The 56,900-nt window shown below is 67.1% G+C and carries 54 protein-coding genes and 1 pseudogene (1 of these 55 running past the window's edge); 30 read left to right on the top strand and 25 right to left on the bottom strand.

Annotated features, from left to right (window positions below):
• A protein-coding gene (locus A5733_RS13625) for a nucleoside deaminase (protein ID WP_076240486.1) crosses the window boundary here: on the bottom strand, positions 1–447 show its 5' portion. Its footprint begins 33 nt before the window's first position; the window shows 447 of its 480 coding nt (coding positions 1–447); the start codon lies at positions 445–447; the stop codon falls past the left edge of the window.
• A 26-nt stretch (positions 448–473) separates the two neighbouring features.
• Positions 474–2,165, bottom strand: coding sequence for a tetratricopeptide repeat protein (locus A5733_RS13620; RefSeq protein WP_076240513.1), 1,692 nt, complete (start codon positions 2,163–2,165; stop codon positions 474–476).
• A gap of 59 nt (positions 2,166–2,224) precedes the next feature.
• On the opposite strand from A5733_RS13620, the gene A5733_RS13615 reads away from it, so the two are divergent.
• A complete protein-coding gene (locus tag A5733_RS13615) occupies positions 2,225–2,860 on the top strand; it encodes a PaaI family thioesterase (protein WP_076240485.1) in 636 nt (211 codons plus the stop codon).
• Here the strand turns inward: A5733_RS13615 and A5733_RS13610 are convergent.
• Positions 2,857–4,884 (bottom strand): FUSC family protein, encoded by a 2,028-nt coding sequence (locus A5733_RS13610; protein WP_076240512.1) that lies wholly within the window; start codon positions 4,882–4,884, stop codon positions 2,857–2,859. The genes A5733_RS13615 and A5733_RS13610 overlap by 4 nt on opposite strands.
• 84 nt (positions 4,885–4,968) lie before the next feature.
• Between A5733_RS13610 and A5733_RS13605 the strand changes: the two genes are divergently transcribed.
• Positions 4,969–5,697, top strand: coding sequence for an EthD domain-containing protein (locus A5733_RS13605; RefSeq protein ID WP_076240484.1), 729 nt, complete (start codon positions 4,969–4,971; stop codon positions 5,695–5,697).
• A gap of 37 nt (positions 5,698–5,734) precedes the next feature.
• The gene (locus A5733_RS13600; RefSeq protein ID WP_067768751.1) at positions 5,735–6,496 is read left to right on the top strand and encodes an enoyl-CoA hydratase/isomerase family protein; all 762 of its coding nucleotides are present in this window, start codon (positions 5,735–5,737) and stop codon (positions 6,494–6,496) included.
• On the opposite strand, the gene A5733_RS13595 is transcribed toward A5733_RS13600, so the two are convergent.
• Both A5733_RS13595 and A5733_RS13590 read right to left on the bottom strand, forming a co-directional pair.
• The gene (locus A5733_RS13595; protein WP_067768754.1) at positions 6,486–6,698 is read right to left on the bottom strand and encodes a bacterioferritin-associated ferredoxin; all 213 of its coding nucleotides are present in this window, start codon (positions 6,696–6,698) and stop codon (positions 6,486–6,488) included. The genes A5733_RS13600 and A5733_RS13595 overlap by 11 nt on opposite strands.
• The gene (locus A5733_RS13590) at positions 6,698–7,333 is read right to left on the bottom strand and encodes a fatty-acid--CoA ligase (RefSeq protein ID WP_076240511.1); all 636 of its coding nucleotides are present in this window, start codon (positions 7,331–7,333) and stop codon (positions 6,698–6,700) included. The genes A5733_RS13595 and A5733_RS13590 overlap by 1 nt, the downstream gene beginning before the upstream one ends.
• Positions 7,334–7,573: 240 nt before the next feature.
• Here A5733_RS13590 and bfr point away from each other — a divergent pair, with 240 nt between their 5' ends.
• From bfr to A5733_RS13570, 4 genes are all read left to right on the top strand, one after another.
• Positions 7,574–8,053 carry a bacterioferritin gene (gene bfr, locus A5733_RS13585; protein ID WP_076240483.1) on the top strand — a complete coding sequence of 160 codons (480 nt, stop codon included), beginning with the start codon at positions 7,574–7,576 and terminating at the stop codon, positions 8,051–8,053.
• A gap of 146 nt (positions 8,054–8,199) precedes the next feature.
• Positions 8,200–10,260: an MDR family MFS transporter gene (locus tag A5733_RS13580; RefSeq protein WP_076240482.1), complete on the top strand. Its 2,061-nt coding sequence runs from the start codon at positions 8,200–8,202 to the stop codon at positions 10,258–10,260.
• A 41-nt stretch (positions 10,261–10,301) separates the two neighbouring features.
• Positions 10,302–10,784, top strand: coding sequence for a carboxymuconolactone decarboxylase family protein (locus A5733_RS13575; RefSeq protein ID WP_067768843.1), 483 nt, complete (start codon positions 10,302–10,304; stop codon positions 10,782–10,784).
• Positions 10,785–10,828: 44 nt separating this feature from the next.
• A complete protein-coding gene (locus A5733_RS13570; protein ID WP_076240481.1) occupies positions 10,829–11,194 on the top strand; it encodes a VOC family protein in 366 nt (121 codons plus the stop codon).
• A 17-nt stretch (positions 11,195–11,211) separates the two neighbouring features.
• On the opposite strand, the gene A5733_RS13565 is transcribed toward A5733_RS13570, so the two are convergent.
• The 3 genes from A5733_RS13565 to A5733_RS13555 form a co-directional block, all read right to left on the bottom strand.
• Positions 11,212–11,655 carry a nuclear transport factor 2 family protein gene (locus A5733_RS13565; RefSeq protein ID WP_067768764.1) on the bottom strand — a complete coding sequence of 148 codons (444 nt, stop codon included), beginning with the start codon at positions 11,653–11,655 and terminating at the stop codon, positions 11,212–11,214.
• A complete protein-coding gene (locus tag A5733_RS13560) occupies positions 11,645–13,426 on the bottom strand; it encodes an amidohydrolase family protein (RefSeq protein ID WP_076240480.1) in 1,782 nt (593 codons plus the stop codon). The genes A5733_RS13565 and A5733_RS13560 overlap by 11 nt, the downstream gene beginning before the upstream one ends.
• A gap of 98 nt (positions 13,427–13,524) precedes the next feature.
• Positions 13,525–14,451 carry an SDR family oxidoreductase gene (locus A5733_RS13555; RefSeq protein WP_076240479.1) on the bottom strand — a complete coding sequence of 309 codons (927 nt, stop codon included), beginning with the start codon at positions 14,449–14,451 and terminating at the stop codon, positions 13,525–13,527.
• Positions 14,452–14,592: 141 nt separating this feature from the next.
• Here A5733_RS13555 and A5733_RS13550 point away from each other — a divergent pair, with 141 nt between their 5' ends.
• The 3 genes from A5733_RS13550 (at position 14,593) to A5733_RS13540 (ending at position 17,651) form a co-directional block, all read left to right on the top strand.
• Positions 14,593–15,699: a glycosyltransferase gene (locus A5733_RS13550; protein ID WP_076240510.1), complete on the top strand. Its 1,107-nt coding sequence runs from the start codon at positions 14,593–14,595 to the stop codon at positions 15,697–15,699.
• 108 nt (positions 15,700–15,807) lie between these two features.
• Positions 15,808–17,256 (top strand): APC family permease, encoded by a 1,449-nt coding sequence (locus A5733_RS13545; RefSeq protein ID WP_076240478.1) that lies wholly within the window; start codon positions 15,808–15,810, stop codon positions 17,254–17,256.
• A 32-nt stretch (positions 17,257–17,288) separates the two neighbouring features.
• Positions 17,289–17,651 carry a cupredoxin domain-containing protein gene (locus tag A5733_RS13540; protein WP_067768772.1) on the top strand — a complete coding sequence of 121 codons (363 nt, stop codon included), beginning with the start codon at positions 17,289–17,291 and terminating at the stop codon, positions 17,649–17,651.
• A gap of 1 nt (position 17,652) precedes the next feature.
• Here the strand turns inward: A5733_RS13540 and A5733_RS13535 are convergent, their stop codons facing one another.
• Positions 17,653–18,927 (bottom strand): cytochrome P450, encoded by a 1,275-nt coding sequence (locus A5733_RS13535; RefSeq protein ID WP_076240477.1) that lies wholly within the window; start codon positions 18,925–18,927, stop codon positions 17,653–17,655.
• A 178-nt stretch (positions 18,928–19,105) separates the two neighbouring features.
• Here A5733_RS13535 and A5733_RS13530 point away from each other — a divergent pair, with 178 nt between their 5' ends.
• Positions 19,106–19,537 (top strand): hypothetical protein, encoded by a 432-nt coding sequence (locus tag A5733_RS13530; RefSeq protein WP_076240476.1) that lies wholly within the window; start codon positions 19,106–19,108, stop codon positions 19,535–19,537.
• A 33-nt stretch (positions 19,538–19,570) separates the two neighbouring features.
• Here the strand turns inward: A5733_RS13530 and A5733_RS13525 are convergent, their stop codons facing one another.
• On the bottom strand, positions 19,571–20,011 hold the full coding sequence (locus A5733_RS13525; RefSeq protein WP_067768779.1) for a DUF6188 family protein: 441 nt from the start codon (positions 20,009–20,011) through the stop codon (positions 19,571–19,573).
• A 198-nt stretch (positions 20,012–20,209) separates the two neighbouring features.
• On the opposite strand from A5733_RS13525, the gene A5733_RS13520 reads away from it, so the two are divergent.
• From A5733_RS13520 to A5733_RS13500, 5 genes are all read left to right on the top strand, one after another.
• Complete coding sequence (locus A5733_RS13520; protein ID WP_369830937.1) at positions 20,210–20,656, top strand: protein disulfide oxidoreductase; 447 nt, start codon at positions 20,210–20,212, stop codon at positions 20,654–20,656.
• Between the two features lie 9 nt (positions 20,657–20,665).
• On the top strand, positions 20,666–21,559 hold the full coding sequence (locus A5733_RS13515) for a cytochrome c biogenesis CcdA family protein (RefSeq protein ID WP_076240475.1): 894 nt from the start codon (positions 20,666–20,668) through the stop codon (positions 21,557–21,559).
• 56 nt (positions 21,560–21,615) lie between these two features.
• Positions 21,616–22,584 carry a threonine/serine dehydratase gene (locus tag A5733_RS13510; RefSeq protein ID WP_076240474.1) on the top strand — a complete coding sequence of 323 codons (969 nt, stop codon included), beginning with the start codon at positions 21,616–21,618 and terminating at the stop codon, positions 22,582–22,584.
• Between the two features lie 211 nt (positions 22,585–22,795).
• The gene (locus A5733_RS27505) at positions 22,796–24,127 is read left to right on the top strand and encodes a hypothetical protein (RefSeq protein ID WP_076240473.1); all 1,332 of its coding nucleotides are present in this window, start codon (positions 22,796–22,798) and stop codon (positions 24,125–24,127) included.
• Between the two features lie 170 nt (positions 24,128–24,297).
• The gene (locus A5733_RS13500) at positions 24,298–25,077 is read left to right on the top strand and encodes a L,D-transpeptidase family protein (RefSeq protein WP_067768849.1); all 780 of its coding nucleotides are present in this window, start codon (positions 24,298–24,300) and stop codon (positions 25,075–25,077) included.
• Here the strand turns inward: A5733_RS13500 and A5733_RS13495 are convergent.
• Genes A5733_RS13495 through A5733_RS13485 form a run of 3 tightly spaced genes read right to left on the bottom strand, consistent with a single transcriptional unit; the run spans position 25,058 to position 27,254 of the window.
• Positions 25,058–25,714, bottom strand: a complete 657-nt coding sequence (locus A5733_RS13495) for a sterol desaturase family protein (protein ID WP_076240472.1) — start codon at positions 25,712–25,714, stop codon at positions 25,058–25,060. The two genes, A5733_RS13500 and A5733_RS13495, sit on opposite strands and share 20 nt — an antisense overlap.
• A complete protein-coding gene (locus A5733_RS13490) occupies positions 25,711–26,433 on the bottom strand; it encodes a FadR/GntR family transcriptional regulator (RefSeq protein WP_076240471.1) in 723 nt (240 codons plus the stop codon). Before A5733_RS13490 ends, A5733_RS13495 begins: the two co-directional genes overlap by 4 nt.
• A gap of 32 nt (positions 26,434–26,465) precedes the next feature.
• The gene (locus A5733_RS13485; protein WP_076240470.1) at positions 26,466–27,254 is read right to left on the bottom strand and encodes a helix-turn-helix domain-containing protein; all 789 of its coding nucleotides are present in this window, start codon (positions 27,252–27,254) and stop codon (positions 26,466–26,468) included.
• Positions 27,255–27,363: 109 nt separating this feature from the next.
• Between A5733_RS13485 and A5733_RS13480 the strand changes: the two genes are divergently transcribed.
• Complete coding sequence (locus A5733_RS13480; RefSeq protein ID WP_067768791.1) at positions 27,364–27,669, top strand: hypothetical protein; 306 nt, start codon at positions 27,364–27,366, stop codon at positions 27,667–27,669.
• Here the strand turns inward: A5733_RS13480 and A5733_RS13475 are convergent.
• On the bottom strand, positions 27,648–28,889 hold the full coding sequence (locus tag A5733_RS13475; protein WP_076240469.1) for a cytochrome P450: 1,242 nt from the start codon (positions 28,887–28,889) through the stop codon (positions 27,648–27,650). The genes A5733_RS13480 and A5733_RS13475 overlap by 22 nt on opposite strands.
• A gap of 221 nt (positions 28,890–29,110) precedes the next feature.
• Here A5733_RS13475 and A5733_RS13470 point away from each other — a divergent pair, with 221 nt between their 5' ends.
• Positions 29,111–29,656 (top strand): hypothetical protein, encoded by a 546-nt coding sequence (locus A5733_RS13470; protein WP_076240468.1) that lies wholly within the window; start codon positions 29,111–29,113, stop codon positions 29,654–29,656.
• Between the two features lie 8 nt (positions 29,657–29,664).
• Here the strand turns inward: A5733_RS13470 and A5733_RS13465 are convergent, their stop codons facing one another.
• From A5733_RS13465 to A5733_RS13455, 3 genes are all read right to left on the bottom strand, one after another.
• The gene (locus A5733_RS13465; protein WP_076240467.1) at positions 29,665–31,914 is read right to left on the bottom strand and encodes a molybdopterin-dependent oxidoreductase; all 2,250 of its coding nucleotides are present in this window, start codon (positions 31,912–31,914) and stop codon (positions 29,665–29,667) included.
• Positions 31,911–32,462 carry a TetR/AcrR family transcriptional regulator gene (locus A5733_RS13460; RefSeq protein ID WP_076240466.1) on the bottom strand — a complete coding sequence of 184 codons (552 nt, stop codon included), beginning with the start codon at positions 32,460–32,462 and terminating at the stop codon, positions 31,911–31,913. The genes A5733_RS13465 and A5733_RS13460 overlap by 4 nt, the downstream gene beginning before the upstream one ends.
• 133 nt (positions 32,463–32,595) lie before the next feature.
• The gene (locus tag A5733_RS13455; RefSeq protein ID WP_076240465.1) at positions 32,596–33,726 is read right to left on the bottom strand and encodes a nitronate monooxygenase; all 1,131 of its coding nucleotides are present in this window, start codon (positions 33,724–33,726) and stop codon (positions 32,596–32,598) included.
• Positions 33,727–33,915: 189 nt separating this feature from the next.
• Here A5733_RS13455 and A5733_RS13450 point away from each other — a divergent pair.
• Positions 33,916–34,667: pseudogene (locus tag A5733_RS13450) on the top strand (HAD family hydrolase).
• Here A5733_RS13450 and A5733_RS13445 read toward each other — a convergent pair.
• Entirely contained in the window at positions 34,664–35,740 is a 1,077-nt protein-coding gene (locus A5733_RS13445) for a diacylglycerol kinase (RefSeq protein ID WP_067768805.1), read from the bottom strand. The pseudogene A5733_RS13450 and the gene A5733_RS13445 sit on opposite strands and share 4 nt — an antisense overlap.
• 127 nt (positions 35,741–35,867) lie before the next feature.
• On the opposite strand from A5733_RS13445, the gene A5733_RS13440 reads away from it, so the two are divergent.
• From A5733_RS13440 to A5733_RS13420, 5 genes are all read left to right on the top strand, one after another.
• Positions 35,868–36,605: a glucose 1-dehydrogenase gene (locus tag A5733_RS13440; RefSeq protein ID WP_067768808.1), complete on the top strand. Its 738-nt coding sequence runs from the start codon at positions 35,868–35,870 to the stop codon at positions 36,603–36,605.
• A gap of 135 nt (positions 36,606–36,740) precedes the next feature.
• On the top strand, positions 36,741–39,527 hold the full coding sequence (locus A5733_RS13435; RefSeq protein ID WP_369830936.1) for a glycoside hydrolase: 2,787 nt from the start codon (positions 36,741–36,743) through the stop codon (positions 39,525–39,527).
• A 9-nt stretch (positions 39,528–39,536) separates the two neighbouring features.
• Positions 39,537–39,761, top strand: coding sequence for a hypothetical protein (locus tag A5733_RS13430; protein WP_067768810.1), 225 nt, complete (start codon positions 39,537–39,539; stop codon positions 39,759–39,761).
• A 74-nt stretch (positions 39,762–39,835) separates the two neighbouring features.
• The gene (locus A5733_RS13425) at positions 39,836–41,056 is read left to right on the top strand and encodes an enhanced intracellular survival protein Eis (RefSeq protein WP_255376487.1); all 1,221 of its coding nucleotides are present in this window, start codon (positions 39,836–39,838) and stop codon (positions 41,054–41,056) included.
• A 35-nt stretch (positions 41,057–41,091) separates the two neighbouring features.
• On the top strand, positions 41,092–42,360 hold the full coding sequence (locus A5733_RS13420) for a competence/damage-inducible protein A (RefSeq protein ID WP_076240506.1): 1,269 nt from the start codon (positions 41,092–41,094) through the stop codon (positions 42,358–42,360).
• A gap of 180 nt (positions 42,361–42,540) precedes the next feature.
• Here the strand turns inward: A5733_RS13420 and A5733_RS13415 are convergent, their stop codons facing one another.
• The 4 genes from A5733_RS13415 to A5733_RS13400 are packed head-to-tail and all read right to left on the bottom strand — an operon-like array spanning position 42,541 to position 46,522.
• Positions 42,541–43,467: an alpha/beta fold hydrolase gene (locus A5733_RS13415; RefSeq protein WP_076240464.1), complete on the bottom strand. Its 927-nt coding sequence runs from the start codon at positions 43,465–43,467 to the stop codon at positions 42,541–42,543.
• Between the two features lie 22 nt (positions 43,468–43,489).
• On the bottom strand, positions 43,490–44,383 hold the full coding sequence (locus A5733_RS13410; protein WP_076240505.1) for a fructose bisphosphate aldolase: 894 nt from the start codon (positions 44,381–44,383) through the stop codon (positions 43,490–43,492).
• Positions 44,384–44,434: 51 nt separating this feature from the next.
• Entirely contained in the window at positions 44,435–45,910 is a 1,476-nt protein-coding gene (locus tag A5733_RS13405) for an amidase (protein ID WP_076240463.1), read from the bottom strand.
• A gap of 15 nt (positions 45,911–45,925) precedes the next feature.
• Positions 45,926–46,522: a hypothetical protein gene (locus A5733_RS13400; RefSeq protein WP_233152682.1), complete on the bottom strand. Its 597-nt coding sequence runs from the start codon at positions 46,520–46,522 to the stop codon at positions 45,926–45,928.
• 296 nt (positions 46,523–46,818) lie between these two features.
• On the opposite strand from A5733_RS13400, the gene A5733_RS13395 reads away from it, so the two are divergent.
• Genes A5733_RS13395 through A5733_RS13375 form a run of 5 tightly spaced genes read left to right on the top strand, consistent with a single transcriptional unit; the run spans position 46,819 to position 51,370 of the window.
• Positions 46,819–47,757, top strand: a complete 939-nt coding sequence (locus A5733_RS13395; protein ID WP_076240462.1) for a TauD/TfdA family dioxygenase — start codon at positions 46,819–46,821, stop codon at positions 47,755–47,757.
• A gap of 1 nt (position 47,758) precedes the next feature.
• Complete coding sequence (locus A5733_RS13390) at positions 47,759–48,622, top strand: ABC transporter permease (RefSeq protein ID WP_067768820.1); 864 nt, start codon at positions 47,759–47,761, stop codon at positions 48,620–48,622.
• The gene (locus A5733_RS13385) at positions 48,609–49,352 is read left to right on the top strand and encodes an ABC transporter ATP-binding protein (protein WP_076240461.1); all 744 of its coding nucleotides are present in this window, start codon (positions 48,609–48,611) and stop codon (positions 49,350–49,352) included. The genes A5733_RS13390 and A5733_RS13385 overlap by 14 nt, the downstream gene beginning before the upstream one ends.
• Before the next feature lie 5 nt (positions 49,353–49,357).
• Complete coding sequence (locus A5733_RS13380) at positions 49,358–50,428, top strand: PhnD/SsuA/transferrin family substrate-binding protein (protein WP_076240460.1); 1,071 nt, start codon at positions 49,358–49,360, stop codon at positions 50,426–50,428.
• A 24-nt stretch (positions 50,429–50,452) separates the two neighbouring features.
• Positions 50,453–51,370 (top strand): TauD/TfdA family dioxygenase, encoded by a 918-nt coding sequence (locus A5733_RS13375; protein WP_076240459.1) that lies wholly within the window; start codon positions 50,453–50,455, stop codon positions 51,368–51,370.
• Between the two features lie 7 nt (positions 51,371–51,377).
• Here the strand turns inward: A5733_RS13375 and yaaA are convergent, their stop codons facing one another.
• Positions 51,378–52,127 (bottom strand): peroxide stress protein YaaA, encoded by a 750-nt coding sequence (gene yaaA, locus A5733_RS13370; protein ID WP_076240458.1) that lies wholly within the window; start codon positions 52,125–52,127, stop codon positions 51,378–51,380.
• Between the two features lie 55 nt (positions 52,128–52,182).
• Positions 52,183–52,797: a glycoside hydrolase gene (locus A5733_RS13365; protein ID WP_076240457.1), complete on the bottom strand. Its 615-nt coding sequence runs from the start codon at positions 52,795–52,797 to the stop codon at positions 52,183–52,185.
• 551 nt (positions 52,798–53,348) lie between these two features.
• Between A5733_RS13365 and A5733_RS13360 the strand changes: the two genes are divergently transcribed.
• Positions 53,349–54,122 carry an SRPBCC domain-containing protein gene (locus tag A5733_RS13360; protein ID WP_076240456.1) on the top strand — a complete coding sequence of 258 codons (774 nt, stop codon included), beginning with the start codon at positions 53,349–53,351 and terminating at the stop codon, positions 54,120–54,122.
• On the opposite strand, the gene A5733_RS13355 is transcribed toward A5733_RS13360, so the two are convergent.
• A partial coding sequence (locus tag A5733_RS13355) for an RND family transporter (RefSeq protein ID WP_076240455.1) occupies positions 54,119–56,900 on the bottom strand: 2,782 nt, incomplete at its 5' end. The two genes, A5733_RS13360 and A5733_RS13355, sit on opposite strands and share 4 nt — an antisense overlap.

Here is a 56,900-nt window from a genome sequence, read left to right as displayed (position 1 = left end):
CATCGGTGCGACGAGTTCGTCGGCCGGCCCGTCCACTTCGATGCCGGGAGCCACCGTCGTGATCGGCAGCGCAGCGACCGGCGCAGCCGCCACTTTCCATTCCGACAACCACCGGCTCAACTGGGCCGAGGACGTGGCGTAGACGATGCGGCCCAAACCCACCCAGGCATGTGCGGCCGAGCACATCGGACAGTGCTCACCGGAGGTGTACACCGTGGCGCCGGCGCGCTCGCCGGGGCTCATGTGTGCCGCGGCCCAACGGGCGATGGCGAATTCGGGATGCTGGGTGGCGTCGCCGTCCTTGACCCGATTGCGGTCGGCGAACACCGTCGTGCCGGCGTTGTCGACCAGGATCGATCCGAACGGTTCGTCACCGTCGTCGAGTGCTTCACGGGCCAACTCGACACATTTGCGCAACTGACCGAGGTCGTTCTCGCTGATGGCCACTCGGCCGAGTTTACGCGCCGGCCTGCTCAGGATCGGTCGTCGCAACACGGATGAACGACCTCCAGACGGCAGGCGCAGGAGGCCCGCACGGCGACATCGGCCCGGGCCAGCGCCACCTCGAGCTGCCTGCCGATGATGAGGGCCTCGGCGTCGCGGCCCAGCCGACGAAGGCACTCGTGGTAGCCGTGCAGGCTCCACACGTTGTTGGGATGCTGGCTGGACCGGCTCAGCGTGGGGTCCAGACCCAGATCGGCGGCGTACACCCGCGCTGCCTGTTCGACCTGGCCCTGTTCGAGCAGTAGCGCGCCGTACGCGTGCCGGGTGGGCTGCATCCATCCCCACGGTTCGTCGTAGGGCAGCGCGTCGTCGAGTTCGATCGCGCGGCGCAGATGGGCGAAGCCGCCCTGATGATCGCCTTCCCGGTAGGCGATCTCGCCGCGCAGCATCTGCTCGGCGATGGCCAGGATGTCGCGGCTGGTGTTGTTGAACAGGTAGCGCGTGGCGGGGATACGCCGGTAGGCGGCGAGGAACTCCGCGAGCTCGGTGTGGGCCCGTTCGGTCTGTCCGGTGGCCGCATAGGCGACGCCGCGGCCGTAGTGGATCGTCGCGGTGGTGGTGCAGTACAGATCCGGATCGGTGGGCAACGGCTCGGCGATCAGGTCGTCCCACCGGCCGAACCGCACCAGGACGTGCACCCGCAGTGGCACGAATGCCTCGAGCCAGTCCGCCATCGGTGGGGACGGAACGGCGAGCAACTCAGGGGTGAGCTGGGCGGCCAATTCGTCGGCCGCGTCGAGCGCGATCTGCGAACTGCCCTCGAACATCGCCGAGTAGACCACGAAATGCAGGTCGTGCGCCCGGTAGAGCGAGTAGAAGTTCAGTCCTCCCTCGCGGGCGACGAACTTCCGGTCCGCTTGCACCGCAGCCAGATTGGCCGTCACCGAGCTGCGGTAATCGCCGCACAGGACGTCGATGTGGCTGGCCATGTGCTCCAAGTGCCCGGCGTCGGGCACCAGCCCGCGCAGCAGATCGGCGGCCGGAAGGGCTGCCTGCGGCGTCGTCGACATCTCCATGGCGTGGATATAGAGGTGCAGAATGCCGGGGTGTTGCCGGCCGGCCGCGGTGGCCAGGGCCGCATCGAGAATGCGTTTCGCCTCCAGCACACGGGATCCCGGCGCCGGCTCACCGGTGCGGCCGTCCCACAGGGCCCACGCCGTCACGTTGAGCAGCGCATCGGCGGCCAGTGCCTGCACGTCGACGTCCTCGGGATGACGCCGGGCCAGCGCCACCATCGCGTCGGCGTACGCGCTGTGGCCAGTGGACAGGGTCACTGTGTCCTCGGGGTCGGCACTCGGAAATCGCTTGTGCAGCGCGGACATCAGGCCGCGTTCCACCTCGCTGGCACGGCCTGTCGCGGCTCGCTCGAGTTCGGTCCGGGCCCGCGCGAGCGAGGTGCTCAGGTCGGTCGGGTCGAAGGACTCCCACGCCTTGTTGTAATTGGGGCCGACCGCGTAGGCGATACCCCAGCGAGCGAGCGCGAAATCCGGGTCGAGGGCCAGCGCGCGGTCGAAGCACCGGACGGCCTCTTCATGGTTGAACGCATACGACCACACCATGCCGCGGTCGAACCACACCTGCGCCGGCCGTGACGGGGTATCCGTCGGCCGGTGATAGGACCCGAGCCGATAATAGGGCTCTGTCTGGGCAGGATCCGTCACCTTGGTGACGGTACGCGGACGACTCGACACCGGCGAGGCGAACGTGGTCTAGTGCTGGCATGCCGGGTTACACCCATGTCGAGGGGCTCACCTCCGCGGATGTTCAGCGTCTGCGGACGGTATGGGAGCCGTTGGCCGGATCGGTGCGCGCGCTGATCGACGCCACCATCCGCTCCGAGGTCGACGCCGACGAGGTCGCCGCGGTGCGGGCCCAGATCGACGCTGCCACGGCGCGGTTGCGGGCCGCACAGATCGACGGGTCGTTCGGGGTCCGCTACACCTCCGACGGCGACCGGATGCCGTGGGGCAACCCGGCGATCGGCATCCGGAATCCGATGGCGCCGCCGTTGCTGATCGTCAAGGATCCCGACGGCGGGGTGCGGACGGACTTTCACCTCGGCGCGGCCTACGAAGGACCGCCCGGGCATGTCCACGGCGGCATGGTCGCCATGGTGCTCGACCACGTGCTGGGGGAGGTGGCCGCCAGCGACTCCGACCGGCCCCGGTTCACCGGCACCCTGACCATTCGTTATCTGCGGGCCACCCCACTGGGCGATTTGCACGCCGAGGGCCGGATCACCCGGACCGACGGGATCAAAGCGTTTGCCTCCGGCCATGTTTCAGATGCCCACGGCATCACCGCCGAGGCCGAGGGAGTCTTCATCCTGCCGAAGTGGGCGCGCGGACTGGACTAACGGGATTCACCGGCCGGAGCCACCCGGTCGATCGCGATCTCTTCGAGGCTGCGGGTGATCGTGGCGAGCTCGCCGATCAGGATGCGCGCCGCGCCGTTGTCGGCGGACAGCGTCGAGGCCACGTTGTGCACCCGCCGCAGCGCGGTCGACAGCTCGGCGGTGTCCAGGCTCCACGGCACCGCAGGGCTTGGTGGTGCCCCGCGCAGGGCCTCGACGTAATCGTCCACCGCAGCGACGAACTCGCCGTGTAGCGCCGACGACGGGTGGGTCGGCAGGCTGTTCTCCAAGGTGGTGCAGGCGCTGGTCACCGAGTTGAGCGCGGTGCGGTAGGACCGCAGCCAGCGCCGCAGGATCGGCGGGTCCAGGCTGGTGGCGCCCCACGCGGCTTCGAAGGCGGCCCGCGCGCGGAACGCCCGTTGCCAGGCCGCCGACAGGACCTCGGCGGGGTGGTCGATCTCGTGCACGAATGCCTTGATCACCAGTGCGGCATAGTCGATCTCGGTCATCAGCAATTCACCGGCGCGCTGGCGCAGCCGGATCAGGGCGTGGTCGGGCAGCGCCACATGGGCCATCACCGCGAAGGCGCCGCCGATCATCACCGCGAATAGCCGGTCGGTGTGACCCGCCCAGGGCGCCGTGGCGCCGGCGCCGACGGTGAAGATCACGATCGCACCCACCGTCGCGCCTACGGCGAGGTAGCCGAATTGAGATACCGCATAGGCGATCCCGACGAACATCACGGCGCAGACGGTCGAGGCGATCGGGCCCGGCTGCCACAGCAGGGTGAGCACCGAGGCGACGACGATCCCGACCGCCAGGCCGGCGATCCGCCCGGCGCAGCGGGTGTAGGTGTGCGCGGTCTCGGGCCGCAGCACCACGACCACGGCCAGCGGCATCCAGTAGCCGTGTTCGAGACCGCCGTAGCGGGCAGCCGCCACGGCCAGCGCGGTCGTCACCGACAACCGGATCGCGTGCCGCAGGATCGGCGAGGTCCAGCTCAGATGCGAGCGGACCACCGCGGGCGCCGAGGCCAGGGAGCCGATCAGATCGGGCCGGTGCAACTGGCCGAACCGCAGCACCGCGGCCTCGCGCAACTGTTCGCACAGACGTTGCGCCAGCGCCGCTTCGGGTCCGGTCACGGCGGCGGCCGCGGTGCGGACCCGAACCAGTGCGTGCTCGGCGTCCCGGCGGGCGGTGTGGCCGTGGTCGGCGATCGCGTCGAGCAGCACCGCCGCGGCGGTGAGCAACTGTGGTAACCCCGCCTCGGCCGCCGATGTCTGTCCGCCGTCGGTCGAGTTGTCCCGATCGGCGGTGGAGCGCAACGAGGCCAGGGTGCCCGCGATGCGCTCCGGGAGCCGGTATCCGCCGTGGTAGGCACGGGGTCGCTGGCTGACCTGACTGTCGGCGAAGACCTCCCGCAACCAGGTGAGCGGGGCATCGTCGACGGTCGCGGTGCAGTCGGCGGCGACGTTGCGGGCGTCGCCGGCCAACGAGTGGTATGCCCGGGTCAGTCCCTCGCGCTGGACGCGCCAACGCCGCGGTGGCCAGACGGCGATCAGCACGGCCTGCACCACGCCGGCGACGATCACCAGGGCGGGCGCCAATACGGACTGGGCCAGGTTGACCGGGGCCGGCGGGGCGAGCACCAGCAGCGCGCTGGCGGCCGAGGCCACCAGCCCGGCGTTGGCGCCGAGTGACCACTGCATGCCCGCGGCAAAGCACCAGAGCGCCACGATCACGATGAACACCACACTGTGGCCCCCGAAGAGGGAACCGAGCAGCACCGCGATGGCCAATTCGACGGAGCCGGCCATCACCAGGGGAACCCGGCCACCGGGACTGCGCTGCAGCGCGATCGCACTGGCGATGATGGCGCCGCCGAGCGTCCACATCGCCGTCGCCCCGGACCCAGCGGCCAGCGCGACGGCAGTAACCGCCAAGACACCGATCAGGCTGCGGACCACCGCACCGGCGTCGGGGGTACTCAGCCGGAGTGCGTCGGCTGCCTGTCCACCCGTGTGCACCCAACCATTCTCACTCGCCTCATGGCTGCGGCGGCACATCCGCCCGCGCGTGGCGCAGATCGAGGCGGCGGTAGGTTCTGCCACGTGGAGAAAGTCATCGTTCTGTTGCGCGCCGAGCAGTCGGATGAGCAGTGGTGTGACCGATTGCGAACCCGGGTCTGCGATCATCTGCTGGCTCTCGGGCTGCCGGGGTTGACGCTCAATGTGCGTGATGACGCGGTGCGTGACTCCTTGATGACGTTGACGACGCTGGACCCGCCGGTGATGGCGGTGGTCAGCATGTGGGTCCGGCAGTACTACGCCGAACCCGTCGAGAGTGCATTGAAACTTCTTGCTGCCGAGTGCGATTCGATCGCGGCCTACCTGGTCACCGAATCGGTGCCCATGACGCCTGCGCCGACGGCGCCGGGTGAGCGTACCGATGGGCTGGCCAACATCGCGCTGCTTCGCCGGCCGGCCGAACTCGACGAGGCGACCTGGCTGCACCGCTGGCACCGCGACCACACGTCGGTGGCCATCGAAACCCAGGACACGTTCGGCTACACCCAGAACACCGTGGTGCGCGCGCTCACCGCGGATGCTCCTGCGATCGACGGCATCGTGGAGGAGCTGTTCCCACTGGCGGCGGTGTCGGATCTGCACGCGTTCTTCGGCGCCGCAGACGACGATCTGGCCGATCGCATGCGCCGGATGGTGGCCAGCACCGACGCCTTCGGCGCGAGCACAAACATCGACACCGTGCCGACCAGTCGCTATGTCTACCGGAGTCCGTTCGCCGACCCGGCACCCGAGAGTGAAACGTGTTCTAGTTAGGCTGCAGCGGTCACGGCGCGCACGCGAGGAGTGGAAATTGACCCTGCTGATCGAGGACGACAATCGGGTTCGCACGCTGACCCTCAACCGTCCTGATGCGCTCAACGCATTCAACGAGGCACTGTATGACGAGGTGACCGTGGCACTTCGCGCCGCAGCCGAGGATCCCGAGGTGGCGGTGGTGCTGCTGACCGGGGCCGGACGGGCGTTCAGCGCGGGCAACGACCTCGTCGAGATGCAGCACCGCATCGCCAACCCGGATTTCACGCCGGGCGAGCACGGGTTCTACGGGATGATCGAGGTGCTGGCCGATTTCCCGAAACCGTTGATCTGCGCGGTGAACGGGGTCGGCGTGGGTATCGGTACGACGATCCTGGGCTTCGCCGATCTGGCGTTCATGTCGTCCACGGCGCGGCTGAAGTGCCCGTTCACCAGTCTAGGCGTGGCGCCGGAAGCAGCATCCTCGTACCTGATGCCGCGATTGCTCGGCAGGCAGAATGCTGCCTGGCTGTTGATGTCCTCGGAGTGGATCGACGCGCAGCAGGCGGCCCAGATGGGCCTGGTGTGGCAGGTGTGTGAACCCGACGACCTGCTGTCGCAGGCCCGGCAGCACGCCGAAATTCTTGCCGCCAAGCCGATTTCGAGCCTGATGGCCGTCAAGCAGACCATGGTGGCCCCGATCCGCGAGGCCATCTCGGCGGCCGTCGAGCGGGAGAAGGCATTGTTCGTCGAGCTGGTGGGCGCGGCGGCCAACGCAGATGCGCTGGCGCAGTTCGCCGATCGGAAAACTAGCGGGTGACCCGCGAGGGGCAGCCGTTGACCTGAGAGGAGCAGTCCTCGGCCAGGTGAGCGGCGATGATCGCGCGGATCGTACGCCGGCAGCGTCCGCAGTCGGCGCCGGCACCGCAGGCCTCGGCCACGGCCTTGGAGGTGGTGGCCCCCGAGGCCACGATCTCGCTGACGACCTGACTGGTCGTCCCGGTGCACAGACAGACGAACATCAGTCGTCCTGCTCGTCGACGTTCATGATGTGGGCCAACTTGCCCACGAACAGGGTCGGGTAGGCACCGAATCCCGCCGTGGTCATCCACTCGGCCGCCGCGTCGGGGTGGTCGATCCACTGGCGGGCGCTGACCTCGTCGGAGACCTCCTGCAGGATCATCACTTCCTGGCCGTCGTCGAGCGCCTGGTACACCCAGATCTTGCGGATGCCGCCCTGCTCGAAGCGGTCGAGGCCGTCGTGCACCTTGCGCATCAGGGTGGGCACGTCGTCGACGGTGGCGACGGCACCCACGATGACCCCGGCCACATGCCCGCGTGGGGACGGCTCGGTCAGGTCGATCTTCTCCACCACTTCGCCGCCGAATACCGGTGGAATATCTTCGACGCCGGAAATATCGAACCACTCGAAAATCGCCGGCGAGCGCAGGACGTCACGGATCGACCGGGCATGCCGGATGCCGATCGTCACCAGTACCCGGCCCGGCTCCCAAATCGATTTGTAAAGCACCACATGGTGCGCGCCGATCGATTGCAGCCCGGAACGATGTTTCTCCATCCATTTCCACATCTGTTCCACGTCGTCGACCCGGAAATCGCACGACAAAATGAGCGAGTGTAAATCGTACTCACTCATTTTCATCGCCTTTCTTTCGGGGGTGTTCGACACGTTAGCGGAGTCTAACCTTAGTTAGGACAGGCAGTCCACTCATCGTGGCCACACCGCGCCGCGCGCGGGACGAGAGTCCGGCAATCTCGCGAGAACACGCCGAAATTCGGTGTTGAGCGTTGCCTTAGAGTGCCCTTTCTGCACTAGATTGGTTGGGCGCAGCAAAAGGCAACACTTGACCAGCCCTCAAGGTGCTTAGGAGTCACGATGCAAGGCGATCCGGATGTTCTGAAATTGCTCAACGAGCAATTGACGAGCGAACTCACCGCAATTAGCCAATATTTCCTGCATTCGAAGATGCAGGACAATTGGGGATTTACCGAACTGGCGGAACACACCCGCGCCGAATCATTCGAAGAGATGCGGCACGCGGAGACCATCACCGATCGAATCCTGCTGTTGGACGGTCTGCCGAACTATCAGCGGCTGTTCTCCCTGCGCGTCGGGCAGACGTTGCGGGAGCAGTTCGAGGCCGACCTGGCGATCGAGTACGAGGTGGTGGCCAGGCTCAAGCCGGGGATCATCATGTGCCGGGAGAAGCAGGACGCCACCTCGGCGGGCATCCTGGAGACCATCCTGGCCGACGAGGAAGGTCACATCGACTACCTCGAAACGCAACTGGAGCTGATGGACAAGTTGGGCGACGCGCTCTACGCCGCGCAGTGCGTCTCGCGGCCGCCCAAGTAGAAACCAGAAGCGACGGGCGTTTTCAACTCGGGCTGCCCCGGGTAGCCGGTGAACCACCGGATGCCCGGGGCGGCTTTGTTCGTGGTGTAACTTTCATAGCCTATCTAACGATATAGGTGCTGACCCCAGGCCGGCGAAAGGATCTCATGAGCAGCCCGACGACAACCGACGAACAGTCGACCGGCGGCGCACCGCTGCTCAGCGTGCGCCGACGCAACCTGGTGTTCGTCGCCGTCCTGCTCGGCATGCTGCTGGCCTCGCTCAACCAGACCATCGTCGCCACCGCACTGCCCACCGTGGTGGCCGATCTCGGCGGTGCCGGCCATCAGGCCTGGGTGGTGACCAGCTACCTGTTGGCTTCGACAGTCGTCACCGCCGTCGTCGGCAAGGTGGGCGACATCTTCGGGCGCAAAGCGGTGTATCAGACCGCCGTCCTGTGTTTTCTCGTGGGCTCGGTGCTCAGCGGGCTGTCGGGTTCGATGGCCATGCTGGTGGCCGCGCGGGCCCTGCAGGGCATCGGCGGCGGCGCGATCATGGTGACGTCGTCGGCGTTGATCGCCGAGGTGATCCCGCTGCGTGATCGGGGTCGGTATCAGGGTGCGCTCGGGGCGGTGTTCGGTGTCACCACCGTGGCCGGCCCACTGCTGGGCGGGTTCGTCACCGATCACCTCGGCTGGCGGTGGGCGTTCTGGCTCAGCATCCCGGTCGGGGTTGTCGTCCTGGTGGTCTCGGCCGCCACCATCCCGGCGCTGGCGGTCCGGACTGCCCGACCGGTCATCGATTACGCCGGCATCGTCTGGGTCGGGATCGGCGCGTCCGGTCTCACCTTGGCGACCAGTCTCGGCGGCGAGCTGGCCTGGACGTCACCCGTCATCATCGGGTTGGTCATCGGTTCTGTCCTGGCACTGGCGATGTTCGTGCGGGTGGAGCTGCGGGCCGCCGAGCCGATCCTGCCGATGCGGCTGTTCCGAAACCCCGTGTTCTCGATGTGCTGTGTGCTGTCGCTGGTGGTTGGGTTCGCGATGCTCGGTGCGCTGACGTTCATGCCGACCTTCATGCAGTTCGTCGACGGCGTCTCGCCGTCAGAGTCCGGTCTGCGGACCATGCCGATGGTGCTCGGGCTGCTGATCACCTCGACCGTCAGCGGCAGTCTGGTGGGCACCGGGCGTTACAAGATCTACCCGGTCGCCGGAACGGCGATCATGCTGGTCGGTTTCGTGCTGCTGTCCCGGATGAATGCCGCGACGCCCATCCCGCTGCAGTCGCTGTACCTGTTGATCCTCGGCGCCGGTATCGGCATGTGCATGCAGGTGCTGGTCCTCATCGTGCAGAACACGTCGAGTTTCGCCGATCTGGGCGTGGCAACCTCCGGCGTGACGTTCTTCCGGACGATCGGCAGTTCGTTCGGCGCGGCGATCTTCGGGTCGCTGTTTGCCGGGTTCCTGTCCGACCGGCTGCCCGGTGCGCTGGCTGACAGTGGCGCGCCGGCCGTCGCGGGCGCCTCACCCAAGGCCCTGCACGAGCTGCCGCCAGAGGTCGCCGCTCCGATCGTCAACGCCTATGCCGACGCGCTAGATCTGGTGTTCCTGTGCGCGGCGCCGGTGGCCCTGCTGGGTTTCGTGGTGGCCCTGTTCCTCAAAGAGGTGCCGCTGCTCGAGGCCGAGACGACGCTGGCGGCCGATCTGGGCGAAGGCTTCGGCATGCCCAGCGCGGAGTCGGCGGACCAGGTGCTGGAGACCGTGATCAGTCGGTTGATGCGCAGCTCACCCGAGATCCGATTGCGGACCGTCGCCGGGAGCCCGGGATGTGAGCTCGATGTGGCCGGACTGTGGGCACTGCTCAAGATCTACCGGCACAGCCAGGTGTTCGGCTCCGCCCGCCTGACCGAGATCGCCGATCGGCTCGTCGTACCTTACGAAGTGCTGGAACCGACGTTCAACCGCCTGGTTCAGGACGGTTACGTGCTGCGCACCGGTGACAGTCTGTGGTTGACCCAGAGTGGCTTACGTCAGGTCGACGGAGTTTCCGCCGCACTGGTGGGAAGAATCGTCGAGAAGCTGGGGGAGTCACCGTCTTTCGAAGGTCGCCCGGACCGGGCCCAGGTCGAGGCCGCCCTCGAGCGCATCGCGCACCGGGTTGTTGTGCAGCGGGACTGGGGTGACGACGAGCGAACCCCCGCGCTGGCCGGCGCGAAGACAACAAATTAGAACTTGTTCCAGAAATGGTCGGCCGCGCGTACGATTCGGCCATGAGCCGTATCGGAGACTTCCCCGACGACGACGTGGCCGGCTGGATCCTCACATCGCCTGACATCGGCACCGCGATGGCCAACTTCACCAACGCGGTGTACACCAAGGGTCGGCTGCCGCTACGGGTTCGCGAACTGGCCCGGATGGTGATCGCGCTCGACAACGAATGCACGGTGTGCCAGAACACCCGTGATTCGGAAGGCGCCGCGGCGGGGGTGGACGAGGATCTCTACGACCATGCCGCCGACTGGCGGACCTGGCCCGGCTATTCGGCCCAGGAGCGGATCGCCGCCGAGTTCGCGCACCGATTCGCCACCGGCCACACCGAATTGCGGGACGACGAGGACTTCTGGGACCGGGCCGGCGAGCACTTCGACGCCGAGTTGCTCACCGACCTGGCGCTGTCGTGTGCGATGTGGCTCGGCATGGGCCGGATGCTGCGCACCCTCGACATCGGCCAGAGCTGCAAGCTGACCCTCTGACCTGCGCCGGTTTGTCGAGCCGTCGGCACGGCAATCCAGCCGTCATGATCGGACGACTCCGCTCCACCGTGTTGGACACCCGAAATCCGCGGGCGCTGGCCGAGTTCTATGCCGGGCTGCTCGGGGGCGAGATCACCACCGAGGACGAGACCTGGGTGGTGGTGACGGATCCGGACGGCCGGCGGGTGGCCTGCCAGCAGTCACCGCAGCACGAGCCGCCGGTGTTTCCCGATCCGCGGGGGTCACAGCAGATTCACCTCGACATCCTGGTCGACGATCCGGACGCGGCCGAGCGCGCGGTGCTGGCGCTGGGCGCGACGCGGGTCACCGATGCCGTCGGCGAGAACAACTTCCGGGTGTTCCGGGATCCGGCCGGGCACCCGTTCTGTCTGGTCTGGGATATCGGCTGATCGGCTGCCGGCCTCGCTCAGACCAGCCCCGTGGCGTCGAACACCCACGACATGTCGGCGGTGGCGAAATTCTCCATCCAGTCCGGTGGGGCATGGTCGGCCAGCGCGCTCATGTCCCAGTAGTCCTTCCACAGCGTGACCTTGCCGTTTTCCACCCGGTGGACGGTGACGAACTTCAGCACCGCGGATTCCCCACTGGGCCAATGCCATTGCTCATGGTGCTCGTACATGGCATCGGCTCCGTTGTGAACCAGTAAGCCGGAGAAGTTCTCATAGGAGGACAGGGGTTCCAAGCCGATCTTGAGGCGCTTGACGATGTCCTCGGGCCCTTTGGCGGCCGCGGCGGGCCCGACCGGCATGTCGAGGTAGATGCAGTCGTCCGACAGGTAGGTCTTGAGCAGCTCCCAGTTTCGGTCCGACAGGGCTTTCCACATGCTTCGAACGGTTTCCTCAACGGGCACTGGACAATTGACCTTTCTCGACGGACGCGCGATCGCCGGCTCGTAGGAACCGGCCGGTACGTTGGTGCCCCACCAGGGCGGTCAGCTCGCCGTCGGCGAATACCGTACGGCCGCCGACGAGTACCGCGGTCACGGTCTCGTCGTTGCGGTTCACCATGCGTGACAGGCCGCCGTAGTGGTCGACGGTCTCCTCGGCGTAGGCGTCGAGAGAGTCGTCGAGGCGCTCGGGGTCGATGACGACGACGTCGGCACGGTCCCCGATGCGCAGGTGTCCGGCGTCGATCCGGTACCAGTCGGCGAGCTCACCGGTGAGTCGGTGTACCGCCCGTTCGATCGACATGAACGGATTGCCCGCCCGTTCGGCGTCGCGGACGTGGCGCAGGAGCCGCAGCCCCATGTTGTAGAAGGCCATGTTGCGCAGGTGGGCACCGGCATCGGAGAAGCCGAGCTGGATGCCCGGGTCGCGGGCCAGCTTCTTGAGCACTTCGGGTCGGTGGTTGGAGATCGTGGTCCGCCAGCGGATCGCGGTGCCGTGCTCGAGCACCAGGTCCAGGAAGGCGTCGACGGGGTGCAGCCCGCCGCGGTCCTGCCCGACCTGGCCGAACGACTTGCCCACCACGGATTCGTCCGGGCACGCCACGATGTCGGCGTCGAAGAAGTCGCGGTGCCACACGCGTACACCGAACTTGCTGTCGTAGTCCTTGCGGAACCGGCGCCGGTAGGACTCGTCGCGCAGGAGGGTGTTGCGCTCGACCTCGTCGCGCAGGTGCAGTGCGGCCGCCCCGGACCCGAACTCCTCGAACACCACCAGGTCGATGCCGTCGGCGTAGACCTCGAACGGCACGGGAAGATGTTGCCAGCGGAAGTTGCCACCGAGCGCGTTGGCCGCGCGGGCCAGCGGTCCCATGATCCAGATCGCGTACGGGTTGGCCTTGACGTCGGCGGCCGAGAGCAGGCTGGTCTTGAGCGGCTTGCGGAACACCCCGAGCGACTGGGCGACCTGTGAGGCCAGGTTGAGCGGATTCTGGATGTCGGGCCCGGACTGCAGCACCCGGCCGGCGCGGCGCAGCATCGATTTGAGCCGGCGCAGTTCGCGGGGGCGGGCGTAGGTCGACGGCAGCGTGCGCGATCGGCAGGTGTCTCCGTCGATCTTGTCGAAAAGCAGTTGCTGGGACGACATTCCGACGAATCCGGCGTCCAGCGCCTCGGCCAGCATCTGCTCCATGCGGGCCTGTTCGGCGGCGGTGGGCCGTTCGTCTTTCCGGGTGGCCCGGTCCAGGCCCATCACCGCGGTGCGCATGTCGGAATGCCCGATGAAGGCGGCCAGATTCGGCCCGAGCGGCAGTGACTCCAATGCCGAGACGTATTCGCCGCAGCTGGTCCAGGTCTTGTGCTCGTCGACCGCGGTGATGACCTGGTCGCGTGGGATCGCCTCGACCCGGCCGAACAGATCACCCGCGTCGACTCCACCGACGTGGACGGTCGACAACGAGCACGAGCCGAGCATCGCGGTGGTCACGCCGTGGCGCAGGGACTCCGACAACGACGGGCCGTTCAGCACCTCGACGTCGTAATGCGTGTGGATGTCCAGCATCCCCGGTAGCACCCATTTGCCGGTGGCGTCGATGATCTGTGGGCAGTCCGTCTCGTCGAGGGCGTCGGGGGAGATGGCCACCACGTGCCCGTCGCGAATACCGATGGTGCGCAGCGCCGACGGGGCGCCGGTGCCGTCGAACCAGCGGCCGTTCCGGATGATTGTGTCGAAGCTCACTCAGTCATAGAACAATCCGCTTGCGCCGGTGTCAACGAAATCGGTGAACAGATTTGAAAAAATGTCTACCGGTGCCGATGCTGTGCGCTGACGTGCGCTTACAGCGGCAGCCATACGTCGGGCAGCCGCCCGTCGAGGTCGGTGAATCCGTAGTGGCGGGCCAGCGCCGACGAGCTGACCGAACGCTGATTCCAGCGGGCCCGGTCCGGATCGGCGGCCATCGCGGCAACACCGCGTCCCACGAAGCGTGGCGACTCCGACTCGGCGAAACCGGGCGGTGCGGCCGGGTAGCCGTCGGTGCGCGCCAGATCCAGCGCACACCGCCAGTTGGCCTCGGTGACGCCATAGTTGTCGAGCATCATCTCCGAGCGCAGCCATCCCGGTGTGACCGCCACGGCGGTGGCACCGAACGCCGCGAGCTCGTAGCCATGGCTGAAGGCCAGCCGGTTCACCGCATTTTTGACCAGATCGTAGAAGACCGAGAGACGCGGGTTGGCGGCATTGAATTCGGTTGTGCCATCGGTGATCTCGACCAGCAGCCCGCCGGGTCGGTCCGCGAGCAGTGGCAGCAGGGAGTGCGAGGTGATCAGATGGGTGTCCAAACCCAGGCGCATCATCCGTAACCCGTCGTCGAGGTCGTGCTGCCACATCGGCCGGCCCCAGGTGTCCGGGGGTCCTTTGAGCACCTCGGCGCCCCAGATGTCGTTGACGAGGATGTCAATGTGGGTGTAATCGGCCTTGAGTCGCCCGGCCAGCTTGCGCACTTGCGTCACATCGAGATGGTCGACCTGCACGGCGATACCGGTGCCGCCGAGTTCCGAGACCAATTCCGCTGTTTCCTCGATGGTTTCGGGCCGGTCGTAGTCCGAGTCGCGACTTCCGCATCGGCTGCTTCGGCCGGTGCACACCACGGTCGCGCCCGCTTCACCGAGCGCCGCGGCGATCCCGCGGCCGGCGCCGCGGGTGGCCCCGGCCACCACTGCGATGCGTCCGGCCAGCGCCTCCGGGTCCGGTGTGCCGCCCATCGGATGAGTATCCGCCGCGTGCGGTTCCACCGCGGCGATTCGGCATTTCGTCTGATCGTCCCGTGCTTGTTCAGCGGCTGTTCAGGTCATGGTGGCAACGGCGTTGTTGACCGCACATGCAACCCGGTTGTGATCGGGGGCATGCGGGTTGTCCAGGTCGCCAACTTCTACGGCCCGCGCTCGGGCGGTCTGCGCACCGCGGTCGACCGGCTCGGCGCCGAGTATCGGGCGTTGGGACACGAGGTGTTCCTCGTCGTGCCCGGTGCGCATCCGGACCGGCACGTGCTGCCCAGCGGCGTCGTACGAATCTCGCTGCCCGCCAGGCTCATCCCGTTCACCGGCGGTTACCGGGCGGTGCTTCCGGGGCCGGTGACCGCGCTGCTGCAGCGGCTGCGCCCCGACGCCATCGAGGTGTCGGACCGGTTGACCCTGCGGTCGCTGGGTCCGTGGGGGCGTGACCGTGACGTGGCCACCGTGATGATCTCGCACGAACGGCTGGACCGGTTGGTCGGTCAGGTGCTGCCGGCGTCGGCCGCCCGGGCCGTCGCGGACTTCGCCAATCGGCGCAGCGCGGCGAACTACGACGCGGTGGTGTGCACGACGGCCTTCGCACGCGAGGAGTTCGACCGGATCGGCGCGGACAATGTCGCGACGGTGCCCCTGGGCGTGGACCTCGAACAGTTCCACCCGCGACGCCACTCGGTCCGGATGCGCAGCCGGTGGGCCGCCCCGCAACAGACCCTGCTGGTGCACTGCGGTCGGCTGTCGGTGGAAAAACATGCCGACCGTAGCATCGACACCGTTGCCGCCCTTCGGGATTCAGGTGTGGATGCCCGTCTGGTGGTGGTCGGCGAGGGGCCGTTGCGGGCACGTCTGCAACGCCATGCCGACGGCCTGCCGGTGGCGTTCACCGGGTACATCGGCTGCCGCGACACCGTGGCGACCATCCTGGCCTCGGCCGACGTCGCCCTTGCCCCGGGCCCGCACGAGACGTTCGGTCTGGCCGCGCTGGAAGCACTGGCCTGCGGAACGCCCGCGGTGGTGTCCCGGACCTCGGCGCTCGCCGAGATCCTCACCAGCGACAGCGGGGCCACCGCGGACAACGACGCGCACGCCATCGCCCGCGCGGTCACCGCGGTGATAAGCCGACCCGAAACCCAGCGGCGCCACAGTGCTCGGCGGCGTGCCGAGCAGTTCACCTGGCCCCGGGCGGCCGCCGGCATGCTCGCCGTCCTCGGCGGCACGTAGCCGGGCGAATTTTGCGCACGGTGACGCGAGATCTGGTGCGCCGGGTCGACGCGACCCTATGGTCCGCGGGTCATATCCACGCACCCGCTGTCTGAAGGACGGTCGCCCATGTCCGAAACCACCACAGTCCCGGAGTCATTGGGCTCGCCACCGTCTGCCACCGGGCGGCAGCTGCGCGGCAGCCTCGGCGTCACCTCGATCGTGTTCATGGTCGTCGCGGCCGCGGCGCCGCTGGGGGTGATCGGCGGTGTCGTGCCGTTGGGTATCGCCTCGGGTAACGGAACGGGATTTCCCGCTACCTTCATCGCCGCGACCCTGGTGCTGTTGCTGTTCGCCGTCGGGTTCACCGCGATGACCCCGTATGTCGAGGAAGCCGGTGCCTTCTTCTCCTATGTTCGGCAGTCGCTCGGACTCCCCACGGGCATCGGGATCGCGTTCGTCGCGCTGGTGAGCTATGTGGCGCTGGAGGCCGGCGTATACGGGCTGCTCGGCCCGGCCGGGGCCAGTGTCCTCGAACTGGCCGGCGGCCCCGCCCTTCCGTGGTGGGTGTTCGCCGCGGTGGCGTTCGCAGTGACCACCTACCTGGGCTACCGCAACATCGAATTGTCCAGTCGCGTGCTGGGAGTCCTGCTCACCGCCGAGATCGCGATCGTGCTGGTGCTCGATCTGGTGATCGTGGCACGCGGCGGCGACCACGGATTGTCTTCGGGCATCGTCGATCCGGATGCGGTCCTGTCCGGGTCGCTCGGCATCGGGCTGTTGTTCGCCATCATCAGCTATGTCGGCTTCGAAGCCACCGCGATCTTCCGGGACGAGGCCCGCACGCCCGAGCAGACGATTCCCCGCGCCACGTACCTGGCATTGGTCCTGATCGGCGTGTTCTACGCCGTCACCAGCTGGGCGCTGATCTCCGGGTGGGGCGACGAACAGGCCGTCGCGCAGGCCACGGATTCGGGTGCCACCTTCCTGGGCGACACCGCGCGTCGCTACATCGGTGCCGCGGGCGCCGACCTCATCACGGTGCTGTACTTCACCAGTCTGTTCGCCTGCATCCTGGCCTTCCACAACGTGGCCTCGCGGTACGTGTTCGCGCTGTCGCAACGCGACGTCCTGCCCGCGGTGCTCAGCCGGCCGCACGATCGACACGGCTCACCGCACCTGGCGTCCTTGTGGGTCTCGGGTGTGGTGGCGGTCGGCGTCGTGTCGGCTGTGGTGTTCGGGCTGGATCCGGCCGCGCAGTTCTACACCTGGTTCGCCGGTGCGACCACGGTCGGGGTGGTGCTCCTGATGATCGCCACCAGCGTCGCGGTGCTGGTGTACTTCGGTCGTGACCGGCATGGACTGTCGCTGTGGCGGGTCCGGATCGCCCCGGCGCTGGGCCTGGTCGGACTGCTGGGCGCGCTGACACTGATCCTGACGAATCTCAGCGATCTGGTCGGTGGCTCCAGCGTGCTGGCCTGGGTGATCATCGGCGTGCTCGTGGCGGCCTTCGCCGGCGGGGTCCTCGTGGGCCGATCGGCAGATTCGGCTGCCTCGCCCCGCCCCGAGAACCGATAATTGCCTGTCGGGACTCAACGCAGGGGGCAGGGATGAATCGGCTTGCGATGTTGGTGGTGGCGGCGTGCCTGGGCGCCTGGCTCACTGTGGCGTGCAGCCAAGCCGACCATGCTGCGCCGCAGCAGTCGACCGTCCAGCCCGCGCCGGGCGGTCCGACGATCACGATCGCCGGAATGGGCTTCAGCAAGGCGCTCACGGTCGCCCCCGGCACCCACATCGCCATTGTCAACGACGACGAGGTCGAACATTCGGTGACGTCCCGCGACAAGGGGGTGTTCGACGTCCATGTCGACGGGAAGGGCCGCGCGACGCTCACTGCGCCGGACAAGCCGGGCCAGTACGCGTTCTACTGCCTGTACCACCCTGCGATGGTCGGCACGCTGACCGTCAGGTGACCTACCCCCAGGCCACCGGCATGCGCTTGATGCCGTGGATGAACGACGACAGCAACCGGTCGGGCTCCTCGGTCACCGTGATGTCGGGTAGCCGGCGGTGCAGCTCCTCGAAGGCCACGGTGATCTCTCGCCGCGCCAGGTTCGCCCCCAGGCAGAAGTGCGCTCCGCCACCGCCGAACCCGAGATGCGGGTTGGGTGCGCGGGTGACGTCGAACAGCCATGGATCGGCGAACTTCGACTCGTCCCGGTTGGCCGATCCGTACCACAGCGTCACCTTGGCGCCGGCCGGCAACGGCGTCCCGCCGAGCACGGTGTCGCGCGTGACCGTCCGGCGCATGTAACTCACCGGGGACGCCCAGCGGACGATCTCTTCCACCGCGGTCGGTGCCAGCTCGTCGAAACGTGACCACCACAGCGCGCGCTGCTCGGGGTACCGCGTCAAGGCCAGGACCCCGTGACTGATCGCATTGCGGGTGGTCTCGTTTCCGGCGACCACCAACAGGATGAAGAAGGAGGCCACCTCGGCCGAGGTGAGTCGCTCACCGTCCACCTCGGCCTGCACCAGGCTGGTGGTGAGGTCCTCGGCGGGGGTGCGGCGGCGCTCCTCGGCGAGTGCCGTCGCGTACGCGCCGATCTCCATGGCGACCGAGACGAACTCATCGAAGTCGGTGCTCAGGTCCGGGTCACCGAAACCCAGGATCACGTTGGTCCAATGGAAGATTCGTTGATGATCGGCCTCGGGGATACCCATCATGTCGCAGATGATCTGTAGGGGGAGCGGCCCGGAGAACTCGGTGACCAGATCGGCACAGCGATCCGCATTTCGCGCCACCATGTCGGCCACCAGCCGGCGGGCGCGGTCACGCACCGAATCTTCGATCAGGGACACCACCCGCGGAGTGAATGCACTGCGCACGATGTTGCGCAACCGGGTGTGACGGGGATCGTCCATGGCGATCATCGAACCGAAATACTCGGCCAGCTCCGGGGTTTGGTCGCCGATCGTGATACCCGACGCGGAGCTGAAGATATCGGGGTGGCGGCTGGCGTAGAACACGTCGTCATATCGGGTCACCGCCCAGTGCCCATTGCTTTCCGGGAAACCGTCTTCGACGCAGGCCGGGTGAAATGAAATCGGTGCTTCGCGCCGTAGCGTCGCAAACGCCCCATCGCGGACATCGTCGCCGTTGCGCCAAAACCGCCATGAACCGAGGTCGATGGCGGCGCGAGATACGTCGGGCGGCGGGGCCCCGTTGACGCGCGTTGCAATTCCCACCTCAGCCAGCGTAGAGCGCAACCGGCCCGGGCAGTGGGTAACGCCCGGATCGGCGATCGCGATACCCCATCGGGGTGCTACGTATCGCCACGCGCAGCCAAGCGGGTTGGCAAACGTTGCGGCGCCGGACCATTGGGGGATGGCCGGCGCCGGGGTCACGACCTCAGGAGGTTCAGGAATGAAACTGACGAAGTTCGTGGCGGCGGTGTTGACGCTGGGAGCGTTGGGTGCGGGGGCACCGGTGGCCGCGGCGACGCCGACCATGCCGACCGTGCCGGCTCCGTTGAAGCCGGGGCACGGCCACGATGACTGTTTCCCGTTCTGCGATGGTGGTCCGCCAGGGCGTGACTTCGATCATCGCCGTGACCATTGGGACGACAAGGGTCCCTGGTGGGCCAACAATCGCCACGACTGGTGGGACGACCGCAACGGGCCACCGCCGTGGGGCTGGGGTCCGCCACCTCCGCTGCACTGGCGTGGCGGTCCGTTGCCGCGAACCGTGAACTACTGGGGCTACAACTTGAACCCCGTGTGGGACAATGGGTTCCGTCAGTGGGGCGTATGGCTGTTCGGGGTGTGGATCCCGATCATCGGGGTCGGCGTGAACTGACGCCGGTGTTCGGCGGCCCTCCTCGGGTGCCGGTCAACCGCTCTCGCGGGTCGGTTGGCCGTCATCACCCGGTTCGAAATCGTCTTGATCGTGGCGCACGACGCGCACCCGCCCGTGGGCCAGGCACGCGGCGTAGCCGTGATACTTCCCGTACAGCTCCCACGACGTGCGGTGCTCGTCGGGGCGGACATCGATCCGGTGACCGTCGGAAAAGCTCAGATGCAGGCTGCCGTTGTCCTCCCAGTCGGCGTGCGTGCAGCGTTGCCCGGCAAAATCGAACAGCGGGCGCACCTCGTTGCGCAGTGCCCGCGGGTCGATCGAGACGACCTCGGACTCATCGGTCGCGGTGGCCGGCAGGGTCAGCTCGAGTGGCACCGAGATGACCAGCTCGTTGTAGTCGTTGAGGTTGAGCACCAGGCCTTCACGAAACGTGATCCGCTGGACCAAGCACCCTTGAATCCATTGCTCGCTCATTTTCTCACTCTGGACCGCGGGACGACCCGGCACAAGAGGGGCGCTTGCCCGCACCTCACCCACCGGTGAACCCAGGGGCGCCGACGGTCGTGTCAACTCACGTACGCGCCGTACGTGCGCTGCGTGCTGAGCGAAGGAGACGATGCCATGAGGATGCGACTCGAGTCTGCCGTGGCCGGCGTGCTGTGCACGGTCGCCATGCTGCTGGCACTGGTCACCGCACCGACCGCGGTCGCCGATGATCGCCTGCAGTTCACCGCCACCACCGTGTCAGGCGCCCCGTTCAGCGGGTCGAGCTTGGCCGGGCGACCCGCGGTGTTGTGGTTCTGGACGCCGTGGTGTCCGTTCTGCAATGCCGAGGCACCGTCGGTGAGTCAGGTCGCCGCGGCGAACCCGCAGGTGAGGTTTGTCGGTGTGGCGGCGCACGCCGATGTCGGGGCGATGCAGGGCTTCATCGACAAATACCATCTCGGTTTCACGAATCTCAATGACGCCGACGGGTCGATCTGGGCCCGCTACCACGTGCCGTGGCAGCCTGCCTATGTCTTCTACCGTTCGGACGGGTCGTCGACGTTCGTCAACAACCCGACGTCGGCCATGCCCGAGCAGGAGTTGGCCGATCGGGTCGCGGCCCTGCAGAGCTAGTCCCCGGACGTGGCAGACAACCTGGTGGGGTTGGCGTTGGCCGCCGGACTGGTGGCCGCACTCAACCCCTGCGGGTTCGCATTGTTGCCCGGATATCTCGTCTTGGTGGTACGCGGCCCCTCGCCAGGCGGTCCAGTGAACGCCGTGAGTCGGGCGTTGGTGGCCACGATGGTCATGACGGCGGGTTTCGTCGCGGTGTTCGGCATGTTCGGGCTGCTGACGGTCGCCGCCGCGGGCACCGTGCAACGGTATCTGCCCTACGTCACGCTCGTCATCGGTGTAGCGCTGGTCCTGCTCGGTGGTTGGCTGCTTGCCGGCCGCCGGTTCGGGCTGTGGCTACCTGGTGCGGTGACACAGCGGGCCGGCTGGGCACCATCGGCCCGGCTGGGTTCGATGGCCGGCTACGGCGTGGGGTACGCGTTGGCGTCGTTGTCGTGCACCGTGGGCCCGTTCCTGGCGGTCGCCGGCGCCACGCTGGAATCCACCACCGCCTGGCACCGGTTTGCGGTGTTCGCCGGGTACGCCGCGGGTTTCGCGCTTGTGGTCGGCGTGCTGGCGGTCAGTGCCGCGCTGGCGGGCGCCGTGGTCGTCGACCGGTTGCGGCGCTTCGTGCCCTACGCCAACCGAATCGGTGGCGCGCTCCTGATCGCCGTCGGCGCCTACGTCGCCTATTACGGCTGGTACGAAATCGAGTTGTTCACTGCCGCAGGTGATCCCGTTGATCCTGTGATCGCGGCGGCCGGGCGGTTGCAGGGTGCGCTCGCCGGCTGGGTACACCGGCACGGGGCGTGGCCATGGTTGTCGGCACTGGTGGTGTTGGTCGTGGTCGCCATGGTCGGGCGGCTGGCGATCCGGCTGGGAAAATCTGACCGATCAGCTACTCGTTCACGGGTTCCACGGTAACGGCGTGGCACAGTCTCGGCTTTCGCCGGCGTCGAACGCAGGAGAGACTGGGGGACGTGAAGTTGGTGACCATCGACGACATCGACGCCGCCGCCCGCCGGATCGCGCCCGAGATCGTGCGGACCCCGCTGCTTCCCGCTCGTTGGGGTGATCCGCAACGGCCGCTGTGGCTCAAACCGGAGAACCTGCAACCGATCGGCGCGTTCAAGATTCGAGGTGCGTTCAACGCCTTGGGCCGAATCGATCACAGCACACGGGCCAGGGGAGTGGTGGCCTACTCCAGCGGTAATCACGCCCAGGCAGTGGCGTATGCGGCCGCGGTGTTCGGGGTGGCCGCGCACATCGTGATGCCGGCGGAAACACCGACGGTCAAAGTTCAGGCCACTCGTGACCACGGGGCGAATGTCGTGTTGTGCGAGTCGGGTGAGCGGGAGTCGGTGGCAGCCGAACTGGTCGAGCGCACCGGTGGCGTGCTCGTGCCGCCCTTCGACCATGCCGACATCATCGCCGGGCAGGGCACGATCGGTCTGGAGATCGCCGAGGACCTGCCGGCCGTCGCGGCCGTCTTCATCCCGATCAGCGGCGGCGGCCTGGCCTCGGGTGTCGGTACCGCGATCCGGGCGTTGTGTCCGCAGGCAAAGGTGTTCGGCGTGGAGCCGGAACTCGCCGCCGACACCGCGGCCGGCCTGGCCGCTGGCCACCCGCTGAGTTGGACTGCGGCGCAGCGGAATCGAACGATTGCCGATGGGTTGCGGGCCACCCCGTCGGCGTTGACGTTCGCGCACCTGCAGCGGGTCATCGACGACGTCATCACCGTGACCGAAGGTGAGATCCGTTCCGCGGTAGCCGAACTGGCGCGCCGGGCCCACCTGGTTGCCGAACCCAGCGGGGCGGTGGCGTTGGCCGGGTATCGCAAGGTGAGCACACCGCCGGGTCCCGCTGTCGCCATCGTCTCGGGAGGCAACATCGAGCCGTCGTTGTTGGCCGAGATTCTCGGCGGCGATCTACGGGATCGTCAGATCTGACGCGTCGGTAATCGTCGCGGGCCGGGGGTCGCCGGTTCAATGCAACAGGGCAAACCGCTATCCGTCCGTGTACTGGCTGTTTTGCGGCACAGCACATTTGGATGCGACCGGTTGTGCAGGCGCTGACGGCACAGCGGTCGAACGGCATATTGCCACCCGGTAATGTCACCGGAAATGTTCTGACGACGGCCACGGTTCCGAGGGGGTGCATGTGGACGCGGTGGTGCTCGGTGTCTCGATGACGCCGTCCACCGTCGGCCTGGTCCTGGTGGAGGGCTGCGAGGCCGACGGAGCGACCGTCGATCACGATGCCTTCGATATCCGTGGGTATTCGTCGTCAGCAACCGCCGAGATCTGCGACCGGGTTGTGGTTGCGGCGCGGCGTGCCGAACGGGCTGCGGCAGAGCGTGGTCAGCGGTTGGCGGCCGTCGGTGTCACGTGGAGTACCGGGGCGGGTGCCGAGGCGGCGGTGCTGCTGACGAAGTTGGCGGAGGCCGAGATCGCGGAGGTGGTTCCGGTTCGGTTGCCCCAGGCTACCGATGCTCTTGCGCGGCGGGTGGCCGGAATTGTCGGATTCGGCACGACCGGCGTGTGTGTTCTGGAACCCGATGTCGTGCAGGCGATGACGGTGACCGGCGATGACCAGGTGCAGACCACGGTCAGTCGTGGAATCGAGACGGTGGCCGGCCTGACCGACTGGTTGTCGGTGATGTTCGACGAGGCCGAGCACCGTCCGGATGCGTTGGTCGTGGTGGGATCCGCGGTGGACCTCGATTCCGTCCTGCCGAAAGTGGAACGCGCACTTGCGGTGCCGGTGTTCACGCCGGCGGAACCCGGTTTGCCGTTGGCCCGGGGAGCGGCACTGGCCTCGGCGCAGCGACGTGCGGTGTTCGGTGACGACGGTGTGATCGGGATCGGCCGGCGCTGGGCGGCAACACATTTGACCCCGCTGGCGATCCTGGTCGGCGGCGTGGTGGCCTTCGCGGTGTCGCTGTCCGTGGCGATCGGTCAGCAGCTGGTCCCGGGCGCCGAGCCGACGCCCCAGCGGACCACCCGCCCGGTCGTGAGCACCTCGGTCGACTCGGTCTCCGTGCCTCCCACACCTGCGGTTGTCGTCCCGGCCCCTGCGCCGCCGGCACCGGACCCGCCTCCGATGTCCGAGCCGGTGGAGCAGCAGGCTGTGGAACCCGAGTACGTGCTGGACCAATCCGGTACCGTGCTGCCCGAGAACACCGGGTTGTGGACTGCGCCATCGGAACCCGGCGTGGAGTCGGTGCCTCCCGAGTGGCAATCGCCGCCGCCCGAAACCATCGCTGAACCACCCCCCGAGCTGGAACCGGTGCCCGCTGCGCCCGATCTGCTGCCTGCGGACCAGCTGCCACCCGCACCGGAGGTCGCTCCGCCCCCGTTGCCGGAGCCGCCGGCGGACGCTGCCCCGCCGCCGCCGGAAGTAGTCGCTCCGGAACCACAGACGGCACCCCCGGCGCCGGAGCCGGTACCCGCTGAGCCGCCGCCCCAAGAGCCCCCTCCCGTCGCGCCCTGACGTGTTCCTGGGCGCCCGTCAACCCCTGCCGAAGCGCACGGTGAAACGTTCTGACCTGATGCGTCGATGAATTCACCATGGGCAACTCCTCGCGCTACCACGAACCCCGGGCGGCCGCCGCCACGCTGCGCCTCAAGGGGACAGTCTCGGAGAGCACCTACACTGGTGTAATGCGTAGCGCCCCATCGTCGTCATTCGGAACCGTTCGAGCGTCGGTACTGAAAGTGTTTGCGGCGATCGGTGTCGCCACCCTCGCTGCGGCGAGCACGGTCACCGTCGCAACGGCCGCGGTCAGCACGCCCGAACCCGGGGCCACGATCGAGCCGGCCGCCGGGTCGGTGGTCGGGGTCGCGATGCCGCTGACGGTGACCTTCGATGCCCCGGTCACCGACCGCGCCGCTGCGCAGAGCAGCCTGCGGATCAGTTCGCCCCAAACTCCGACGGGCACCTTCACCTGGCTCAGTGACGATGTGATGCAGTGGCAGCCCGACCAGTACTGGCCCGCGCATTCGACGATCTCGGTGTCCGCGGGCGGCGCCAAGACCAGCTTCGAGACCGGATCGCAGGTGCTCGGCGTGGCTGACATCGACGCGCACACGTTCACGGTGAGTATCGATGGTGAAGTGGTCCGGACGATGCCGGCCTCGATGGGCAAGCCGAAGCATCCGACGCCGATCGGATCCTTCACCGCGTTGTCCAAAGAGCCTGTCGTGGTGATGGATTCACGCACGATCGGCATTCCGCTGAGTGATCCCGAGGGCTACAAGCTCACCGTCTACGACGCGGTCCGGGTGACCTGGGGCGGCGTCTATGTACACGGTGCGCCGTGGTCGGTCGGCTCACAGGGGTATGCCAACGTCAGCCATGGCTGCATCAACCTCAGCCCGGACAACGCCGACTGGTACTTCAACAACGTGCACCTGGGCGACCCTATCGTCGTGCAGGCGTAGCCCCGTGCAGGTTCCTGGCCGTCGGTGAGGTGGGCACTGTCGCCGGATCGGGGTGGGTTCCAAGCGCCCGGTCAGCGGTTCCGGCGGTGGTCACCGTGAACCAGTAGTGCTCGTTTTTGTAATGGTGCTGCCGGTGATTGCGCCAAACTGCGCGGTACAACGCGGATTTCGGCGTGTAATCGCTGTGGATCAGATAGTGGCACCATTCGTAACACACGCCGAGTACGGTCAAGACCGACAGGAACGTCAGGCCGAGGCCCGGACGTGGGAACGCCAGTAGGGCGAGCGCTGTCGCGACCGGCAGGATCCACAGCAACGCCTGCCACGGAATGAAGATGAGGCCGATGTCGCGCGGGTTGACGTGGTGTCGGCGGTGGTCGCGGGCCAACAGCGGGTCAATGGTCACCCCGGCGAATGTGCGTGGCCGCCAATGCAGGATCGCCACGTGGACGGTCCATTCGAAGAACGGGAACAGCGCCAACATCGCCACCGGCACCAGCGCGTCGGAAATCTGCCAATCGCCCACGGCGCAGCGCGCGCCGACGCTGGTGACCAATGCGGTGCCGATCATCCAGGGGGAGGGGTGCCTGATGAATTCCCGGGCCGCGTCACCGAGCGTGAAGACGTTGCGCGTCATCGGTTTTCCTCCAACGCGTCGAGGGCAGTCAGGAGCGCATCGGTAGCCGGCTGCAAGAGGTCCGCGGCGGCATCCCGAGCCGCCGCCGGGTCCGCTGCCGCGATGGCCTCGACAACCCGCCGGTATGCCTCGGCATGACCGACCTCGGCTGCCATCATGGTGGCCAGGGCAGGCAGCGCCGGCTCGTAAGTTTGGCGAAGAGTGTTGTACATCAAGCGGAATGCGATTGAATCCGCTCCGTCGACCACCTGATCCCAGAATGCCAGCGCATGGCGTTGTTGTTCGACGGTGTCCGGCTCGGCCGCCAGGGCGTCGACCGTCGCGCCGAGCGCGGCCACCAGTTCGTGGCCGGCGCGGCGGGCAGCCAACTCGGCGACCTTGGGGCCGTTGTGCAATCGGGTTTCCAAGATGCTGCGCACCACACTGACGTCGAGCTCACCCGCACGCAACAACAGTCGGGGCAACAGGTCGAGGCCGGCGTGCTTGCGGAAGTCGCGCACCGTGGTGGCGTCACCTTGCCGGACCTCGACCAAACCGGCTTCGGTCAGCCGTTTGATGGCCTCGCGCACCGCAGGCCGGGAGACACCCAGCACCTCGGCCAGCCGACGTTCGCTGGGCAGCGGCTCACCTGGTTGCATCTGTCCGCTGAGCACCTCGGTGACGATCTGTTCGAAAACGTCCTCCGGTACCGAGCGACGGCTCACCGGTTGTAGCGCCATGAGGCCATGCTGCCACCGCTATTGGTAAGAGGTCAAGTGGTAAGACCAGTGCGCACGGCGGCGGCGGTCGTCTCGTCGGCGGGCAGGAACGCCTCGATGCTCAGTTCGGCGGCGGTCAGGTCCAGTGCGGTGCCGAAGGTCGTGACGGTGCTGAGAAAGGTCAGCGCGGTGCCATCCGGTCCCGTCAGTTCCAACGGCACGACCACCCCGCCGAGATCGCGGACCGGTTCCATGCCGCCCGGGTAGGCCTCGACCTCGGCGAGAAGTTCGGCCAGTTCGGCCGATCCGCTCACGGTGACTTCCCGTCGCAGCCGGCTGATCAGGTGATGCCGCCACTCGGCCAGGTTCCGGATCCGTGGGGCCATCCCCTCGGGATGCAGGGAGATGCGCAGTGCATTGGGCCGGGACAGCAGATGAGGTGCGACGCCGTCGAGCATGAGCGCAGCGCCCTCGTTGGCCTGCAACAGATTCCACGTGCGGTCGATCACGACGCACGGAAACGGATCGTAGGCCCGCAGGACCTGTGCGACACCGTCGCGCACCGCGCTCATCTCGGGATCCTCCAGCGTTCGCTCCGCGTAGACCGGCGCCAGCCCGGCTGCCAGCAGCAGCTGGTTCTGTTCTCGCAGCGGAACGTCGAGGGCGTCGGCGAGTCGCAGCACCATCGCCCGGCTCGGCACCGCTCGTCCGGTCTCGATGAAGCTGAGATGCCGGGCCGAGACGTCGGCCTCGATGGCCAGGTCCAGCTGGCTGATGCGACGCCGCAACCGCCACGAGCGCATCAGTGAGCCGATCGGAGTTCGCGTTTCCGTGCTCGTCACCCCCTGAGTCTCGCCCACGTCCGGTGCGCGCACCACTACCTGAGAGGTAATTGCCGCGGTTACTCCCGAGCGTCACCGTGGAGGAGTCCGGCGACAAGAGGAGGACACGATGCGGGACAGATCTGCCTCGCCCCAACGGATTCCGGGTTGGCTGCATTTCGTCCTGGCCGCCGACCGGGCCGGTTCGGCGGCTTACGTGGGGGCCGGTTTCTTCTTCGCGCCGGTGCTGGCGATGGTGTCACCGTGGCCGGTACTGACAACCGCGCTCTGGATCGCGATCGCGGCCGCCGGTCTGTGGCTCGGTGTGCTCGGCATCGCCATGGCCACCGGCCTGTCGATGGTGCTGCGGTCGAACACCGAGATTCCGGAGGACTATTGGCGTTCGATCATCGACTACCCGGACGCCGGCCGGTAGTCCACGTGCCAGTGTTTGATCCCGTTGAGCCAGCCCGACCGCAGCCGTTCCGGCGCCGCCAGTGGCGCCAGGTCGGGCATTCCGTCGGCGATGGCGTTGAAGATGAGATCGATCGTCATCCTGGCCAAGTTCGCCCCGATGCAGTAGTGGGCACCGGTGCCGCCAAAGCCCACGTGCGGGTTCGGGTCTCGCAGGATATTGAACGAGTAGGGCTGTTCGAAAACGTCCTCGTCGAAGTTCGCCGAGCGGTAGAACATCACCACCCGTTGCCCCTTCTTGATGGGCACGCCGGCCAACTCGGTGTCGCGGAGTGCGGTGCGCTGAAATGACGTCACCGGCGTGGCCCACCGCACGATCTCGTCGGCGGTCGTGGCCGGGCGGTCGCGTTTGAACAGCTCCCACTGATCGGTGTGGTCGGCGAACGCCATCATCCCCTGGGTGATCGAATTGCGGGTGGTCTCGTTGCCCGCCACGGCGAGCAGGATGACGAAGAAGCCGAACTCGTCGTCGGAGAGTTTGTGGCCTTCCACGTCGGCTTGCAGCAGCGTGGAGACCAGATCGTCGCCGGGATTCTTGGCCCGCTCGGCCGCCATCTGCATCCCGTACATGATCAACTCGACCGAGGCGCTGACCGCGTCGTTGGAGGCGAACTCAGGATCCTGGTCGCCCACCATCTGGTTGGACCAGTCGAAGAGTTTCTTGCGGTCCTCCTGCGGCACGCCCATCAGACCCGCAATCGCCTGCAGGGGCAGCTCGCAGGACACCTGCTCGACGAAATCGCCCGAGCCTTCGGCCGCCGCTGTCTGCACGATCGTGCGTGCCCGTTCGGCGAGGTCGGCGCGGAGGCGTTCGACGGCGCGCGGGGTGAATGCCCGCGAGATGATCTTGCGCAGGTGCGTGTGGTGGGGCGCGTCCATGTTGAGCAGCACGAACTTGCCCTGGTCGATGTGCTGTTGCGCGCTGCCGTCGCGATAGCGCGGCAGCGCGGTCTTCTCCTGGCTGGAGAACACGTCGCTGCGCAAAGAGACTTCTTTGACGTCCTTGTGTTTGGTGACGACCCAGAATCCGCCGTCGTCGAAACCTCCCCGGCCCAGCGGCTGCTCGTTCCACCAGATCGGTGCGAGCCGCCGCATCTCGGCGAGTTCTTCGACCGGCAGTCGTTCGGCATAGATGTCGGGATCGGTGAAGTCGAATCCGGGCGGGAGGTTCAAGGTCGGCATGGCGTGCGCGCTCCTCGCAACGACGTGGGATCGATGACGTGGTGTAGTGGCCTAAGCCATTGCTACACCACAGGTGGGCCGCCTCGGAGCCGGTTCCGAGAAACTCTCACACGTTGGTATTGGAACGTGTTCTGATTCGCGCGCTGTAACGGTTGGACGAGCGCCGCGATGCACTCAGCGTTACCATCTGTCCCCGGAGCAACAGAGGAGGCCGAGCGAAGATGCGTGTCGATATCCGAAGGGTCGTGTTCGCCTTGACGTGCAGTGTGTCGGGGCCGGCCATTGCGCTGTCGGTGATCGCGTCCGCAGCCGCTGACCCGGGCACCCCGCCGGCACCTCCCGCGCCGGCTCCGGCGCCGACGGCGCCGGGTGCAGCCGCTGCGGTCGCCGCAGATCAGCCGGCCCCGGCACCCGAGGGCGTCCCGCACCTCGCCAGCCCGGAGGCGCTGCCGCCCGGATCGACGATGGACCCCACCGGCCAGGGAACTGAAACTCCCAACTTGAGCTACCTCAAGGATCTGTGGCATGCCGTGCAGAACCAAGAGATCAGCGGCAAGGAAGCGCTGATCCTCGGTCTGGCCCAACGCGGGATGAACACCCCGGTCCCGAACCAGATCCAGGGCCCGAACGTGCCGCTCTCGCCGGGCGCGCCGCCCGCCGCCGGGGCGCCCGCAGCACCTGCCCCCGGGGCGCCCGCAGTGCCTGCTCCCGCGGTCCAAGCAGCACCCGCCCCGGCTCCGGCCGCGGCTCCGGCGCCGGCGCCCTGACGTGCCGGTCAGGACGGAACGCTCGGTACCGCAATCCGCTCGACCCTGGCCGGGACGTGCTTGTGCCAGGGGGTGCCCGCGTACTCGTCGCGCCACTGCGTCGAGGTGAGTTCGTTGGGCGCCACCCCGGGCACCACCGTGCGGCCTGCACTGTCGGTGTGGTCGAGCCCGAAACCGTTGGGCAGTGAGATGTGCCCCGGCATCATCGCCGCGCTGATCTCCACGGTGGCCCGAGCGCTTCCGGCCGCCGTGGTGATCTCGGCCAGATCGCCGTCGTCGAGACCGAGCTCGGTGGCGTCTTCGATGCTGATCCGCAACGCGCCGTTGGTGTCGCGTTTGCGCCAACCGGGATCGCGGAAGATGTCGTTGGCGGTGTAGGCCCGCCGCTCGCCGGCCGAGAGCACCATCGGAAACTCGGGGCTGGTCAGGGCCGCGCGCTCGGCGCGTAGCGCCCGGATCTCGGCGAGCATCTCGGGAATCTCCACGGCGATCTTGTGGTCGGGATGATCGATCAACCCGAAATCGTCGGAGTACTCGTGGACGGTGAACGTGATCCCCGACGGGCCGGCCAGAATCGCTTCGAACAGCGCGTTACCGTCGGCATGCCCGGCCCGGCGGACCGCGTCGGGGTAGGTCATCGCCGCTTTCTGCGCCAGACCCCACAGTGCGGCGGCCCCGGCCAGTCCGTCCGGCAGGGCGGCCCCCAACGTTTCATAGAGCACATGCGGCAGCACCCGGCCCAAAGTCGGATTCGCCGCCACGGCGGTGAAAAACTGCGCGCTGAACGCCGACAACCCGGCTCGAGCCGCCTGGCGGAGCGGCCGCAGTTCACCCTCGTCGACGACGCCGAGGGCACGTACCAGCCGCGCCCAGATCTCCGGTTCGGGCAGGGTGCCCGGCAGCGGTTCGAACAGCCGATGTCTCAGGTGGAAGGTGTTGTGCGGGAACTCCAGGTTGAAGAACGTCGCCTCGACCTTCTCGAACTGGCTGGCGGCCGGCAGCACGTAGTGGGCCAGTCGCGCCGTCTCGGTCATCGCCACGTCGATCACGACGAGCAGTTCGAGCTCGGCCAGCGCGGCCCGGACCGCGCGCGAATCGGCCACCGAATGCGCCGGGTTGCTGCTCTCCACGATCATCGCCCGGAACCGGTCGGGGTGGTCGGTCAGGATCTCCTGGGGCACGACGTTGCTCGGCATGAGCCCGGCGATGACGGGGGCGCCGGTCACCGGGCTGCGTCCCACACCCGACTTGCTGAACAACGGCGCGAAGGTCGAATGCAGGTGCTGCCCACCGGGTTTGGCGAAGTTGCCGGTGAGGATCCACAGCAGCTTGTTCAGGTAGGAGCACAGCGTGGAGTTCGGCGCCTGCTGGACGCCGAGATCCTCGAACACCGAGACACTCGAGGCACCGGCGATCCGGCGCGCCGCCGCGCGAAGCAATGCCTCGTCGACCCCGCAGCGGCGGGCGTACTCGACGATGTCCACCTCGGCCAGTTCGGCCTTGACCGCCTCGACACCCCGGACGTGCTCGGCGAGAAACGTTTCGTCACAGATGTTTTCCTGCACCAGCACGGCCGCCAGCGCGGCCAGGCACCACGCGTCGGTCCCGGGCCGTGCCCGCAGGTGGAAATCGGCCATTTTCGCGGTGTCGGTGACCACCGGGTCGATCACGATCATCGACCGGGCCGGGTCGTTGGCGATCTCGTTGAGGACCACGCGGGCCCGCGGGAAGCTCTGTGACATCCACGGGTTCTTGCCGACGAAGACCGAGACCTCGGCGTGCTCGAATTCGCCGCGGGTGTGTCCGCCGTAGAGTTGGGCGTCCACCCACGCCTCGCCGGTCTTTTCCTGTGCCAATGCGTTCGAGCGGTACCGGGACCCAAGGGATTTCAGGAACGAGCTGCTGTAGGCGCCGCCGAGGTGATTGCCCTGGCCGCCTCCGCCGTAGTAGAAGATCTTGTCGCCGCCATGGGTGTCGGCAATCCCGCGGAACCCCTCGGCGATCTCGGTGACCGCGGTGTCCCAGTCGATTTCCTCGTAGCTGCCGTCGGGGCGGCGCCGCATCGGGGTGGTCAGCCGGTTGGCGTTGTTCTGGTAATGATCCAGCCGCAGCGCCTTGTTGCACGTGTACCCGCGGGATGCCGGATGCTCTTTGTCGCCGCGGATCTTGACCAACCGCCGGTCCTCGACGTCGACCACGATGCCGCAGTTGCACTCACACAGAATGCAGGCGGTGTGCTGCCAGCCGTCGACGGTCACGATGCGCTCCCGTCGGCGACGAGGGCACGAAGCTGGGCGTGGACGAGGTCCAGCGGTGTGACGTCGCGGGTGGCGCGGGCCACGACGATCGCCCCTTCGACAGCCGTGATGATCAGCATGGCCAGCTCCTCGGCACGCTTCTCGTCGGCTCCGTCGGCGCGCAGCCGATCGGCGATCAGCCCCGTCCACCGGGTGAACGCGGCTCCGGCCCGGTCGAGCGCCGGGTCCCCGGCCTCGACCGAGACCGCGACGACCGGGCAACCGGCCCGGAAATCGGTGTCCAACAGCTGCTTACGGAATCCGGTCACCATGCCGTCGAGCAAAATTGCGGAACTGCCGGCCCGGGAGAGCCGCGCGGCGACGTGATCGGCGGCGTAGTCGATCGCCTCGCACATCAGTTGGGTGCGCCCGCCGGGGAAGTAGTGATAGGCCGAGCCGCGGGGCGCGCCGCTGTGGGCCAGCACATCGGCGATCGCGGTCGGGTGCGCTCCGCGTTCACGGATCAGTAGGGCGGCCGAAGCCACCATGCGTTCGCGGGGGCCAGTCATCTCGAAACCCTTTCGCCGGAATTATGTATGTAACCCTACATAATCCGGACGGCGGCGGTCCAGACCCTGTGGAAAACGACGAATGGCTGCGAATCGAGAGATTCGCAGCCATTCGGTCCGACGTGGGATCCGGTTACACGCCGGCGGCCTCGTTCAGGGCGTTGAGGGTGCCGGTCGCCTCCAGGTACTCCTGCACCCAGCGTTCGATCACCGCGGAGGTCTTCTCGACCTTCGTGAACTGGCCGACCACCTGGCCCACCGGGTTGAACGCGACGTCGACGCTCTCGTTGGGGTACTTGTGCGTCGCGGCCACGGCCATGCCGGAGACCATGTACTGCAACGGCATACCGAGCGGCTTCGGGTTGTCCGGGTTTTCCCAGGCCTCGGTCCAGTCGTTGCGCAGCATGCGGGCCGGCTTGCCGGTGAACGAGCGGCTGCGCACGGTGTCCTTGCTGGTGGCCTTGGCGTAGGCGGCGTGCTGCTGCTCGGTGTGCTCGCTCTCCTCGACCATCACCCACTGCGATCCGGTCCAGGCGCCCTGGGCGCCGAGCGCGAGCGCCGCCGCGATCTGCTGACCGCTGCCGATACCGCCGGCGGCCAGCACCGGAACCGGGGCCACTTCCTTGACCACCTGGGGCCACAGCACGATCGAGCCGATCTCACCGCTGTGCCCGCCGGCCTCGCCACCCTGGGCGATGATGATGTCGACGCCGGCGTCGGCGTGTTTGCGGGCCTGCGACGGCGAACCGCACAGCGCCGCGACCTTGCGGCCCTCGGCGTGGATGCGGTCGATCATGTCTTTCGGCGGGGTGCCCAGCGCGTTGGCGATCAGCGTCATCTTGGGGTGCTTCAGCGCGATCTCGACCTGGGGCGTCGCGGTGGCCTCGGTCCAGCCGAGCAGCTGCAGCGCGTCGTCGTCACTGTGGTCGACGGGCACGCCGTGGTCGGCGAGGATCTTCTTGGCGAAATCCAGGTGTTCCTGGGGCACCAGGGACTGCAGCATGCCCTTGAGATCGTCGGCGGACATGTTGGCGTCCATGCCCTCGTACTTGTTGGGGATCACGATGTCCACGCCGTAGGGGTGGTCGCCGATGTGCTCGTCGATCCAGTTGAGCTCGATCTCGAGCTGTTCGGGGCTGAACCCGACGGCGCCGAGCACGCCGAAGCCACCGGCCTTGCTGACGGCGACCACGACATCGCGACAGTGGGTGAACGCGAAGATCGGGACGTCGATCCCGAGCTCGTCGCAGAGTGCGGTGTGCATCTGAGCTCCTTGTAGTGACGATGTGGTTTGGGAGTCCTCGACCGATCTGGCCCGGACAGAAATGAAACGTGTTCTAGTTTAGTACGACTGTGAGGCCATTCGGGGCCCGACCCGGCAGATTCGTGTCAGTTCGGCGACGAATGCCACTCCGACTGGCCGGGTGTCGTACCTGCTTGGTGTACTAGCTGCATGGGCCGCACCTTGTCGCCACCCGAATCACTCGAGGAGATCGGGTTCGGTCCGGGCGGGGCGCAGGTCGGCGTGTTCTTCGACCTCGACGGCACCCTGGTGGACGGCTTCACCGCAACCGCGCACGCCGGTCACCGCATCCGACGCCGGCAGGCGGCTTTCGGTGAGATCGCCGGGATCATCGAGGCCTCGGTGCGCTACCGGATCGGCCGGATGCCATTCGAGCGGCTGCTGGTGCGCGCGGCCGGGTATCTACGCGGCGAATCCCTGGTCGAGCTCGACGCGTTGGGGGAGTACCTGTTCGAGAACCGGATCGCCCAGCGCGTTTATCCGCACATGCGCGACGTGGTGCGTCGACACCAGGAGCGCGGCCACACCGTCGTGATGAGCTCCTCGGCGTTGACCATCCACGCCGAGCCGGTGGCACGTCACCTGGGGATCGACCACGTGCTGTGCAACCACTTCCAGACGGACAGTCAGGGTCGGCTGACCGGCGACATCGTGGAGCCGATCATCTGGGGTCCGCGCAAAGCCACTGCGGTGCAAGACTTTTGCCGCACCAGGCAGATCGAGCTGACCGGCAGCTACTTCTATGCCGACGGTGACGAGGATGGCGCGCTGATGCGGCTCGTCGGTCATCCCCGGCCGGTGAACCCGCGGCCGCGGCCGCCGATCACGGCTGGCCGGTGCTGACGCTGCCCAGGCCCAGTGGTCGTCGCCGTGGCGACGGCAGGTTGCGGCCGGGCGCCTAATCGCGTCGGTACAGTCCCTTGCCGGTGCCCAGCGGGAGGTCCAGCGTGGTTCGGATGCCGGCGGGGGCGGCCACCACATCGGGGATGGCGTTGACGATCCGGCCGGCCGCGGCCAGGATCGCCGCGTAATTGTGGTCGCCGCGGCTGCTGGTCGGACAGATGTCCACGACGTAGGACGGCTCGCCGCTGATCTCGACCCGGTAGGAGCCACCCGGCTGGGCCGGCTGGGCCCAATCCGGGCGCAGGTCTTCCCGCACCCGGGTGATGTGCTCGACGACGATCAACGGTTTGCCGTCGACCATGCCGTTGATCTCGAACCGCATCGCGGCCACCGTGCCCTCGGCGATGACGCCGGTGGCCACCTCGATGTCCTCTGGCGCGGGCTCCAGTTCGTAGCTCTCGGTGATCTCCTCGACCTCGACGCCCAAGCCGGCCGCCAGCATCTTGATCGCGGTGCCCCAGGCGGCGCTGAGGATGCCGGGGTAGAAGAGCATGCCCGGGCGGTCCATCGGATTGCCGAAGCCCATCACGACCGACATCACCTCGGCGCCGTCGTAGGTGGCGTAGTCGGCGATCTCCATGGTCTTGATCTGGTCGATGCGCTGGCAGGTGCTGGCGATGGCGAACGGCACCAGGTCGGTGGCGAATCCGGGATCGACCCCGGTGATGTACACACTCGAATTACCGCTTCGCGCAGCATCTTCCACGCGGTCGATGGCCTTCTGCGGCATGGCGCCCCACGGGAATTGCAGACCGCCGGGAGCCGATCCCACCACGTTGATCCCGGCGGACAGTGCCGCCATCACGTCGCGGGTTGCCTCGATGGGTCGGGTGTCGCCCATCGCGCAGTACACCAGGCAGTCCGGCTTGGCTGCCAACACGTCCTCCATGCCCCGGGTCGCGATGACTCCGGTGGTCACGCCCAGACCGGCCAGTTCGCCGGCGTCGGTGCCGACCTTGTCGTCGTTGGACACGCCGACGGCCACCAACTCGAACCGGGGATCCTCGATGAGTTGGATCAGCGCCAGCGCGCCGCAGTTTCCGGTGCCGAACAATCCGACGCGGATGGCCATTGTGCTCCTTGCGAAATCTTGTTAGCGACGACATACCGACGAGATATGACGACGTGAGTATGCGGCCTGGACGGCGAAATTGGAACATGTTCTATTTTTGCGTTCCGTTGCGGTAGCCTCACCCGTCATGGGACGGGTAGACGGAAAAGTTGCATTGATCAGCGGCGGTGCGCGGGGGATGGGCGCCGAGCATGCGCGTGCCCTGGTCGCCGAAGGCGCCAAGGTGGTGATCGGCGACATCCTCGATGACGAGGGGGCAAAGCTGGCCGCCGAACTCGGGGATTCGGTGCGCTACGTGCACCTCGACGTCACGCAGGAAGACCAGTGGAACGCCGCGGTGGACACCGCCGTCTCGGAGTTCGGTCTGCTCAACGTGTTGGTGAACAATGCCGGCATCGTCGCGCTCGGTCAGATCGGCAAGTTCGATATGGCCCAGTGGCAGAAGGTCATCGACGTCAACCTGACCGGCACCTTCCTGGGCATGCAGGCTTGCGTCAAGGCGATGAAGGCGGCCGGCGGTGGGTCGATCATCAACGTCTCATCCATCGAGGGTCTGCGCGGTGCGGCGATGGTGCATCCGTATGTCGCGTCGAAGTGGGCCGTGCGCGGCCTGACCAAGTCCGCTGCGCTCGAGCTCGGTTCCAAGCAGATCCGGGTCAACTCGATACATCCCGGCTTCATCCGAACCCCGATGACCGAGCACTTCCCCGAGGACATGCTGAGCATCCCGCTGGGTCGCCCCGGGCAACCCGACGAGGTGTCCACCTTCGTGGTGTTCCTGGCCAGCGACGAGTCGCGGTACGCCACGGGTGCCGAGTTCGTCATGGACGGCGGCATCGTCAACGACGTTCCGCACAAGCTCTAGAAGGTGCACCGCCCGCGCGAGGCGGTTCCGGTCACGGCAGAATGACCCCGGCACGGCATCGATTCGGTACCCGATGCCGCACCGGTCTATGAGGAGCTGCCCATTTCCGCCCGGAACCGTCGCGCCGGCCTGACCTTGGCGGGTCTGGCGGGCCTTCTTCTCGTCGCACTGCTGGTCGGCTCGCTGTGCGCCGCCGATTTCCCGCCGTTCGCCAAGCCGGAGCCGCCGTCGGGGCGCATCGAGATCGCACAGGGCTGGCAGCTCGCGTCGGCGCGCACCGTGCGCGCCGACGGCGCGACGTTGTCCTCGCCCGGCGAGGTCGACGGTGACTGGCACGAGGTCAAACGCATGCCGTCGACCGTGCTGGCGGCACTGCAGGATGACGGCACCTATCCGGACCTGTACGTCGGCGACAACCTAGCCGAGGTACCCGACGACCTGTTCCGCCAGGACTGGTGGTACCGCACGACTTTCAGCGCCCCGGCAGGCAGCTCCAGCTATCGGCTCGATTTTCCCGGGATCAACTACCGCGCCGAGGTGTGGCTCAACGGAAAGTTGATCGCCGGCAACTCGCTCGTCGTCGGCATGCACACGATCCACGAGATCGACGCGACCCCGTGGATCAACCCCGGCGGGGCCAACACGCTGGCCGTCAGGGTGACCCCCGAACAGTCGTTGCAGGACATCGACGGCGTCGAGTTGGCCGACAGCTGGTGGGACTGGATCAACTGGAACCGCATCGGCTATCAGGGTCCGGACAAGAACCCGCTGCGCGGCAATTCCTATGTGGCCGACCGCAATGCGGGCATCTTCAAACCCGTCTACCTCAGTTACTCGGGCCAGGTTGTGCTCAGCGATCCGCTGGTCACCACCGAGCTGCCGTTGCCGGCCACCGACTCCGCCCGCCTGACCGTCTATTCCGACCTCCGCAACACTGCCGACGTGCCGATGCGAGGTGTGGTGCGGGCCCGGATCAGCCGGCCGGGAAAACCGACCATCTCGGTGGATCAGGCGGTCAACCTGGCGCCGGGGGAGAAGCGGGAAATCCGGTTCGACCCGGACACTTTCGACGCATTGCGGGTGAACGACCCCGATCTGTGGTGGCCCTACACCATGGGCAGTCCCGACCTGTACGACCTACGGCTGGAGTTCCTGCGGTACGGCAGGCCCACCGACACACTGGATTCGCGGTTCGGTATCCGCACCGTGGCGCAGCATCGCGACAACGACGAGCAGTTCCCCGACCTGGGGCGTGGCGGCAACTTCTACCTGACCGTCAACGGCCGCGACTTCCTGGTCCGGGGCGCGGCATACACGCCCGACCTGTTGTTCCAGTACGACCCGCCGCGGGAGGACGCCATCCTCGGCTACGTCCGCGACCTGGGACTCAACATGCTGCGTCTGGAGGGAAAGTTCCCCGGCGACAACATCATCGAGCGGGCCGACGAACTCGGCATCCCGCTGATGTACGGGTGGATGTGCTGCAACCAGTGGGAGAAGTGGTGGCAGTGGGACGATGAGGATCGCCGGGTCGCCGACGAGAGCATGCGCAGCCAGATCCTATCGCTGCGCGGACACGCCTCGGCCTTCTTGTGGGCCAACGGCAGTGACGGCAAGCCGCCGGAGCCGGTGCTCGCCGGCTACCACGGCATCCTGCGCGACCTGCACTGGCCCAACACCGTCGTCGACACCGTGTCGTCACTGGCCCGCGGCGCCGACGGCGAACCCGATTGGGACGGCATCCACATGGCCGGCCCGTATACCTGGCGTCCGCCGAGCTACTGGTTCAGCGGCCGTTATCAGGCCACCCGGGGTTCCAACGCCGAACAGGGCGACAACGAGCACATCCCGCCGTTCGCCAGCCTGCAGAAGTTCATCCCGCCCGACAAGCTCTGGCCGATCAACGAGGCCTGGTACTTCCACGCCGGGGCCAACCCGAGCAACGCCGCGCTGGAGAGTATCCGCACCGCGGTGGTCCAACGGTACGGATCCTCGCGCAGCGCAGAGGAATTCGCCCGCAAGGCGCAATTGGCGCACTACGAGTCGACCCGGGCGCAGTTCGAGGCGTTCGCCGCCGGCGGGTGGGACAACCACAAGATGACCATCTACTGGATGCTCAACAGTCACTGGCCGTCGTTTTTCGGTCATATCTTCGACTACTACCTGCGGCCGGGCGGCGCGTATTACGGGGCCAAGAAGGGCTTGCGTCCGCTGTCGGTGGTGTTCGACGCCTACGCCACCGGCGACCACGACACCGCCAACGTGACCGTGGTGAACCAGTCACCTCAGGACCGGACAGGCCTGCGGGTGCGGGTACGCACCTACGACCTGACCGGACGGGTTCGCGACGACCGCACCGCCGCGATGCCGGCCGTGCCGTCGAACGGCGCCGTGCCCGCCGTGGTGCTGCCGCGGCCGGCCCCCGATTCACCTGTGGTCTTCGTTCGCTGTGAGCTGCTCGACGAGACCGGTGCGGTCGTCGCCGACAACACCTACTGGCAGTCGCAGCAGCTCGACGACGTCGGCCCACCGGTCAACGATCAGGCGTTCGATCTGGTGCAGAGCAGCTGGGCCGACCTGACCGCACTCAACACCATGGCCCGGGCCCGGCTGGAGGTGTCCGCGCAGCGCGACGAGAGCGCCGGCTCCGGACCCGACGCGAACGCCGGCGTGCGGATCCGCCTGCACAATCCCGGGCGCCAGATCGCGTTCTTCGAGCGAGCCGAGATCACCACGACCCATGACGGGGACGAGATCCTGCCGATCGAATATTCCGACAACTACGTCACGGTCTATCCGGGGGAGACGGTCGAGCTGACCGGCCGGGTGAGCGGATCGGCGCCCGCGGCGAACTGGGTACGGGTCAGCGGTTACAACAGTGCACCCACGGTGGTTCCGATCGACCAGCGGGTGCGGCGATAGGATCGGCGCATGACCACAACCGATGAGCGCCATGAGGTCGGCCGGCTCGCCGAGAGCACCGGATGGCTGCACCGAGACGTCGACCGGGTCGATGTCTACCAGCGCGGTGCGAACCGGATCAGGGTGGTGTGGCAGGGCTCGGACGCGATCAGCGGTGCCACGCTGTACCAGGACGACATCATGACCACCTACACCCGCGAGGTGGCCACGCTGAACAGCTGGCTCAAGCGCTGACACGTCGCGCGGCCATCCCGCCACGGGGAAAATCAGTCGCGCCCCCGGATCACGGTGTGGCACTGTCGGGTTCTGTGCCTGACGATCATCTGACCCTGCACAGCGTCACCGACGCCGACTGGCCGGCCATGGCTCTGCTCGGCAACACCGCGTTCGGCGAAAACGCCCATCCGGAGTCGATGGCGGTCTGGCGGCAGATGGTGGCCGCCGAGGGCGCCGTGGTGATGCGCGCCGCCGGCCCCGACGGGCACCGGCCCGCCGATATCGTCGGGCAGTCGATTTACCTCGATCTGGAGCTCACCGTCCCCGGAGGGGCGGTGGTGCCGACGGCAGGTCTGAGCTACGTGGCAGTCGCCCCCACCCATCGCCGCCGCGGAATCCTGCGCGCGATGTACACCGAGTTGCACCAGCGGATCGCCGATGCCCGGTACCCGATTGCCGCGCTCACCGCCAGCGAGGGCGGGATCTACGGCCGGTTCGGCTACGGTCCGGCCACCACCGTCCACCAGATGTCGATCGATCGCCGGTTCGCCGAGTTCCGCGCCGGCGTACCCGACCCGGGCGGGGTGCGGCTGGTCAACCCTGCCGAGCAGCGGGACTCACTCGCCGAGATCTACGACCGCTGGCGGCAGCAGACGCCGGGCGGGCTGGTGTGCCCGATGCCGTTGTGGGACGACGTCCTCGCCGACCGGGAGAACACCCGCGACGGCGGGTCGGAACTGTTCGCATTCCTGCATCGGGACGGCTATGCGCTCTACCGGGTACACGGCGGGGAGACCCGGTCGATCCGGGTCCGCGAAGTGACCGCGGTGACGCCTGATGCCTACATCGCCCTGTGGCGGGCGCTGCTGGGCATGGACCTCATGGAGACGGTCTCGGTCTGGACGCATCCGGGCGACGTGCTGCCCTATCTGCTGACCAATCCGAGGCTGGTTCGGGTGACCTCGAGCAGTGACGATCTGTGGATCCGCATCATGGACATCGCGGCGGCACTCGAGGTTCGCCGGTATCAGGCCGATCTCGATGTCGTGCTGGCGGTCACCGACGGTTTCCGCGGTGACGGTGGACGATTCGCGCTTGAGATCCGCGGCGGCCGGGCCCGGTGTACGCCCGTCGACGCTGCCGCGGACATCGAAATCGACCTCGACGTGCTCGGCAGCCTCTATCTCGGCAGCCATCGCCCGGAAGCGTTCGCTGCCGCAAACCGGTTGCGCTGCAACGATCCACAACTGGTGCGACGGCTCGGCGCCGCCTTCGCGAGCGAGGTTCCGGCCGAATTGGGCTACAGCTTCTGAGCCACTCGGTGAGCGCGCTGCGTAAGGTTCACGGGGTGAGCGCACGCGCAGGCATCGTCGTAACCGGGACAGAAGTACTCACGGGCCGGGTTCAGGACCGCAACGGGCCGTGGTTGGCCGATCGGCTGCTCGAGCTCGGGGTGGAACTCGCACACATCACCATCTGCGGAGACCGCCCCGGTGACATCGCCGCGCAACTGCAGTTCCTGGCCTCGGAGGGCGTGGACCTAATCGTGACGAGCGGCGGGCTGGGCCCGACCGCCGACGATCTCACCGTGGCGACGGTCGCCGAGTTCTGCGGCCGCGAGCTGGTGCTCGACGAGGCGCTGGAGCAACGGATCGCCGCAATCCTGCGCAAGCTGATGGGCGAGCGTCCGGGTGTGGATTTCGACGCGGTCCGCGCCGCCAACCGCAAGCAGGCGCTGGTGCCGCTCGGTGCCGAGGTACTCGAACCGGTCGGCACGGCCCCCGGTGTGGTCGTGGCGGGCCCGCCGACCGTGGTGGTGCTGCCCGGGCCGCCGCGTGAACTGCAGCCCATGTGGCACACCGCTCTCGCGACCGATGCTGTGCAACAGGCAATTTCGGGTCGAACCAGCTACACCCAGGAAATGGTGCGGATGTTCGGCCTGGCCGAATCCGGTTTGGCCGAGACCTTGCGTGACGCGGAATCGACGATCCTGGATTTCGATGCGCTGGAGATCACGACGTGCCTGCGCCGCGGTGAACTGGAGATCGTCACCCGCTACGAGCCCCGTGCCGCCGGCACCTATCAGGACCTGCTGGCGCTGCTGCGCGACCGTCACGGCGCCGCGCTGTACTCCGAGGACGGGTCGACGGTCGACGAGCAGGTCGCCGCCCTGCTGGCCGGACATCGCATCGCCACGGCGGAGTCCTGCACTGCCGGCCTGCTGGCGGCCCGGCTGGCCGACATGCCAGGGTGCTCGGATTACTTCGTCGGCGGCGTCGTCGCCTATGCGAACGAGGCGAAAGCCGAAATGCTGAACGTGGATCCGGGTCTGATCACCGAGTACGGCGCGGTGTCCGAACCGGTGGTCGAGTCGATGGTGACCGGCGCCTTGCACCATTTCGGTGCCGATACCGCGGTGGCCATCAGTGGTGTTGCCGGGCCGGGCGGCGGTGGCCCGGATAAGCCGGTGGGCACCGTGTGTTTCTCTGTTCGGGCCGGATCGACGTCGATCACGCGCACGATCCGGCTCCCGGGCAATCGTTCCGACATCCGCGAGCGGGCCACCACCGTGGCGATGCACCTGTTGCGCCGGGCCCTCACCGGCGGTGGCGACTAGTTCGTGCCTGGAGTTGCCGGTGGCAAGGTGGCTCTCCGTGGGCTGCAACACTATTCACATTGATTAGGCATGCTCTAGGCATAGGTCTGCAGTCACCTGGTGGCTGTAATCCGCGGCGTAAGTGCCTCCAGTCATCGAGGTTGTCATGACGACAGCCTCGACCCTCAACAATGGCTGAGGTCAACCCCGGACGGGCTCGGTACCCGACTTGTCCCAGGTCGAGATCATCGTGCCCATGATCTCCTCGGCGCAGCCCAAGCCGCCGAGGTGGCTCTCGTAGGGCAGTTCGGTCATCACCGCGTCGGGCAACCTGGACACCACGTGCTGACCGTGGGAGAACGGCACGATGTGGTCGTGATCGCCGTGCCACCAGTGCACCGGAACCTTGACCTCGTCGAGCCGGAAGCCCCAGTCACGCTCGAACACCACGATGTCGTAGAACGGCGCGGCGAGTTGCTTACGACTGCCGTTGAGCAGGTCGTCGAGGAACATCGCCTTGAACTCCGGCCGGGCCAGCATGCGTCGATCCCCCTCGGGGGAGATCCGCGCATAGATCTCCAGGGCGGGGGAGGCGACCGGACGGATCAACCGGATCAGCCCGGAAGCGGCCAACCGGATCGGTGCCCCCGCGACCTGAAGCACCGGCGCGACCACCGCGCCGAGTTGCATGAGCGGACTGCTGATCGCATCGGGGCCGACCATGGGCGCCACCCCGCCGAGCACCCCGGCCGCCATCACCCGGTCGGGCATGGCGGCCGCGGTGGCCAGCGTGTAGGGCCCACCTCCGGACAACCCGATGACGGCCATCTTGTCGATGCCCAACGTGTCGGCGATGGTGCGCAGATCGTCACCGAAATCCAGCACGCGGTCGTACTGGTGCGGCGTGGAGGACCCGATGCCGGGCCGGTCCACCCCGATCAACCGGATGTGGTTCCGCTCGGCGTAGATCCGGGCTTCGGTCGGGATCTGGCGCCGGGCCCCCGGGGTGCCGTGCAGCCAGAACACCGCCCGGCCTTGCGGATCGCCGAACTCGGCAAAGCCGAGTTGCCGGCCGTCGCCGACAGCGACATTGCCCTCGAGCTTGGGGCGATCGATCGGGATGACCATCTGCGTCTCGCCGGGTCCGCGACTAGCCCGCGATGGAGGCGTCGTAGATGGACTGGATGGACTTGTCCAGCGTGGCGTTGAACTCGTCGTCACTCTGCTGGGCCGACAATCCCTCGGTCAGCGCCCGGCTGAAGCTGGCGATCACACCGGTGTTCTGGGCGAGCAGCTTGTTGGCCTCGTCGCGCGAGTAACCGCCGGACAGTGCCACCACCCGCATCACCTTCGGGTGCTCGACGAGCGACTGGTAGTGGTTGGCCTGAGTCGGCAGGGTCAGCTTGAGCATGACCTTCTGGTCGGCGGGCAATGCATCGAGATTCTTGGCGATCTCGTCGCGCAGCAAGTTCTCGGCTTCGGCCTTGTCGGAGATCGAGATCGTGACCTCGGGCTCGATGATCGGGATCAGACCGTGGGAGAGCACCTGCTTGGCCACGTCGAACTGCTGAGCCACCACCGCGGCCACGCCCTCGGGGTTGGCCGCGCCGATGACCGAACGCTCCTTGGTGCCGAAGATGCCGTTCTTCGCGGCGCGGGCCAGCAGCTCGTCCAGGCCGGGCATCGGCTTCATCACCTGCACGCCGTCGGCGGCGTCGGCCAGCCCCTTGTCGATCTTCAGCAGCGGGACGACGCCCTTGTCCTCCCACAGGTAGGTGGCGGTGGGCTTGCCCTCGATGGAGCGGTCCATGGTCTGCTCGAACAGGATCGCGGCCAGCACCCGGTCACCGTTGAACACCGGCGAGGTGATGATGCGCGAGCGCATCTGGTGGATCAGATCGAACATCTCGTCTTCGGAGGAGTAGGCACTCTCTTCCACCCCGTAGAGCCGCAGGGCCTTGGGGGTCGAGCCACCGCTCTGGTCGAGTGCGGCGATGAACCCCTTGCCCGTGGTCATCTTGTCGGCCTGCTGCTGGTTCACCATGAGGTTGTCCACTCCTTTGAAGATGGCTGTCGCCTCAGAGGATATCGGCGGCTACGTCGTAGTGGTACCGGCCACCCACCGCGGCGGAATGTGAGCCGCCCATGGCGCTGCCTGCTCGAGTTGGCCGGCCAAGCTCAGCAGGATCGCCTCATCCGGTGCCATCAGCTGGACTCCGATCGGCAGACCGTCGTGGGTGCGGCCCAGCGGCAGTGAAACTGCTGCCCAACCGGTCACGTTGGCCAGCGACGTCCAGCCGGTGGTGGCGAACTCGACGTCGAAAAAGGCCCTGGTCGTGCCCCGTGGCTGATTCAGTAGGCCGTAGGGCGGCGGGCCGGTCAGCAGGGTCGGCACCAGAAGCACATCGTGACCGGTCATACCCGCGGCGAACCGCCGGGTCTGGGCATGGATGGCGGCGATCGCGTCGGCGTAGGCCAGGCCCGTGGTGGCGAAACCCTCCCGCATCATCACCCAGCTGCTCGCCTCGAACTCGTCCTCGCGCGGCCGGCGGCCCAGGTGGGCCGTGGCCAGCTCGTGCAGGGCGGCATTGCTCACCGCGTGCAGCACCGCGACGGCGTCGGCCACCGCATCTGGGTCGATCGTCGGTGCCCCGGGCTCCACCCGGTGCCCGAGGCTTTCCAGCAGCCGGCCGGTGGCTTCGACCGCGGAGACCACCTCGGGATCGATCCGGTCGGTGGGGAACGGTGACGAGGTGGCGAGCAGGACGCGCTGTGCCGGTGGTGTCCGTCCGACGGCCTCGAGGAACGGACGGGTCGGGGTGGCGGCGGTGTAGGGATCACCCGGCGCGCTGCCGGCGATGACGTCGAGCAACGCCGCGCAGTCGCGGACCGTCCGGGTCAACGCGTGGTTGTTCACCAGCCCCTCGAGTCCGTGGCCGCCCTCGGGTGCGAACGACGACCGGCCGCGCCGCGGCTTGAGACCGACCAGTCCACAGCACGACGCCGGCACCCGGATGGACCCGGTGCCGTCTCCGCCCGAGGCGGCCGGCACCACACCGGCGGCCACGGCCGCTGCCGAGCCGCCGCTGGATCCGCCCGGGGTGACCGCCGGCGACCAGGGGTTTGCCGTGGCGCCGAACAGCACCGGTTCGGTCGTGCAGTGGTTTCCCCATTCCGGGGTATTGGTCTTGCCGAACACCACCAGGCCCGCAGCCAGGTACTGCTGCACCGTCCACGCGGTGTCTGCCGAGACGTGGTCCCGAAAGGCCACCGAGCCCATCGCCTCGCGGGTGCCGGCCAGTGCGGCCCCGAGATCCTTGAGCAGAAACGGCACACCGGCCAGCGGACCGGCCTGCCCCGAGCGCAGCACACCGGACTCGTCGAGTGCGACGGCCTGGGATCGTCCCCGGTCGAACAGGTCGAGGATCACGGCGTTGAGCCCGCGAGCCGCCTCGAGCCGGGTGATCGCGGCGTCGAGAAGTTCGACCGCGGTCACCTCGCCGGCCGCGGCCAGTGCCGCCTGCCCGATCGCATCGGTGTCGGCCAGTTCGAATGCCGATGTCGAGTTCATCCGTCTCGCTCCCGGTTACCGCGGCGCCACGACGACGGATGCGGACAAGATCTCTCGGTACTCGACCATCGGCTCGCGCTTGAGCACCGCGCTCCCCGACGTGACGAGCAACTCGGTCGGGGAGACCGCGTAGTCGACCTGATAGTTCCGCGCCACGAACCGGCGACCGGGCGTGAGATCGGCGGAGGCCGCGAGCGCGGCCCGGTCGGAGAGTCGCACGCCGTGGTACTCGAGTCGGCCACTGCGATCCAGGCAGATCACCACCAGTGAGCCCTCGGTGCGTCCGATCGCGCGTGCCGCCTGGTTCTCCCGGCACCGGGCCGCCGAGCCGACGAAGCCGGAGCTGTCGAACGAGAACGGCGCAGCAGCCGCGGCGGCCGCCGGCTCGGCCAGGCGGCGTGGTGCCGGCGGGTTCGGTTTCACCTCATAGGTTCTCGCGCCGACGGCATACACCGAGTCCCTGGCGGAGAGCTTGGCAGCCAATGTGGTGATGATGACGAATGCGGTGAGCAGTGAACTGACCATGGCCGCTGCGGCCACCCCGATCCCCACCGGTAGCCAACGCCGCTGCGGCGCCTTTCGGTGCCGTCCGCCGCGAGTGGGCGGATACATCGGCTGCGGTGTGGAAACTGGGTAGGTGACCAAGCTTGCTCCCGGAAACGGCGGTGTGGTGGGCGTGGCACAGACGACGGGCGCTGACGCGAGGTCATATTGTGCACGACGATGCCGGGCACCGTGGGTGACACCCGGGTATTCGTCAGAAACCGTTGATGTGGACGACAGCCGCAAAGCGGCAATGAAATTTGCTCGCCATTCCAGTCACGCCGATTCAAACCGGTAAGCCTCACGGACAACCTGGTTAGCGTCGAGCAGTCGTTGTAGCAGCCGCTTTCGAGGGGAGCGTGGCCATGCCTTCTTCTGTTTCCGCCCAGGTCGAGGTGACGCCGTTGTCGGGCTTCACCGGCGCCCTGATCGAGGGGGTCGATCTGTCGACACCGCTGTCCGCCGACCATATCGAAGCGATCCGGGCGGCACTACACCGGTGGAAGGTGGTCTTCTTCCGTGGGCAGGATCTCGACCACGCTTCACAGATCGCGTTCGGCGCACAGTTCGGTGAGGTGACGCCGGGGCATCCGTACGAGGGCGACTCTGCCCCAGTCGGATTCCCGCAGATCCACACGGTCTCACCCGCTGCCTACGATCACCGGTACGGCACGAAGTACCGCAAGCGGCAGAGTCCCAACGGTCCGGGTTGGCATGCCGATGTCACACCGCTGATCAACCCGCCGTCGCATTCGATCCTGCGGGCCGAACGAGTACCCGACTACGGTGGCGACACCCAGTTCACCAATGTCGCTGCGGTTTACGCGGGGCTTTCTCCGTCCGTGCAGAGCTTGCTCGACGACCTGCGCGCCGAGCACCGCTTCGGCTCCACAACGTCGGCCGAGCGCAGCACCGAGAAGATCGGCGATTTGGTGCGCAGCAATCCGCTGGCCACCATCCACCCCGTGGTGCGGGTACATCCGGAGACCGGGGAGAAGGTCCTCTACGTCAACCCGTCCTTCACCCGCGAGATCGTCAATCTCTCGCCCCGCGAAAGCCGGCACCTGCTGGATCTGCTGTTCGAGGAGATCGCCCGGCCGGAATACTCGGTGCGGTTCAAGTGGGAGCCCGGCAGCGTGGCGTTCTGGGACAACCGTGCCGCCCTGCACCTGGCGCCGCGTGACTTCGAGCATGTCGAAGGCGACCGGGTGTTGCACCGCATCACGTTGGTCGGTGACGTGCCGGTCGGGCCTGACGGTGTTGCCTCCGAATCGATTTCGGGCGATTACTTCGGAGCCGCCTGAGATGGCCACGGTGTTGTCGCGGCCGGGCCGCGGCACGGCCGGCGTCGGCGAATCCGGTCTGGTCGATCCACGGGCCGCAGTTCGGCGGGTACAACGTAAGCCGCCGGTGCCGCGGTCGGTCCAGCGCCTGCTGGGGCCGGTGCTGTTGGTCGGGCTGTGGCAACTGCTGTCCACCGTCGGCATTTTCGACGAGCGCACGGTGCCGCCGCCGACGCGGGTGCTCGCGGCGGCATGGGCTCTGATCGCGGACGGGACGTTCCAAGAACACCTGACGGCCAGCCTGTTGCGGGTCGGATACGGGCTGGTGTTCGGCGTCGCGCTCGGGCTGGGTCTGGCGTTGATCTCCGGTCTGTCCCGCATCGGGGAGAACTTCGTCGACGCCAATATGGAGGTGCTGCGGGCGGTCCCGAACTTCGCGCTGGTGCCGTTGCTGATCGTCTGGTTCGGGATCAGCGAGGTGCCGAAGATCCTGCTGATCACCCTGGCGGTCGCCGTCGCGATCTACATCAACACCTTCAGCGCGATCCGCAGTGTCGATGCCGCACTCGTGGAGGCAGCGCGCTCTTTCGGGGCCGGCCGCGCCGAGATGATCTACCGCGTCATCATTCCCGGGTCATTGCCCGGGTTCCTCGTCGGTCTGCGTCTGGCGCTGACGGCGTCCTGGTTGTCGTTGATCTTCGCCGAGACGATCAACGCCAAGAAGGGGCTGGGCCGGATGATGACCGACGCCCGCGAGTATTTCCAGATCGACGTCGTGTTCGTGCTCATCGCGGTCTACGCGATCCTGGGTCTGATATCGATCCTGGTGGTCCGCTTCCTGGAAGGTCGGCTGCTCAGCTGGAGGCGGGCCTATGACGGTGAGTGACTCCCTGGCGAGCGCCGTCGGTGTGTCGTCGGTGGTCATCGCCCGCGACATCCGGAAACGATTCGGGGACAACGTGATCCTCGACGGGTGGAACCTGGAGATGCGGACCGGTGAGTTCGTCGCGCTGCTGGGCCGCAGCGGTTCGGGCAAGAGCACGTTCCTGCGGGCCCTGGGCGCCCTCGACAGTGACGTGGACGGCTACCTACGGGTGCCCGAGCGACGCGCGATCGTGTTTCAAGACCCGCGGTTGCTGCCGTGGCAGCGGGTGCTGGCCAACGTGACGATCGGGTTGCCCGCCAATGGCGTTGTGCGGCAACGAGCCGTGGCCGCCCTCGGGGAGGTGAACCTGGCCGGCAAGGCCAAGGTGTGGCCACGCACGCTGTCCGGTGGGGAAGCTCAGCGGGTGGCGCTGGCTCGAGCACTGGTGCGGGAGCCTCAGCTGCTGTTGCTCGACGAGCCGTTCGGTGCACTCGATGCACTGACCAGAATCCGGATGCACGGACTGCTGATGGACCTGTACCGCAGGCACACACCTGCCGTCCTGTTGGTCACCCACGATGTCGACGAGGCGATCGCCCTCGCCGACCGCGTGATCGTGCTGACCGACGGGGTCATATCTCTCGACGTCGAGGTCGCGGTACCGAAGCCGCGGGCCCGTGACACTCATGAATTCGCCTCGCTGCGAAAGCTGTTGCTCTCCGAACTCGGTGTATCCGAAGACAAGGAATAGGTCAGATGCCATCTGGTGGTCGAGCCTGGCGCGGATCGGTCGCGCTGCTGTTCGTTCCGTTGTTGCTCAGTGCGTGCGGGCTCTCTGACGACGAGGGCGGCGATGCCATCGACACGGTGAAGATCGCGACCAACTCCGAAGTGCCGCCGGGCACCAAGCTCGTCGTCGCCGAGCAGAACGGGACGCAGTCGCTGCCGTGGAATCTGGCCAATGCCGGGCAGGGGACGCCCTATGAGGTTGATTTCGCCGATTTCAGTGGCGGTGCAGCGGTCATCGAGGCGCTGCGCTCCGGGGCGGCTGACGTCGGATCGATCGGCGAGGCGCCGGTACCCATCGCGGTGGACAGCGGGGTCACCGATCTGGTGACTGTCGGGCTGCAGGCCAATCCCGGTACCAGCGGCGGTTATTACCTGGTGGCCCGTCCGGACAGCGGTGTGAAGACGATCGAGGATCTTCGCGGCAAACGGGTGGCGTACCCGCCGGGTTCCGGCCGCCACATGATCACCGCGGCGTTGCTCAAGCGTCACGGACTGGATTTGAAGACCGATGTGCAGCCCGTGGAATTGGCTGGGGCAGAGGTGGTTCCGACATTCGCAGCCGGTGCGGTCGATGCCGCCATCGTGCTCGGCAACCAGTACTACCAACTGGGGGAACCGCCGATCCTCGGTGACGGCAAGGGCATCAACACCGGCATCCAGACGTTGATCGTGCGCCGCGACGTCCTCGACGACCCGGCGAAGGTGGCCGCGATCGGCGACTACGTCGGGCGCGCGGTCGCGGCCAACAACTGGAAGGACACCCACGCCGATCAGTGGATCGACCAGTACTACGTCAAGGTCCAAGGGATCACGTTCGAGCAGGGCAAGAAGCTGTATGACGAGGACGGTATCGCGTCGTACTACCCGATCGACGCGGATTCCACGGCCTTGTTCCAAACTGTCGCCGACGGCCTGCACGAGACGGGGACGATCAAGAGTCACGTCGACGTCGCGCCGTATGTGGACGGTCGCTACAACGACATCGTCACCGCGCAGAACCAACTCGACGGCGTCACACCGAAATCACTCAATTCGTAACGAATCCGAACAGGGGGAACCCAGATGACGCAATTGGCATCCGCTCTCACCGTCCGGCCGCAGTCCGGCTGGATCGGCGCCGAGATCGACGGAATCGACCTCACCGCACCACTCCTCGACGAACATGTGGCCGAAATCCGTGCCGCGCTTCTCAAGTGGAAAGTGATCTTCTTCCGCAACCAGTTCATCGGTCACGATGACCACCTACGTCTGGCGCGGGCCTTCGGTTCCCCGACGCCGGCGCACCCGTTGTTCGACTCGATCCCGGACCCGGACTATCCGACGATCTACCCGATCTTCGCCGACCGGTTCAAGGCCCGCTACGGCAGCAGCCGCGGCTTCGACAAGTCGAACTGGCATGCCGACGTGACCGCCGCGGTGAATCCGCCTGCCGCGTCGATACTTCGGGCCGAGGTCATCCCGCCCTACGGGGGAGACACCCAGTGGGCCAACACGGTTGCGGCCTATGACGGGTTGTCCGCGCCGTTGCGGCGGCTGGCCGACGGGCTGCGCGCGGTGCACCGGTTCGCCCCACCGGACGGTACGACCGCCACCCAGGACTACCAGCGCCGGGTGAACCGGCGCCCGCTGGTGACCGAGCATCCGGTGGTGCGGGTGCATCCGGAGACCGGACAGAAGGCGCTCTACGTCAATCCTGGGTTCACCAGCCACATCGTCGACGTGTCCCCGCACGAGAGCCGCCGCCTGCTCGGCCTGTTCTATGACGAACTGGTGCGCCCGGAGTACACCGTGCGGTTCAAGTGGGAGCCGGGCAGCATCGCGTTCTGGGACAACCGTGCGACCGTGCATCTCGCGCCGTCGGATCTCACCGGCGAGCACGACCGCCGGTTGTACCGGGTGACGTTGGTGGGCGACGTGCCCAAGGGTCCGGACGGCCGCCCCTCCACCGCGCTGGACGGGGAGCCGTTCGAGGCGATCTAGCGCTGCGTCAACCCGCCGGCACCAGGACGGTCAATTCGTCGCCGTCGCGCTCGACGTTCATGCCCGCCCGGCGGGCGACGGTGGCAACCGCGGCCGCGCTATCCGGTTCGGCGCGCGAGCTGACCAGGGCTCGGGCCAGGTGACCTTTGTGGGCCTTGTTGAAGTGACTGACGACGGTGCGGTGGCCGTCGGGATGTTCGGCGAGGACCTGCACGCGGACCGCTCCCGGGATGCGGCCGAGTCCGGCGTAGGCGCCCGAGCGCAGGTCGACGATCAGCTCACGACCGGACAACTCGGCCAGCACCGGCTCCAGCAGCGGCCGCCAGCGTTTGGCCAGGCCGGGTTGGCCGGGCAGCTTCGATGATGCCGACAGCCGGTAGGCGGGCACTGGATCGTCGGCGCGCACCAGCCCGAACAGTGCCGAACCGACCGCCAACCGCGTGCGGGCGCGGGCGACGGCCTGCCCGCGCAACGAGCCCACATCGAGCGCGTCGTACAACACGCCGGTATACCGCTCGATGGCGGGCATGGTGGGTGCTCGCAGAAGCGCGGCGTTTCGCTCGATCTCGGCATCCTGGGCGGTCGAGATACCCAGCGCCGTGCGGCAGGCCGGCGGATCCGCGGCGAGCGCGATCAGTTCGTCGATCAATGACCGGCGAAGCGGGGTCAGTTCCGGCGAGCTCAGGCGGTCCAGCTGGACCGGCGGTCCGTCCCCGCCGGTGCGTTTGGTCTCCGACGGAGGTAGGAGCACGATCACACGCCGACGTTAGCCGACGGGGTGTGGCGCACCATCGACCGACAGGTGTGATTTCTCAGATGGCGACCGGGGCAGGATCCTCGGGTGCCGGGGGAGGCGGCGGCGGCACGTCCAGCACGATCGGCGCCGGTGCGGCCATGGGATCGACGGGGGCCATCGGGTCGGCCGGGGGCGGAGGTGCGAACGGATCGGCCGGTGCGGGTGCGGCCATCAACTCGACCGGGGAGGGTCCATCGACCGGCGGCGGCGGAGGAGGGGCGAACGGATCGAGCGGAGCCGGCGGCTCGGGTGCCTCTTGAGGCATGGGCAGATACATGTGGTGGCTGAACTGGCGCTGGTATGCGCCGCCGCCACCGATCCGCACCCCGTGGCCGCCCTCACCCGAGGACACCGGTGTGCCATCGGGCAGGGTCACGGCGGTGTGGCCGCTGTTCCACCCGATTACGAGGGCGCCCGGCTGGGTACCGTACTTGAAGCCGCGGGCCAGGAGTGCGCGCTCCTGGTTTCCGGTGTTGAACCGGTCGCCGTAGACCGGTCGGCCCGTGGCCGCGTTGCTGACCCAGGAAGCCAGGCCCGAGCAGTCGGTGCCCGCCGGGGAGTCTCCACCGGAGATGTACGGCGTGCCCGATACCTGCTGGACCAGCGCCATAAGCGTGGCGATAGCAAACATGGCGCCGGACGCTAGCAGAGCCGTTTTTGACCGGGCAAAATATGTGACTCCGGTTACAACTGGCTGTGGTTATGGAGTGCTTCACGCATCGACGGATTGAGTGTGGCTGTCCGCGCATGCAATTCGGTTGCCAAGGTGCAGCGCCTCTACGACGGTTGGCATGTGATCTGGTAATCGTCCAATAGTGCTGTGGCAGTGGATGTATGCGTCTATGTTGCGAGCAGTCGCCAGCTGTCACGCGCCGACGTTGTTCATGAATATCGTTGGTATTACGTCTTTTTCATTGCAGGTCCGGATGCCTGCACTTCTTGCCCTGCGCCCCGGTCCCAGGCCGGGCATGGTGCGGTGGTCTCGCTGCGCGTCCAGACTGGACGCGATGGTTTCGGCAACATACGGACCGCCTTGGGCGGTGGCTGGATCGTGGCAGCGGTATCCCGACGATCGGGCTCATGGCGTGCACCGGGCGGCGTCTGAGTCGTTGACAGGCAGCCGACGGGCTGCATAATTACGAGGGGCAGCCACCGGGCTGCGTGTCAGGCGATGGAGCGATCATGGACACGGTCTTCAAGGCGTTGGCAGACCCGAGTCGGCGGTTGCTTCTCGACAGCCTCAATGGCCGCGACGGCCAGAGCCTGCGCGAGTTGTGCAGTGGTTTGGCGATGGCCCGCCAGTCGGTCAGCAAGCATCTGGCGGTCCTGGAGGCGGCCCTTCTCGTCACCACGGTGCGCCAGGGCCGAGAGAAGCTGCACTACCTCAACGCCGAACCGATCAACGCCATCGCGGAACGCTGGATCGACCGCTATGACACCGCCAGGGAGCAGACCGCCATGGATCTCCAGGTGGTGTTGGAAAGCGCTGTCGCGTCGGCCGGCTTCGAATACACCACCTACATCCGCACCACCCCCGAACGGCTGTGGCAGGCGATCACCAGTCCGGCCCACTCCCGCGGCTACCTGGGGTATGCCATGGAATCCGAGTGGCAGCGCGGCTCGTCGTACATCTGGGTCGAAGGGGGACATCGCATCGACGATCCCGAGCAGGTGATCGTGGAATCGGATCCTTACCAGCGGGTGGCGTTCACCTACCCTGCGTTCACGCCCGAGCTGGACCAAAATGCCTCACAGCTGAGCGACGAGGATATTGCCCTGGCCGCCGTCGAGCGCCGGTCGCAGGTGTCCTTCGACATCGAAACCGTCGCCGATCAGGTGAAGCTCACCCTGATCCACGACGGTTTCGATCCGAACAGCATTGTCCGAGAGGTGATTTCGCAGAGTTGGCCGTTCAAGCTGGCCAACCTCAAGTCAGGTCTGGAGCAGGCTGACTAGACCAGAGAGTCCTGCGGATCGCGCTGCACGGGGGTCGGCCACGGGGCCGGAATGGGACGTTGTCGCACCTGTTGCGGCCACCAGAACCACTTGCCCAACAGAGCCGCGATGGACGGGGTCATGAACGAGCGGATCACCAGGGTGTCGAACAGCAGACCCAGGCCGATCGTGGTGCCCACCTGGCCGATCACCGCCAGTTCGCTGACCGCCATCGACATCATGGTGAACGCGAACACCAGACCGGCCGAGGTGACCACCGACCCGGTGCCGCCCATGGCGCGGATGATGCCGGTGTTCAGACCCGCGTGTATCTCCTCCTTGAACCGGGAGACTAGCAGCAGGTTGTAGTCCGCACCGACGGCCAACAACACGATGACCGCCATTGCGATCACCATCCAGTGCAGTTCCAGCCCGATCAGGTGCTGCCAGATCAGCACCGACAATCCGAACGACGCGCCGAGTGACAGCACGACGGTGCCGACGATGACAGCGGCCGCCACCACGCTGCGGGTGAGGATCAGCATGATGATGAAAATCAGGCAGAGAGCGGCGATTCCGGCGATCAGCAGGTCGTAGTTGGCGCCTTCCTGCATGTCCTTGAAGGTGGCCGCGGTGCCGCCGAGGTAGATCTTGGAACCCTCCAGAGGCGTGCCCTTGATGGCTTCCTTGGCGGCGTTCTTGATCGCGTCGATGTGGGAGATGCCCTCGGGGCTCATCGGATCACCTTCATGGCTGATGATGAACCGCACCGCGTGCCCGTCCGGGGACAGGAACATCTTCATGCCGCGCTTGAAGTCCGGGTTCTCGAAGGTCTCCGGCGGCAGGTAGAACGAGTCGTCGTTCTTGGAAGCGTCGAACGCCTGGCCCATGGCCGTCTGGTTCTCCATCATCGCTTCCATCTGATCCTGCAGACCGCCCATGGTGGCCTGCATGGTCAGCATCATGTTCTTCATGTTCTTCATGGTCGCGATCATCGGCGGCATGATCGTGAGCATCTGTGGCATGAGCTCGTCGAGGCGATCCATGTCCGGCATCATTTTCTGAATGTCGTCGGTCATGGTGTCGATGCCGTCGAGGGTGTCGAAGATCGACCGGATCGACCAGCACATCGGGATGTCGAAGCAGTGCGGTTCCCAGTACAGGTAGTTGCGGATCGGTCGGAAGAAGTCGTCGAAATCCGCGATGTGGTCCCGCATCTCGGCCACGTCGGCGACCATCGTGTGCATCTTGCCGACCATGCTGTGGGTGGTGTCGGACATCTCCCCGACGAGCACCAGCATCTGCTCCATGGTGTCGACCGTGGTCTGCATCTGATCGGCCATGACCAACATGTCTTTCATGCGGTCCTGCATGTACTTCATGTTCATCATCTGCGTGGTGCCCTGCATGCTGATCTGGAACGGGATCGAGGTGTGCTCGATCGGCGTTCCCTGCGGGCGGGTGATGGCCTGGACCCGAGATATGCCGGGCACCTGGAAGATCCGCTTGGCGATCCGGTCGACGACCAGGAAGTCAGCTGGGTTACGCAGGTCGTGATCGCTCTCGATGAGCAGCAGTTCGGGGTTCATCCGGGCCTGGGAGAAGTGCCGGTCGGATGCGGCGTAGCCGGTGTTGGCCGGTAGATCGGCCGGGAGGTATTTCCGGTCGTTGTAATTGGTCTGGTACCCGGGCAGCGTCAACAGGCCGACCAGCGACAGCGCGATGGTGGCGATCAGGATCGGCGCCGGCCAACGCACCACGGCCGCACCGATTTTGCGCCAGCCACGGACCCGCATGGCCCGTTTGGGCTCCAGCGTCCTGCCGAACCGGCTGGCCACCGTGATGATGGCGGGTCCCAGGGTCAGTGCGGCGATCACCGCGGTGACCATGCCGATGGCCAACGGAATGCCCAGGGATTGGAAGTACGGCAGCCGGGTGAAGTGCAGGCACAGCGTGGCGCCGGCGATGGTCAGGCCCGAGCCCAGCACCACATGCGCGGTGCCGTGAAACATCGTGTAGTAGGCCTGTTCTCGGTCTTCGCCGACACTTCGGGCCTCTTGATATCGCCCGATCAGGAAGATCGCGTAGTCGGTCGAGGCGGCGATGGCCAGCGTCACCAACAGGTTCGTGGCGAACGTGGAGAGCCCGATGATGTTGTAGTAACCCAGGAACGCGATCACGCCGCGTGCCGCCGAGAGTGACAACACCACCATCACCAGGGTGAGGATCACCGTGACGATGGACCGGTAGACCAACAACAGCATGATGATGATGACCGTGAAGGTCAGCGCCTCGATGATCCGCACGCTGCGGTCACCGGCGATGTGTTGGTCGGCGGCCAACGCCGCAGGGCCCGTCACGTACGCCTTGACTCCGGGCGGTGGCGTGACGCTCTCGACGATCTGCTGGACCGCCTCGACGGATTCGTTGGCCAGCGCCTCGCCCTGGTTACCTGAGGTGTAGACCTGAACGTAAGAGGCCTTGCCGTCGGCGCTCTGGGCGCCCGAGGCGGTCAGCGGGTCGCCCCAGAAATCCTGGACATGCTCGACGTGCTTCTCGTCGGCCTCGAGCTTGTCGACGATCTCGTCGTAGTAATCGTGGGCCTTGATGTCCAACGGCTGCTCGCCCTCGAGGACGACCATCACCGAGCTGTTGGACTTGAACTCCTGGAACACCTCGCCGACGCGCTTCATCGCGATCATCGACGGCGCCTCGTCGGGGCTCATCGACACCGAACGCATCTTCCCGACCTCTTCGAGCTGCGGGACGATGACGTTGAGGACGGCGATCAGCGCGACC

Origin of the sequence: Mycobacterium sp. NS-7484 (assembly GCF_001953975.1) — a bacterium.
Classification (GTDB): Bacteria; Actinomycetota; Actinomycetes; order Mycobacteriales; family Mycobacteriaceae; genus Mycobacterium.
Note: the sequence above shows the minus strand (reverse complement) of the source record. Positions and strands in the feature narration are given on the sequence as shown.

What these genes read in the sequence shown, in the direction of transcription:
- A5733_RS13380 (WP_076240460.1), top strand. Translation starts at nt 49,358, where the DNA reads ATGCCATCTGGTGGTCGAGCCTGGCGCGGATCGGTCGCGCTGCTGTTC.
- A5733_RS13530 (WP_076240476.1), top strand. Translation starts at nt 19,106, where the DNA reads ATGAAACTGACGAAGTTCGTGGCGGCGGTGTTGACGCTGGGAGCGTTG.
- A5733_RS13390 (WP_067768820.1), top strand. Translation starts at nt 47,759, where the DNA reads ATGGCCACGGTGTTGTCGCGGCCGGGCCGCGGCACGGCCGGCGTCGGC.
- A5733_RS13475 (WP_076240469.1), bottom strand. Translation starts at nt 28,889, where the DNA reads ATGCCGACCTTGAACCTCCCGCCCGGATTCGACTTCACCGATCCCGAC.
- A5733_RS13395 (WP_076240462.1), top strand. Translation starts at nt 46,819, where the DNA reads ATGCCTTCTTCTGTTTCCGCCCAGGTCGAGGTGACGCCGTTGTCGGGC.
- A5733_RS13405 (WP_076240463.1), bottom strand. Translation starts at nt 45,910, where the DNA reads ATGAACTCGACATCGGCATTCGAACTGGCCGACACCGATGCGATCGGG.
- A5733_RS13575 (WP_067768843.1), top strand. Translation starts at nt 10,302, where the DNA reads ATGAGCCGTATCGGAGACTTCCCCGACGACGACGTGGCCGGCTGGATC.
- A5733_RS13525 (WP_067768779.1), bottom strand. Translation starts at nt 20,011, where the DNA reads ATGAGCGAGCAATGGATTCAAGGGTGCTTGGTCCAGCGGATCACGTTT.
- A5733_RS13500 (WP_067768849.1), top strand. Translation starts at nt 24,298, where the DNA reads ATGCGTAGCGCCCCATCGTCGTCATTCGGAACCGTTCGAGCGTCGGTA.
- A5733_RS13545 (WP_076240478.1), top strand. Translation starts at nt 15,808, where the DNA reads ATGTCCGAAACCACCACAGTCCCGGAGTCATTGGGCTCGCCACCGTCT.
- A5733_RS13615 (WP_076240485.1), top strand. Translation starts at nt 2,225, where the DNA reads ATGCCGGGTTACACCCATGTCGAGGGGCTCACCTCCGCGGATGTTCAG.
- A5733_RS13430 (WP_067768810.1), top strand. Translation starts at nt 39,537, where the DNA reads ATGACCACAACCGATGAGCGCCATGAGGTCGGCCGGCTCGCCGAGAGC.
- A5733_RS13520 (WP_369830937.1), top strand. Translation starts at nt 20,210, where the DNA reads ATGCTGCTGGCACTGGTCACCGCACCGACCGCGGTCGCCGATGATCGC.
- A5733_RS13480 (WP_067768791.1), top strand. Translation starts at nt 27,364, where the DNA reads ATGCGGGACAGATCTGCCTCGCCCCAACGGATTCCGGGTTGGCTGCAT.
- A5733_RS13360 (WP_076240456.1), top strand. Translation starts at nt 53,349, where the DNA reads ATGGACACGGTCTTCAAGGCGTTGGCAGACCCGAGTCGGCGGTTGCTT.
- A5733_RS13455 (WP_076240465.1), bottom strand. Translation starts at nt 33,726, where the DNA reads ATGCACACCGCACTCTGCGACGAGCTCGGGATCGACGTCCCGATCTTC.
- A5733_RS13365 (WP_076240457.1), bottom strand. Translation starts at nt 52,797, where the DNA reads ATGTTTGCTATCGCCACGCTTATGGCGCTGGTCCAGCAGGTATCGGGC.
- A5733_RS13595 (WP_067768754.1), bottom strand. Translation starts at nt 6,698, where the DNA reads ATGTTCGTCTGTCTGTGCACCGGGACGACCAGTCAGGTCGTCAGCGAG.
- A5733_RS13540 (WP_067768772.1), top strand. Translation starts at nt 17,289, where the DNA reads ATGAATCGGCTTGCGATGTTGGTGGTGGCGGCGTGCCTGGGCGCCTGG.
- A5733_RS13590 (WP_076240511.1), bottom strand. Translation starts at nt 7,333, where the DNA reads ATGAGTGAGTACGATTTACACTCGCTCATTTTGTCGTGCGATTTCCGG.
- bfr (WP_076240483.1), top strand. Translation starts at nt 7,574, where the DNA reads ATGCAAGGCGATCCGGATGTTCTGAAATTGCTCAACGAGCAATTGACG.
- A5733_RS13375 (WP_076240459.1), top strand. Translation starts at nt 50,453, where the DNA reads ATGACGCAATTGGCATCCGCTCTCACCGTCCGGCCGCAGTCCGGCTGG.
- A5733_RS13445 (WP_067768805.1), bottom strand. Translation starts at nt 35,740, where the DNA reads ATGGCCATCCGCGTCGGATTGTTCGGCACCGGAAACTGCGGCGCGCTG.
- A5733_RS13580 (WP_076240482.1), top strand. Translation starts at nt 8,200, where the DNA reads ATGAGCAGCCCGACGACAACCGACGAACAGTCGACCGGCGGCGCACCG.
- A5733_RS13460 (WP_076240466.1), bottom strand. Translation starts at nt 32,462, where the DNA reads ATGACTGGCCCCCGCGAACGCATGGTGGCTTCGGCCGCCCTACTGATC.
- A5733_RS13415 (WP_076240464.1), bottom strand. Translation starts at nt 43,467, where the DNA reads ATGGTCATCCCGATCGATCGCCCCAAGCTCGAGGGCAATGTCGCTGTC.
- A5733_RS13550 (WP_076240510.1), top strand. Translation starts at nt 14,593, where the DNA reads ATGCGGGTTGTCCAGGTCGCCAACTTCTACGGCCCGCGCTCGGGCGGT.
- A5733_RS13470 (WP_076240468.1), top strand. Translation starts at nt 29,111, where the DNA reads ATGCGTGTCGATATCCGAAGGGTCGTGTTCGCCTTGACGTGCAGTGTG.
- A5733_RS13555 (WP_076240479.1), bottom strand. Translation starts at nt 14,451, where the DNA reads ATGGGCGGCACACCGGACCCGGAGGCGCTGGCCGGACGCATCGCAGTG.
- A5733_RS13385 (WP_076240461.1), top strand. Translation starts at nt 48,609, where the DNA reads ATGACGGTGAGTGACTCCCTGGCGAGCGCCGTCGGTGTGTCGTCGGTG.
- A5733_RS13440 (WP_067768808.1), top strand. Translation starts at nt 35,868, where the DNA reads ATGGGACGGGTAGACGGAAAAGTTGCATTGATCAGCGGCGGTGCGCGG.
- A5733_RS13400 (WP_233152682.1), bottom strand. Translation starts at nt 46,522, where the DNA reads ATGTATCCGCCCACTCGCGGCGGACGGCACCGAAAGGCGCCGCAGCGG.
- A5733_RS13570 (WP_076240481.1), top strand. Translation starts at nt 10,829, where the DNA reads ATGATCGGACGACTCCGCTCCACCGTGTTGGACACCCGAAATCCGCGG.
- A5733_RS13410 (WP_076240505.1), bottom strand. Translation starts at nt 44,383, where the DNA reads ATGGTGAACCAGCAGCAGGCCGACAAGATGACCACGGGCAAGGGGTTC.
- A5733_RS13490 (WP_076240471.1), bottom strand. Translation starts at nt 26,433, where the DNA reads ATGGCGCTACAACCGGTGAGCCGTCGCTCGGTACCGGAGGACGTTTTC.
- A5733_RS13495 (WP_076240472.1), bottom strand. Translation starts at nt 25,714, where the DNA reads ATGACGCGCAACGTCTTCACGCTCGGTGACGCGGCCCGGGAATTCATC.